Annotated in this window: 59 protein-coding genes and 1 other RNA gene (1 of these 60 cut by a window edge); 14 read left to right on the forward strand and 46 right to left on the reverse strand. The window is 64.5% G+C overall.

The window, feature by feature from the left end:
• Positions 1-192 precede the first annotated feature (192 nt).
• The 9 genes from JQ635_RS21880 to JQ635_RS21920 all read right to left on the reverse strand — a co-directional run bounded on the left by JQ635_RS21880 (position 193) and on the right by JQ635_RS21920 (position 8669).
• Complete coding sequence (locus tag JQ635_RS21880) at positions 193-1230, reverse strand: patatin-like phospholipase family protein (RefSeq protein ID WP_211411848.1); 1038 nt, start codon at positions 1228-1230, stop codon at positions 193-195.
• Positions 1227-2156, reverse strand: coding sequence for a polyphosphate kinase 2 family protein (locus tag JQ635_RS21885; RefSeq protein ID WP_211411849.1), 930 nt, complete (start codon positions 2154-2156; stop codon positions 1227-1229). Before JQ635_RS21885 ends, JQ635_RS21880 begins: the two co-directional genes overlap by 4 nt.
• Positions 2116-3135, reverse strand: coding sequence for a branched-chain amino acid ABC transporter permease (locus JQ635_RS21890; RefSeq protein ID WP_211411850.1), 1020 nt, complete (start codon positions 3133-3135; stop codon positions 2116-2118). The genes JQ635_RS21885 and JQ635_RS21890 overlap by 41 nt, the downstream gene beginning before the upstream one ends.
• A complete protein-coding gene (locus JQ635_RS21895; RefSeq protein ID WP_211411851.1) occupies positions 3132-4013 on the reverse strand; it encodes a branched-chain amino acid ABC transporter permease in 882 nt (293 codons plus the stop codon). Before JQ635_RS21895 ends, JQ635_RS21890 begins: the two co-directional genes overlap by 4 nt.
• Before the next feature lie 5 nt (positions 4014-4018).
• On the reverse strand, positions 4019-4723 hold the full coding sequence (locus JQ635_RS21900) for an ABC transporter ATP-binding protein (RefSeq protein WP_211411852.1): 705 nt from the start codon (positions 4721-4723) through the stop codon (positions 4019-4021).
• Positions 4723-5493 carry an ABC transporter ATP-binding protein gene (locus JQ635_RS21905; RefSeq protein ID WP_211411853.1) on the reverse strand — a complete coding sequence of 257 codons (771 nt, stop codon included), beginning with the start codon at positions 5491-5493 and terminating at the stop codon, positions 4723-4725. The genes JQ635_RS21900 and JQ635_RS21905 overlap by 1 nt, the downstream gene beginning before the upstream one ends.
• Before the next feature lie 12 nt (positions 5494-5505).
• Positions 5506-6816, reverse strand: coding sequence for an ABC transporter substrate-binding protein (locus JQ635_RS21910; RefSeq protein ID WP_211411854.1), 1311 nt, complete (start codon positions 6814-6816; stop codon positions 5506-5508).
• 94 nt (positions 6817-6910) lie between these two features.
• A complete protein-coding gene (locus tag JQ635_RS21915) occupies positions 6911-7615 on the reverse strand; it encodes an NUDIX hydrolase (RefSeq protein WP_211411855.1) in 705 nt (234 codons plus the stop codon).
• Between the two features lie 28 nt (positions 7616-7643).
• Positions 7644-8669 carry an ABC transporter substrate-binding protein gene (locus JQ635_RS21920; protein ID WP_211411856.1) on the reverse strand — a complete coding sequence of 342 codons (1026 nt, stop codon included), beginning with the start codon at positions 8667-8669 and terminating at the stop codon, positions 7644-7646.
• 138 nt (positions 8670-8807) lie between these two features.
• Here JQ635_RS21920 and JQ635_RS21925 point away from each other — a divergent pair, with 138 nt between their 5' ends.
• The gene (locus tag JQ635_RS21925; protein ID WP_211411857.1) at positions 8808-9257 is read left to right on the forward strand and encodes a cupin domain-containing protein; all 450 of its coding nucleotides are present in this window, start codon (positions 8808-8810) and stop codon (positions 9255-9257) included.
• A gap of 57 nt (positions 9258-9314) precedes the next feature.
• Here the strand turns inward: JQ635_RS21925 and JQ635_RS21930 are convergent, their stop codons facing one another.
• The 6 genes from JQ635_RS21930 to JQ635_RS21955 all read right to left on the reverse strand — a co-directional run bounded on the left by JQ635_RS21930 (position 9315) and on the right by JQ635_RS21955 (position 14357).
• Positions 9315-10088, reverse strand: coding sequence for an anti-sigma factor family protein (locus tag JQ635_RS21930; protein ID WP_211411858.1), 774 nt, complete (start codon positions 10086-10088; stop codon positions 9315-9317).
• A complete protein-coding gene (locus JQ635_RS21935) occupies positions 10085-10603 on the reverse strand; it encodes a sigma-70 family RNA polymerase sigma factor (RefSeq protein WP_211411859.1) in 519 nt (172 codons plus the stop codon). The genes JQ635_RS21930 and JQ635_RS21935 overlap by 4 nt, the downstream gene beginning before the upstream one ends.
• A 39-nt stretch (positions 10604-10642) precedes the next feature.
• A complete protein-coding gene (locus JQ635_RS21940; RefSeq protein WP_211411860.1) occupies positions 10643-12112 on the reverse strand; it encodes a YncE family protein in 1470 nt (489 codons plus the stop codon).
• 9 nt (positions 12113-12121) lie between these two features.
• Positions 12122-12649: a DUF305 domain-containing protein gene (locus JQ635_RS21945; RefSeq protein ID WP_211411861.1), complete on the reverse strand. Its 528-nt coding sequence runs from the start codon at positions 12647-12649 to the stop codon at positions 12122-12124.
• Between the two features lie 101 nt (positions 12650-12750).
• Positions 12751-13539 carry an ABC transporter permease gene (locus tag JQ635_RS21950; protein ID WP_211411862.1) on the reverse strand — a complete coding sequence of 263 codons (789 nt, stop codon included), beginning with the start codon at positions 13537-13539 and terminating at the stop codon, positions 12751-12753.
• Positions 13539-14357 carry an ABC transporter ATP-binding protein gene (locus tag JQ635_RS21955; RefSeq protein WP_211411863.1) on the reverse strand — a complete coding sequence of 273 codons (819 nt, stop codon included), beginning with the start codon at positions 14355-14357 and terminating at the stop codon, positions 13539-13541. The genes JQ635_RS21950 and JQ635_RS21955 overlap by 1 nt, the downstream gene beginning before the upstream one ends.
• Before the next feature lie 279 nt (positions 14358-14636).
• Here JQ635_RS21955 and JQ635_RS21960 point away from each other — a divergent pair, with 279 nt between their 5' ends.
• Positions 14637-15419, forward strand: a complete 783-nt coding sequence (locus JQ635_RS21960; RefSeq protein ID WP_211411864.1) for an ATP-binding cassette domain-containing protein — start codon at positions 14637-14639, stop codon at positions 15417-15419.
• Positions 15416-16975: a glycine betaine ABC transporter substrate-binding protein gene (locus JQ635_RS21965; RefSeq protein WP_211411865.1), complete on the forward strand. Its 1560-nt coding sequence runs from the start codon at positions 15416-15418 to the stop codon at positions 16973-16975. Before JQ635_RS21960 ends, JQ635_RS21965 begins: the two co-directional genes overlap by 4 nt.
• 199 nt (positions 16976-17174) lie before the next feature.
• On the opposite strand, the gene JQ635_RS21970 is transcribed toward JQ635_RS21965, so the two are convergent.
• Positions 17175-18887 carry a sulfatase-like hydrolase/transferase gene (locus JQ635_RS21970; protein WP_211411866.1) on the reverse strand — a complete coding sequence of 571 codons (1713 nt, stop codon included), beginning with the start codon at positions 18885-18887 and terminating at the stop codon, positions 17175-17177.
• Positions 18888-19088: 201 nt separating this feature from the next.
• On the reverse strand, positions 19089-19802 hold the full coding sequence (locus JQ635_RS21975) for a TetR/AcrR family transcriptional regulator (RefSeq protein ID WP_349631877.1): 714 nt from the start codon (positions 19800-19802) through the stop codon (positions 19089-19091).
• Between the two features lie 46 nt (positions 19803-19848).
• Here JQ635_RS21975 and JQ635_RS21980 point away from each other — a divergent pair, with 46 nt between their 5' ends.
• On the forward strand, positions 19849-20469 hold the full coding sequence (locus tag JQ635_RS21980) for a hypothetical protein (RefSeq protein ID WP_211411867.1): 621 nt from the start codon (positions 19849-19851) through the stop codon (positions 20467-20469).
• 7 nt (positions 20470-20476) lie between these two features.
• On the opposite strand, the gene JQ635_RS21985 is transcribed toward JQ635_RS21980, so the two are convergent.
• The 11 genes from JQ635_RS21985 to miaA form a co-directional block, all read right to left on the reverse strand.
• Positions 20477-21328, reverse strand: a complete 852-nt coding sequence (locus tag JQ635_RS21985; protein WP_211411868.1) for an SDR family oxidoreductase — start codon at positions 21326-21328, stop codon at positions 20477-20479.
• Between the two features lie 100 nt (positions 21329-21428).
• A complete protein-coding gene (locus JQ635_RS21990; protein WP_211411869.1) occupies positions 21429-22541 on the reverse strand; it encodes a DUF2336 domain-containing protein in 1113 nt (370 codons plus the stop codon).
• Positions 22542-22590: 49 nt separating this feature from the next.
• Positions 22591-25911: a bifunctional diguanylate cyclase/phosphodiesterase gene (locus tag JQ635_RS21995; protein WP_349631879.1), complete on the reverse strand. Its 3321-nt coding sequence runs from the start codon at positions 25909-25911 to the stop codon at positions 22591-22593.
• A gap of 407 nt (positions 25912-26318) precedes the next feature.
• Positions 26319-27338 carry a ketol-acid reductoisomerase gene (gene ilvC, locus JQ635_RS22000; RefSeq protein WP_018640837.1) on the reverse strand — a complete coding sequence of 340 codons (1020 nt, stop codon included), beginning with the start codon at positions 27336-27338 and terminating at the stop codon, positions 26319-26321.
• 133 nt (positions 27339-27471) lie between these two features.
• A complete protein-coding gene (locus JQ635_RS22005) occupies positions 27472-28074 on the reverse strand; it encodes a LysE family translocator (protein ID WP_211411870.1) in 603 nt (200 codons plus the stop codon).
• Between the two features lie 7 nt (positions 28075-28081).
• Positions 28082-28957: an EamA family transporter gene (locus tag JQ635_RS22010; protein ID WP_211411871.1), complete on the reverse strand. Its 876-nt coding sequence runs from the start codon at positions 28955-28957 to the stop codon at positions 28082-28084.
• Positions 28958-29006: 49 nt separating this feature from the next.
• Complete coding sequence (locus JQ635_RS22015; RefSeq protein ID WP_211411872.1) at positions 29007-29702, reverse strand: class I SAM-dependent methyltransferase; 696 nt, start codon at positions 29700-29702, stop codon at positions 29007-29009.
• A gap of 3 nt (positions 29703-29705) precedes the next feature.
• Positions 29706-30248 carry an acetolactate synthase small subunit gene (gene ilvN / locus JQ635_RS22020; RefSeq protein WP_080139379.1) on the reverse strand — a complete coding sequence of 181 codons (543 nt, stop codon included), beginning with the start codon at positions 30246-30248 and terminating at the stop codon, positions 29706-29708.
• A 23-nt stretch (positions 30249-30271) separates the two neighbouring features.
• Positions 30272-31243 carry a threonine dehydratase gene (locus JQ635_RS22025; RefSeq protein ID WP_211411873.1) on the reverse strand — a complete coding sequence of 324 codons (972 nt, stop codon included), beginning with the start codon at positions 31241-31243 and terminating at the stop codon, positions 30272-30274.
• A gap of 4 nt (positions 31244-31247) precedes the next feature.
• Positions 31248-33023, reverse strand: a complete 1776-nt coding sequence (locus JQ635_RS22030; RefSeq protein ID WP_211411874.1) for an acetolactate synthase 3 large subunit — start codon at positions 33021-33023, stop codon at positions 31248-31250.
• Between the two features lie 329 nt (positions 33024-33352).
• The gene (miaA, locus tag JQ635_RS22035) at positions 33353-34294 is read right to left on the reverse strand and encodes a tRNA (adenosine(37)-N6)-dimethylallyltransferase MiaA (RefSeq protein ID WP_211411875.1); all 942 of its coding nucleotides are present in this window, start codon (positions 34292-34294) and stop codon (positions 33353-33355) included.
• Positions 34295-34305: 11 nt separating this feature from the next.
• On the opposite strand from miaA, the gene serB reads away from it, so the two are divergent.
• Entirely contained in the window at positions 34306-35211 is a 906-nt protein-coding gene (serB, locus tag JQ635_RS22040; protein WP_211411876.1) for a phosphoserine phosphatase SerB, read from the forward strand.
• A 147-nt stretch (positions 35212-35358) separates the two neighbouring features.
• Here serB and JQ635_RS22045 read toward each other — a convergent pair whose 3' ends face one another.
• The 12 genes from JQ635_RS22045 to JQ635_RS22100 form a co-directional block, all read right to left on the reverse strand.
• Complete coding sequence (locus tag JQ635_RS22045; protein WP_211411877.1) at positions 35359-36867, reverse strand: Do family serine endopeptidase; 1509 nt, start codon at positions 36865-36867, stop codon at positions 35359-35361.
• Positions 36868-37011: 144 nt separating this feature from the next.
• Positions 37012-37218, reverse strand: coding sequence for a DUF2065 domain-containing protein (locus tag JQ635_RS22050; RefSeq protein WP_211411878.1), 207 nt, complete (start codon positions 37216-37218; stop codon positions 37012-37014).
• A gap of 72 nt (positions 37219-37290) precedes the next feature.
• A complete protein-coding gene (gene hflC, locus JQ635_RS22055; protein ID WP_211411879.1) occupies positions 37291-38187 on the reverse strand; it encodes a protease modulator HflC in 897 nt (298 codons plus the stop codon).
• Positions 38184-39326 carry an FtsH protease activity modulator HflK gene (gene hflK / locus JQ635_RS22060; protein WP_211411880.1) on the reverse strand — a complete coding sequence of 381 codons (1143 nt, stop codon included), beginning with the start codon at positions 39324-39326 and terminating at the stop codon, positions 38184-38186. Before hflK ends, hflC begins: the two co-directional genes overlap by 4 nt.
• Positions 39327-39479: 153 nt before the next feature.
• Positions 39480-39992 carry a dihydrofolate reductase gene (locus tag JQ635_RS22065; protein WP_211411881.1) on the reverse strand — a complete coding sequence of 171 codons (513 nt, stop codon included), beginning with the start codon at positions 39990-39992 and terminating at the stop codon, positions 39480-39482.
• Positions 39992-40477, reverse strand: coding sequence for a GNAT family N-acetyltransferase (locus JQ635_RS22070; RefSeq protein ID WP_211411882.1), 486 nt, complete (start codon positions 40475-40477; stop codon positions 39992-39994). Before JQ635_RS22070 ends, JQ635_RS22065 begins: the two co-directional genes overlap by 1 nt.
• On the reverse strand, positions 40478-41272 hold the full coding sequence (locus JQ635_RS22075) for a thymidylate synthase (RefSeq protein ID WP_014493053.1): 795 nt from the start codon (positions 41270-41272) through the stop codon (positions 40478-40480).
• A gap of 171 nt (positions 41273-41443) precedes the next feature.
• Complete coding sequence (locus tag JQ635_RS22080; RefSeq protein WP_211411883.1) at positions 41444-42427, reverse strand: tripartite tricarboxylate transporter substrate binding protein BugD; 984 nt, start codon at positions 42425-42427, stop codon at positions 41444-41446.
• A 129-nt stretch (positions 42428-42556) separates the two neighbouring features.
• The gene (locus JQ635_RS22085; protein ID WP_211411884.1) at positions 42557-44071 is read right to left on the reverse strand and encodes a tripartite tricarboxylate transporter permease; all 1515 of its coding nucleotides are present in this window, start codon (positions 44069-44071) and stop codon (positions 42557-42559) included.
• 7 nt (positions 44072-44078) lie between these two features.
• A complete protein-coding gene (locus JQ635_RS22090; protein ID WP_211411885.1) occupies positions 44079-44840 on the reverse strand; it encodes a tripartite tricarboxylate transporter TctB family protein in 762 nt (253 codons plus the stop codon).
• Positions 44841-44936: 96 nt separating this feature from the next.
• On the reverse strand, positions 44937-45467 hold the full coding sequence (locus JQ635_RS22095; protein ID WP_211411886.1) for a chromate transporter: 531 nt from the start codon (positions 45465-45467) through the stop codon (positions 44937-44939).
• Positions 45464-46069, reverse strand: coding sequence for a chromate transporter (locus tag JQ635_RS22100; RefSeq protein ID WP_211411887.1), 606 nt, complete (start codon positions 46067-46069; stop codon positions 45464-45466). The genes JQ635_RS22095 and JQ635_RS22100 overlap by 4 nt, the downstream gene beginning before the upstream one ends.
• An 85-nt stretch (positions 46070-46154) precedes the next feature.
• Here JQ635_RS22100 and ssrA point away from each other — a divergent pair.
• From ssrA to feoB, 7 genes are all read left to right on the forward strand, one after another.
• Positions 46155-46522, forward strand: a transfer-messenger RNA (tmRNA) gene (gene ssrA / locus JQ635_RS22105).
• Positions 46523-46637: 115 nt separating this feature from the next.
• On the forward strand, positions 46638-47156 hold the full coding sequence (locus JQ635_RS22110; RefSeq protein ID WP_211411888.1) for an SspB family protein: 519 nt from the start codon (positions 46638-46640) through the stop codon (positions 47154-47156).
• Positions 47157-47246: 90 nt separating this feature from the next.
• Positions 47247-48680, forward strand: coding sequence for a class II fumarate hydratase (gene fumC, locus JQ635_RS22115; RefSeq protein ID WP_211412075.1), 1434 nt, complete (start codon positions 47247-47249; stop codon positions 48678-48680).
• Between the two features lie 279 nt (positions 48681-48959).
• A complete protein-coding gene (locus JQ635_RS22120) occupies positions 48960-49148 on the forward strand; it encodes a DUF4169 family protein (protein WP_211411889.1) in 189 nt (62 codons plus the stop codon).
• Complete coding sequence (locus JQ635_RS22125) at positions 49145-49396, forward strand: ribbon-helix-helix domain-containing protein (protein ID WP_018640860.1); 252 nt, start codon at positions 49145-49147, stop codon at positions 49394-49396. Before JQ635_RS22120 ends, JQ635_RS22125 begins: the two co-directional genes overlap by 4 nt.
• A gap of 116 nt (positions 49397-49512) precedes the next feature.
• The gene (locus JQ635_RS22130) at positions 49513-49788 is read left to right on the forward strand and encodes a FeoA family protein (protein ID WP_183241853.1); all 276 of its coding nucleotides are present in this window, start codon (positions 49513-49515) and stop codon (positions 49786-49788) included.
• Between the two features lie 36 nt (positions 49789-49824).
• Positions 49825-51696: a ferrous iron transporter B gene (gene feoB / locus JQ635_RS22135; protein WP_211411890.1), complete on the forward strand. Its 1872-nt coding sequence runs from the start codon at positions 49825-49827 to the stop codon at positions 51694-51696.
• A gap of 209 nt (positions 51697-51905) precedes the next feature.
• On the opposite strand, the gene JQ635_RS22140 is transcribed toward feoB, so the two are convergent.
• Positions 51906-52286 carry a winged helix-turn-helix transcriptional regulator gene (locus JQ635_RS22140; RefSeq protein ID WP_211411891.1) on the reverse strand — a complete coding sequence of 127 codons (381 nt, stop codon included), beginning with the start codon at positions 52284-52286 and terminating at the stop codon, positions 51906-51908.
• A gap of 156 nt (positions 52287-52442) precedes the next feature.
• Between JQ635_RS22140 and JQ635_RS22145 the strand changes: the two genes are divergently transcribed.
• On the forward strand, positions 52443-52841 hold the full coding sequence (locus tag JQ635_RS22145) for a DoxX family protein (RefSeq protein WP_211411892.1): 399 nt from the start codon (positions 52443-52445) through the stop codon (positions 52839-52841).
• 120 nt (positions 52842-52961) lie between these two features.
• Positions 52962-53252: a hypothetical protein gene (locus tag JQ635_RS22150; protein WP_211411893.1), complete on the forward strand. Its 291-nt coding sequence runs from the start codon at positions 52962-52964 to the stop codon at positions 53250-53252.
• 91 nt (positions 53253-53343) lie between these two features.
• Here JQ635_RS22150 and JQ635_RS22155 read toward each other — a convergent pair whose 3' ends face one another.
• The 5 genes from JQ635_RS22155 to JQ635_RS22175 form a co-directional block, all read right to left on the reverse strand.
• Positions 53344-54105, reverse strand: a complete 762-nt coding sequence (locus JQ635_RS22155) for an outer membrane protein (RefSeq protein WP_211411894.1) — start codon at positions 54103-54105, stop codon at positions 53344-53346.
• Between the two features lie 165 nt (positions 54106-54270).
• Positions 54271-54537 carry a hypothetical protein gene (locus JQ635_RS22160; protein WP_211411895.1) on the reverse strand — a complete coding sequence of 89 codons (267 nt, stop codon included), beginning with the start codon at positions 54535-54537 and terminating at the stop codon, positions 54271-54273.
• A 209-nt stretch (positions 54538-54746) separates the two neighbouring features.
• Positions 54747-55025, reverse strand: a complete 279-nt coding sequence (locus tag JQ635_RS22165; RefSeq protein ID WP_211411896.1) for a hypothetical protein — start codon at positions 55023-55025, stop codon at positions 54747-54749.
• A 28-nt stretch (positions 55026-55053) separates the two neighbouring features.
• Positions 55054-55242 (reverse strand): hypothetical protein, encoded by a 189-nt coding sequence (locus JQ635_RS22170; protein ID WP_211411897.1) that lies wholly within the window; start codon positions 55240-55242, stop codon positions 55054-55056.
• Positions 55243-55352: 110 nt separating this feature from the next.
• On the reverse strand, positions 55353-55645 hold the 3' portion of the coding sequence (locus tag JQ635_RS22175; protein ID WP_211412076.1) for a DUF3313 domain-containing protein. It continues 547 nt past the right edge of the window; 293 of the gene's 840 nt are visible here — the last part of the coding sequence; its start codon lies beyond the right edge, outside the window; it ends in the stop codon at positions 55353-55355.

A 55645-nucleotide genomic window follows, 5' to 3' on the forward strand; every position in this document is an offset into this window, starting at 1 on the left:
CGCCTCGCAATCGGCCGGTTCGTTCCAGCCTGAGCAACCAAACCACCAATTCTTGCCCAGCCTCGACGGGTCAAACGCACTTCTTTAAATCCGAACAACAGCGACCGGCCGCCAAGCCATTGATTCCGCTGGCACCGGCTACTGTGCATGGGGTTGTTTTCGCACTTTTTGTCGATGGCCGGGCTCAGTGGCCTACAGAAACATGCCTGCCAGGTCGACCGTCGAGGACTTTCCGATCTGGTCGAAGTTTCGCGCCAGCCAGCTTCGCGCCGCCTCGCGGCCCTCGTCGCGCAGGCGACACAACAGGCTCCATTCGGGGTGGAACTGCGTGGCCGTGCCGAGCTGCGACATCAACTGGTCGTTGCCAATCCAATGCATGTACATGCGGCTATGCTTGTCGCTGTCGAGCTCGCCGTCGTCGATCAGCCGCGTGGCGAAGGCGATCGCACGCATCTCGCGCATCAAGGACGAATTGAAGCTGATCTCGTTGATGCGGTGGAGGACATCTGCTGCACTGGTCGGCAGCTCGTCGCGCCTGATCGCGGTGACCTGCACGATGATGACGTCGTGACTGCCCTTGCGGTAGATCAGCGGATAAATCGCGGGATTGCCGAGATAGCCGCCGTCCCAATAGTGCTCGCCGTCGATCTCGACGGCCTGGAAATAGGGCGGCAGGCAGGCCGAGGCGAGCACGGTTTCCGCCGTGAGCAGCGGGCTCTGGAACACCTTGATCTTGCCGGTGCGAACGTTGGTGGCGTTGAGAAACAGCTGCGGCGCCTCGGGCGAGGAATTGAGCCGGTCGAAATCGACCACGCGCTGCAGCAGCGAGCGAAGCGGATTGAAATGAAAGGGATTGAGCAGGCCCGGCGGCAGCGTGTGCGTCAGCGTGTGGATGACGGCGTGGACCGGATGATATTCCGGCGGCAGCCTCAGGGCCTGGATCCACTGATTCAGCGGCGACATCAAATCGTACGCCATGTCCATGCGCGACACCTCGTACCAGAATGCGTGCAGGCTCTCCCGCGCGGCCTCCGAACCTCCATGCGCCATGCCGGAGGCCATCGCGACCGCATTCATGGCGCCGGCACTGGTCGCGCTGATCGCCTCGATCGCCAACCTGCCGTCTTCGAGCACCTGGTCGAGCACGCCCCAGACGAAGGCGCCGTGCGCGCCGCCGCCCTGGAGCGCGAAGTTGACGTTCTTGCAATTCGTGGTCCCGTTGGCTGTCACTTTGCTTTCTTCTTGCCTCCCGTCCCCTCTTTCTCCAGCGCCTTGCGCACCTGCTCGAACTCCTCCAGCGAAGCCTTGTCGGCACGGGGAAAGCGTAGATCGAGCTTTTCCAGCGCGGCATTGATCACCGAGCCGATCACGACGCGGGCGAACCATTTGTGATCGGCGGGCACGACGTACCAGGGCGCATGGGAGGTCGCCGTGTGCCGGACAATGTCCTGGTAGACCGCCTGGTAGCGCGGCCACAGCGCGCGCTCCTTGATGTCGTCCATGGAGAATTTCCACTGCTTGGCCGGGTCCTCCAGCCGGTCGAGGAAGCGCTCGCGCTGTTCGTCCTTGGAGACGTTCAGGAAGAACTTCAGCACCACGGTGCCGTTGCGGCAGAGATAGCGCTCGAATGCGGAGATGTCCTCGAACCGCTCCGTCCAGATGCTCTTGGTGACGAGCTTTTGCGGCAGCTTCTCCTTGGCGAGGATCTCCGGATGCACGCGCGTCACCAGGCATTCCTCGTAATGGGAGCGGTTGAAGATGCCGATATGGCCGCGCTCGGGCAGCGCGACGACATGGCGCCAGAGGAAGTCGTGGTCGAGCTCCTTGCTGCTCGGGGCCTTGAAAGGCGTGACTTCGCAACCTTGCGGATTGATGCCCTCGAAGATCGCCTTGATCGCACTGTCCTTGCCGGCCGCGTCCATGGCCTGGAACACGATCAGCAGCGACCAGCGGTCCTGGGCGTAGAGCTTCTCCTGAAACTCGATCAGCCGCTTCTTGTTGGCGTCGAGAATCGCCTGCGCCTTCTCCTTGTCGAGATCGCCCTTCTCGTCGGTCTTGTGGTCCTTGAGGTGAAACTTGCCCGAGCCATCGTAGCGGAATGGCGTGATGTAGCGGTCAAGCTCCTGGGCGAGCGATTTGGACGGCTTCTTGCTCATGAGCGCGGGATACCTTGCGTTGCGGCTTCAGTCGGTCGAGCAAGCTACCAAGGATGCCCTTGGGAAGGAATATGATGAAGAGCACGAGCAGCACGCCGTAGACGAGATTGTCCCAGCCGACCGCCTTGGTGCCGAAGCCGATGCGCAGGGTCTCGGCCAGGAGGATGGTGATGATGGCGCCGACGGTCGGGCCGAGCGAGACGAACAGGCCGCCGACGATCGCCGCGAACACCATCTGCAGCGACACCGCGATGCCGCTGACCGTGTCGGGGGTGATGAACATCTGATACTGGCAGTAGATCGCCCCCGCGAGCGCGGTCATCACAGCGCTGAGCAGCGTGATCTTCAGCTTCTCGGCGGTGACGTCGACGCCGGCCGCGGCCGCGGCGTCCTCGTCCTCCGAGATCGCCTCCAGCGCATAGCGCGCCATGCTGCGGTCGACCCAGTGCCAGACCACGATGCCGAACAGCCAGACCGCGAGCGCGATCAGGTACCAGGTGGTCTTGTCGTCGAACTGCAGCGCCAGCAGCCTGTTGCCGGACGCGCGGTTCGGGGTGTAGCCGAGCGAGCCGCCGGTATAGTCGCGCGTCGCGGTGATGACCTGGAGCACGATGCCCGACAGCGCCAGCGTCACCAGCACGAAATAATGCCCGGTAATGCGGAAGCGGAAGCAGGGATAGCCGACGATCAGCGCCAGCGCGCCGGCCGCCGCCATGCTGATGGGAATGCCGATCCAGGGCGACAGTCCGAGGTGATTCCACAACAGCGCGGTGACGTAGGCACCGATGCCCATGAAACCGCCATGTCCGAGCGAGACGAGGCCAAACCGCCCCATCATCGACCACGACGTATAGGCGAACGACCAGATCAGGATCAGCACCAGGATGTGCAGATGATAGGGATCGCGATAGACGAAGGGCAGCGCGACCAGCGCCGCCAGTCCTATCCCCCATGCAGCAAGACGTCCCTGCCCCATCATCGGCGCCTCGCAAGCAGGCCCGCGGGCCGGATGAACATCATGACGATGAAGAAGGCGAAGGCCAGCACATAGCCCCATTCGAGGTCGGAGAACAGGCCGCCGAGCGAGATGATCTCGGCGAAGACGAAGGCGGCGATGAAGCCGCCGATGAAATTGCCGAGGCCCCCGAGCACGCAGATCAGGAAGGTGATCGGCCCGAAGGACAGCCCGACGAAGGGATGCACGTCATATTGCAGCACCAGCAGGCAAGCAGCGAGGCCGGCGAGCGCGCCGCCGAGCGCGGAGGTGATGAGATAGATGCGCTTCGTGTCGACGCCCATCAGCGCCATGATCTGCCGATCCTGCGAGATGGCGCGGATCGCGGTACCGGTGAAGGTGCGCGTCATGAACAGATAGACGGCGACCATGCCGACCAGCGCGGCCAGGAAGGACAGCAGTCGCGCGTAGCTGAAATTCATGTCGCCGAAGGCCAGCACCGGCAGGCGGATGCCGAGATTGCGGAAGTCGATGCCGAAGGCGACGGTGGCAAAGCTCTGCAGCACGAACAGCACGCCGCCCGTCGCGAGCAGCTGGTTGATCGGCGGTGCGGTCAGCAGCGGCGCGATCACGAGGTAGTGCAGCGCCGCGCCAAGCACGGCGACCAGCAGGATGGTGAGCGGGGCGGCAACGAAATAGCTGACGCCGTAATACTGCACCATGAAATACATGGCGTACATGCCGATCATCACCAGCTCGGCGTAGCAGATCCAGGTCACGTCGATGACGCCGAAGATCAAATTGAGCCCGAGCGCGAGCAGCGCCAGCACGCCGCCGAGCAGGATGCCGTTGATCACGGCCTCCAGCAGGTAGATGTCGAAAATGTCCAGGAACGCCTGCATGCCCGTCACACCCCGAGATAAGCTTCCTTGACCGTGTCGCTCGCCAGCATCTCGGCCGAGGTGCCGGACGCCCGGATCGTGCCGGCCTCGATCAGATAGGCGCGGTCGACCACCTTCAGCACCTGCTGCACGTTCTGCTCGACGATCAGCACCGTCAGCCCGCTGGCGCGGATCCGCTTCACGAGCTCGAACACCTGCTGCACCACGACCGGCGCCAACCCCGCCGACGGTTCGTCGAGCAGCAGCAGCTTTGGATTGGACATCATTGCGCGGCCGATCGCGCACATCTGCTGCTCGCCGCCGGACATTGTGCCGGCCATCTGGTGGCGGCGCTCCTTCAGACGCGGGAACAGGTCGAACACCACATCCAGCCGCTCGGCATATTGTCCGCGCGCCTCCTTCATGAAGGCGCCCATCTTGAGATTGTCGTCGACCGTGAGCTGCGGAAACAGCCGGCGGTTCTCCGGCACATGCGCAATGCCGAGGCTGACGATCTTGTGCGGCGGTGTCGCGACGACATCGACGCCTTCCATTTTGATCGATCCGCGCGAGGGGCGGATCAGGCCGGAGATGACGCGCATCAAGGTGGTCTTGCCGGCGCCGTTCGGGCCGATGACGCCGACGGCTTCGCCGGCCTTCACGTCGAGATTGACGTCGAACAGCGCCTGGAAGGTGCCGTAGCCGGCATTGACGCCGCGGAGCTCCAGCATCATTGGCCTCCCGCGCGGCGGCGCGCTTCGGCGGCCGCGGCCTGCGTGGTCTCGGCATCGGTGCCGAGATAGACCTCGATGACGCGTGGATCGCCGGCCACCGCGCTCGGAAGGCCTTCCGAGATCTTCTCGCCGTGATCGAGCACCATGACGCGGTCGACGACGCGCATCAGGACGCCCATGATGTGCTCGACCCAGATGATGGTGATGCCGAGCTCGTCGCGGATGTTGCGCAGCATGTCGGCGGCCTGGTCCATCTCGGCCTCGTCGAGGCCGCCGAGGCTCTCATCGGCAAGCAGCAGCTTTGGCGTGGTGGCGAGCGCCTTGGCAAGCTCGAGCTTCTTCAGCCCCGCAGCGCCAAGGCCATCGACGCTGGCATGGCGATCGGTCGGCAGGCCGACCATCGCCAGCGCGCGTTCGGCCGCCTCCTCGGCCCGGGCGCGGCTGTGGCGGCCCTGGCCGTAGAAGCCGGCGAGCGCGACGTTCTCGAAAATGCTCAAGCGACGGAACGGCCGCGGAATCTGGAAAGTCCGCCCGATGCCGCCATTGATGATCCGGTGCGGCGCAAGGCCCGCGATCTCGTGGCCGGCAAACAGGATCGAGCCGGAGGTCGGGGCCAGCGTGCCGGAGAGCATGTTGAAGATCGTGCTCTTGCCCGAGCCGTTAGGGCCGATCAGGCCGAGGATCTCGCCCTGGTCGACCCTGAACGACACGTTGTTCACGGCGGTGAAGCCGCCAAACCGCTTCACCAGCCCGCTGACTTCCAACACCGGAGCACTCCGCTACTGGTTGCTGTAGGTGGTGCCCTTGGGCAGCGGCAGCACGGCCTCACGCTGCGCCTGACTCTTGGGCCACACCACATGGGACTTGTCGTCGAGATACTGGATCACGACCGGGAAGGAGCGCTCGTTCTGACCCGCCATCGGCGTGCCCTCGCCGTAGAACTTGACGCCGAAGCCGAGCATGGTGCCGCCCTCGGGGATGTCAGTGTCGAGCGCGGCCTTGCGCAGCGCGTCCGGATCGACCCCGCCGTACTTCTTGATTGCGCGCGGCAGCACGTCGCTCATGAACAGGTAAGTGTTGGAGGCGCCGATGCCGACATGCGCCGAGCGGATCGCGACGCCGGGCTTGATCTTGTCGAACTCCTCGCCGACCATCTTGATGACGGGTGGAAGTTTCGGATCCATGGTCTTCTGGTTGGTGAGCCAGATCGAGATCGGATCGGCGTTGAAGATGTAGGTCGCGTCCGCGCCCATGCCCTCCTTCAGCTTCTCATACACCCCGTAGCCGGCGCCATGCCCCATCAGCGCGGCAAATTTCAAACCCTGCTCGCGGGCCTGACGCAGCAGCAAGGTGATGTCCGGATTATAGCCGGTATGGAAGATCACATCGGGCTTGGCGCGCTTCAGCTTGGTCACCAGCGCCGACAGATCCGGCGCGGTGGCCGAATAGCCTTCCTTGAGCACGACGTTGAAGCCCGCCTTCCTCGCGCCGGCCTCGTTACCTTTGGAGACGTCGACGCCATAGGCGCCGTCCTCGTGGATGATGGCAACCCGCAGGTCCTTCGGCTCCTTGCCGAGCTTCGCGCTGGCATTCTGCGCGATGAAATCCATCGTCATCATGCCGAACTGGTCGCCGCTCGCCTGCGGGCGGAAGACGTATTTGTAGCCCTTCTCGTTGAACACGGCCGACGAGATGCAGGTCGTCATCCACATGAACTTCTTGAGCTGCTCGACGCGCGATGCCACCGGCACGCATTGCGCCGAGGAGAAGAAGCCGAGCACCATGTCGACCTTCTCCTGCTCGAGCAGGCGAACGGATTCGTTGATGGCGATGTCGGGCTTGCTCTGTGCGTCGGCGTAGACCGCCTCGATCTTGTAGCCCTCGACGCCGGTCTTGGCGAAATGGTCGAGGATGATCTTCGTGCCGACGTAGTTCAGCTCAGAGCCGCCACCCGCGAGAGGCCCGGTCAGGTCGAAAACGACGCCGATCTTGATCTTCTTCTCTTGTGCCTCGGCCGAAGCCGCCAAGCCCGTCGCTGATATCGCGACCAACAGCCCACGTACCAAGCGGGCAGCCATGCGCAGGCGCATCTAAACCTCCCTGGACGATTGTGCATCGCATTCTTCGTGCTTTTGCTTTTTTGCCCATCACATGGGCTGCGCGCGGCGATGTCAAGCCTCGCGCTCAGCGCGAGGCGAACTGCTGCTCGACAAAGGCCGTGACAAATCGCGGCATGGCCGGCGTGAGATCGCTCATCCCGCGCACGAGATGAATGGCCGACAGTTCCGGTTCGGTCTCGCGTGCAAGGTTGGCCTCGATCCGGGCGCGGGCCACATCGCCCGGCATATCGAGGTTGAGAATCTGCATCATTGCAATCGACGACCCCGTGACGACGCAATGCCAACCGGGCTCGGCCCGGTAGTCGTCCGCCATCAACCCGGTCTCCTCGCCGAGTTCGCGGACGACACTGCCGGCAATGTCGAGCGCGCCATCGACGACGTCGTCGAGATCCGGCGTGCCCGAGGGGAAATAGATGCGGCCCGAATTGGCGGTGTGGGACGCCATCTCGCCCATGATGAAGGCACCGTCGGAAGCGCGCAGCGCGCCCATGCCAAAGCCGTTGAACACGTCCTTGTCGGGAAAGCCCCAGTCGCGCCAGGCGAGGAAGCTTGCAAAATCGGTCTCGAAATAGGTTGCAGAGAGATGCCCGCCGTTGAACGCCGCGTCCCGCCCGAGCAGGACGCGTCCGTTCCAGAGTTTTGGCCGTTCGCGCTGCTTCTCGGCGAAATGCGCCGCGATCGCGGCGCGCCGTTCCTCCGCGAACGGCCACACGATCGGCCGCACGGCAAGATCAAGCGTCGTGACGCGATGAATGAGAGGTGACGTCATGACACCTGATACCACGCCTTCGCGTCAGCTATTTGGCGCTCCCCGTGGTCTTCTTGGCCTGGTCGACAAATTTGTTGGTGAAGGTCTTGCTGACGTCGATCTTGGCGTTGGCCACCTCGGGCGAGCCGACGCTGAACACCGCAAGCACGGCGTCGGCGCCCTTCGGGTCCATCTTGCCGGTCTCGGAGAACATGGGGATCGTGTTCTTCAGCGCGGCGAGATAGAGCTCCTTGTTCTTGCCGACCGTCTCCTCCGGCATCTTCGCCATGATCTCCTCGGGCGAGTGCGAATGGATCCAGGCGAGCGTGGCGAGGATCGCATTGGTCAGCGCCTGAACCTCTTTCTCGTGGCCATTGACCCAGGCCGCGGTCGAGTACAGCGCGCCGCCCGGATATTCGCCACCGAACGTTTCGAGCGTGTCCTTCTGGGTGCGGGTGTCGCTGAGGATGCGCAGATCCTTGTGGCTGCCCTGGAGCACGGTGACGGAGGGATCGAGCATCACGGCGGCATCGATCTGCCCCTGCTCCATCGCGGCCACGGCGGTGGCGCCAAGGCCGACGCCGATCACGGCGGCGCTGGTGGGATCGAGCCCGTTCTTCTTGAGCATATATTTCAGGAAGAAGTCGGTGGAGGAGCCGGGCGCGCTGACACCGACCTTCTTGCCGGCGAGGTCCTTGACCGACTTGATGTCATTGGTGCGCGAGGGCGCGACCACCAGCACGAGGCCGGGATAGCGGTCATAGACCACGAAGGACTGGAGCTCCTGCTTTTTGGCGGCGAGGTTGACGCAATGGTCGAAATAGCCGGAGACGACGTCGGCACTGCCGCCGAGCACGGCCTTGAGCGCATCCGAGCCGCCCTTGAGGTCGACCAGCTCGACATTGAGGCCGGCCTTCTCGTACTCGCCGAGCTGCTTGGCCAGCACCGTCGGCAAGTAGCACAGGCAGGAGCCGCCGCCGACCGCGACGGTGACCTTGCTCTGGGCCGCGGCAAGCGAGGTGGTGAGCATCAGCGCGAGCAGCGCGCTGGCGAGCCTGACAATCGTGTTCTTCATTGGTTTCCTCCGTTCGGCCGGCGGCACCATAGAGCAGCGGGACGGGCTTGAGAAGCACTGCCTAGGTGGGCTGGCCATCGGCCCTTCGGCGCAATAGCATAGCTGAACAAGAACAATTCCTGATGGGGAGAATGATCCATGAATCGCCTTGTTGCCGGGCTGTCGCTCGCCGCCGCCTTTGCCGCCGGATGCGGCGCGAACCAGTTGCTCCGGCCGGCGCTCGCCGCCGAGAACATCACCGCGCAGCTCATCCACACCGGCGAGATGGAGGGCGATGCGCTCGGCCCCGCCAACAATGTCGGCTACCGGTCGAAGATGTTCGCGAGCGCCGACGGCGCCACCGTCTCGATCCAGGTCGGCAATGTGCCCAAGCACATGCATCCCAACACCAACGAGATCCAGTACATCCTGGAGGGGACCGGGACGATCTGGCTCGGCGACAAGGAGGTCACGGTCAAGCCGGGCGACCTCGTGATCATCCCAAAGGGCACGCCGCATGGCGGCACCAAGCCGATCAGCGGCCAGGTCAAGGCCATCGCGATCAAGACGCCGCCGCAGGCGCCGGATGACACCAAGCTGCTGGATTAGGCTTTCGCGCGATCGGGGGCTCGCGCCAATGCGCGGGCCCGTTCCGTGAATTCGCCACTAGATCGGACGCGCCTGTTTGCGGATCTCGTTCGCGATCGGCCTCAGGGTGTCAGTCGGAAGCTGGCCGACGAGGGTATAGCCCAGGCCACCGTCTGCCCAGGCGAAGCCCGCGACGTCGCCGGTCGACTGCGGCATCATCGGCGTATCCTGATTGCGGCCGCTCATCGGCCGCGTCAGCACGACGAGGCGGTCGCCGCGATTGTCGTCGTACATCAACATCGCGGCCGGACCGTGCGACGTGGCAACCAGTCGCCCGCCCATCAGCCTATAGCCCGCGACGGAGAGGTCCGGCACCTTGACCGGCTGTTTCAGCCGGTTGGAAACCCATTTCGTGAACTCAGCGCTGTCCGACGCGCGTATCTCGACCGGCCTCACATGGTCCGGCGCGTAAACGCCATAGGTGTAGGCTGCCTCCTGCGCCAATGCGGACAGTCCGGTCGAGTTCTCCTGCAATACGCTGCGCATGGTCCATCCGCCAAGGCCGCCAAGGCCGAGAAGCAACATCGCGGCTATCGCTCCCCACCCCCGCAGGGGACGCCGCTTGCGGTTCTCGATGATGTGCGACAGGTTCAATTCTGCCGGTAAGGGCTCGTCAGCGATTGACGCAAGCGCACCACGTAGCTGCTCACGCTGCTTGGCGAAGGCTGCAACGCGGCTGGCGACCTCCGGATGCTCGTCCAGATAGGATGCGACCTCCGCGCGGCGCTCAGGCTCAAGCGCCTGGTCCACATAGGCGTGAAGATCATCTTCCGTGATCGGCCGCTGGCTCATTTCAGGCTCCGCAATGCAACGACATTCCCCAGTCCAGCCCCATCCATTTCCTGCTGCAACCGCTCCCGTGCACGCGACAAGCGCGACATTACAGTGCCGACCGGAACGCCGAGAACTTTCGCAGCGTCCGCGTAGGAAAGATCCTCGACCGCGACCAGCAGCAAGACCGCCCGTTGCTCTTCCGGCAATCGCGCAAGCCTGCTCAGGACGTCCCGGTAGATCAGTCTTTGCTCCTGCGCTGCCGCACTGACGAGTTCCTGCTCGCCTGCATCGTCGATCGACATATGCCTGCCCCGCGCTGTGGTCTGGCGAAATTGCGTGACCGCCAGATTGTGAAGGATGGTGAACAGCCAGGCGCGGACGCTGCCGTCGCGCCGCTGATGCCAGCGGCTGACGGCGCGCTCCAGGCAGTCCTGGACCAAATCGTCAGCCGCCGCGCGATCGCGCATGAGTGCACGCGCATAGCGGCGGAGCGCGGGGATCAGCGGCTCGACCTGAACCAGCATATCCTTCATGACGCGCTCCGCCTCATCCCGGTTGCCGCCCGTCTAACGTCATCGCGCCTCGATTTGGACGGCCTCACCCGGCACGGCCGCGTCGCCGGCCGCAATCACCAGGTATCGCCTCGCAGCCGCGGCCGACTGGTCGACGATCTGCCGGATCGGGCCGGCAGCGTTGACGATGGCCGATCCGGCCGGATTGGTCATGAACGCCGCCAACGGCTGCAGCGGGCCGCTGCCATCGCCGTGGTCCGCCAGCGCCAGCACATATTTCTGCCTGGGCTGAAGCCCTGTCACCGAAGCTTGCAAGACCTGAATCAGGCCCTGATCGAACAACGACACGCTGGTCGGCGCCTTCCCGCCCCCTGCATCGCCCTTCGACACCAGTGCCAGATGAGCGACCTGGCCGGCAACGCCGAGAGCCTGCAGGTTTTGGCGGTCATCCGGATCTGGCGCCGCGTTCGGAACATACGCGATCGCCTGCGGTGCCTGGCCGATCGGAACGTTGGCAATCACCTTGTTGGTTGCCGTATCAATGGCCGCAAGCGCGTCGGCGTTCTCCAGCCCCACATAGATGCGGGTGCCGTCGCCGGACGGCCACACGCCATGCGGCAAATTACCGACCGGGATCGTGGCGACCTGCGAGAAGTCGTCGGTGCGGAACACCTTCACTTCGTTCAGGCCACCGACAGTGACATAGGCAAACGTGCCCTTGGCAGTATGCGCGAAGTTGACGTGATTTGTGATCGGACCAGTGTCGATGGTCTTGATCGCATTGAACGGCGGCCTCGCGTTGAATACCTGAGTCCGGCCGACATCTTTCAACGTGAACCAGACTTGGCTTCCATCCGGCGTCGCCGCGATGTTCGGGCAGAACGGGCTTTCCTGCTTCACCGTGGCAATGATCTTGTGCTCGGCCACCGCGACGACATCAGTCTCGGGATTGAAGGACGAGCAGATGTAGCCATACTTGCCATCGGGTGAGAAAATCTGCATCCCCGGCCCGTTCGGGGTCGTGATGCGGGTCTTCTCCTTGAAGCTGACCGGGTCGATGACCGAGATGTAGTTTTCCCCGCGGACGGTGACCCAGACCTCCTTGCCATCAGGGGTGAAGAACGCCTCGTGCGGCGACCTCCCGACATAGGTCACGTGCTTGACCGCGTTGGTCGCCGTATCGATGAAGCTCACGGAGTTCGAACCGATCGAGACCACGGCGAGTGTCTTGTGATCAGGCGAAAAGCCCATGCCATGCACGAGGACCTGGCCCTTGTAGAGCGGACTGAAATTGCCGGGTTGCGGGTCGCCCAGCCGGATCACGCCGAGCAGCTTGTTATCGACGGGGTCGGTGACCGAAACCGTGTTCGAGAACTGTTCTGCGGCGTACACGCGGTCGTGGTGGCTGATGGGAATATCCGGCGCGGACAGCACGCCCGGCGCCTGCCCCGCCCACGCGACAGAACCGGTGGCGAGCATCGTGGCTGCCAGGAAGATGCTCTTGATCATATTGCTTCGTGACGTGGTCATCTGCGGCTCCTACTTCTTCATTCCATTGGACATGTCCATCTGCATGCCCGGACGATGATGATCGGCTGCGACGGGAGCGGGTGGCGACTGGGTCGGAGCAGGCGTCGTATCCGTGGCTGGCTCGCCGATGGCGAGCTTCATGGCCGCGATTTCCTGCATCTGGTCGACGATGATTTCCTGGGCGATACGTCTCAGCTGCTCGTTCTTGCCGTAGCGCAATTCGATCACCGCCATGTCGATCGCGCCCTGATGATGCGGATTCATCATCGCGACGAAGTCACGATCGACATCGCCGGTCGGCTTGATCGCCATGTCGTTCATCATCTTGGTCATTGCGGCTTCGTTTTCTTCCAGGAACGCCCGTTCTTCAGCAGCCGGCGGAGCGGCAGGATGGGACTCATGCGCGAACGCGACCGGAGGCACCGCGAAGGCGACGAGAATGCACGCGGCGAGGGATGCCGTGCCGAGGCCGGGCCTGGGCCATCGACATCTGCCTGCGAACGCTGCTACGGCGCGGCGAAACTGTGAAGGTGACATCGAAAACTCCCATGCGGGTGGTTGCATGGGGGTTTGACGCGTGGGCGCGCGTTCTATTCCGGCCAGCCAATCACATAAATGTCAGCAGCAAGCGAGGCGGCCTAGCCGCGCCCGTCCGACGCCGTCGGCCGCCACACCAGGAGGCGCCGCTCGACCAGCGTCACCCCGTAGTCGATCAGGATGACGAAGGCCGACAGCACGAACATGCCGGCGAACACGCCGGCGACGTCGAACACGCCCTCGGCCTGCTGGATCAGATAGCCGAGCCCCGCCGCCGATCCCAGATACTCGCCGACCACCGCGCCGACCACGGCAAAGCCGACCGAGGTGTGCAGCGAGGAGAACATCCACGACAGCGCCGACGGCCAATAAACGTGCTGCATCAGCTGCCGCTCGCTCATGCCGAGCATGCGGCCGTTGTCGAGCACGGTGCGGCTGACCTCCTTGACGCCCTGATAGACGTTGAAGAAGACGATGAAGAACACCAGCGTCACGCCGAGCGCGACCTTGGACCAGATGCCGAGCCCGAGCCACAACGCAAAGATCGGCGCCAGCACCACGCGCGGCAATGCATTGACCATCTTGACGTAGGGGTCGAACACCGCGGCGACCAGCGGCTGGCGCGCGAACCAGAAGCCGATCAGCACACCACCGGCCGATCCAATCACGAAGGCAAGGATCGATTCCGCCAGCGTGATGCCGAGATGCTTCCAGATCACGCCGGACGCGAACCACTTCACGATCTGGCTAAACACGTCGAACGGATTGGAGAAGAAGAACGGCGGCAGCAGGATCTTGCCGAACACGGGCACGGTCGACAGCACTTGCCACAGCACGATGCACACAACCGCGACCAGGACTTGCAGTGCAAACAGCGTCGGGCGCGACATCAGACCGCCTCCGCCGCGTGGGTGGATTGCGCGTAGCCCTTCATCACCTCGTCCTTCAGCACGCTCCAGATCTCGCGATGGAGCGCATGGAACTCCTTGTCGAGGCGCACCTCGAAGATGTCGCGCGGGCGCGGCAGGCTGACGCGCCAGTCGCCGATAATGCGCGAGGACGGCCCCGCCGACATGATCACGACGCGGTCGGCGAGCGCGATCGCCTCTTCCAGATCATGGGTCACGAACAGCACCGCCTTGCGGTCGGCGTTCCACAAGTCGAGCAGCAGATTGCCCATCACCTGCCGCGTCTGCGCATCGAGCGGCCCGAACGGCTCGTCCATCAGCAGGATTTTTGGATCGCGGATCAGCACCTGCGCCAACGCAACGCGCTTGCGCTGGCCACCGGAGAGCATGTGCGGATAGCGGTTCGCGAAGGCGCCGAGGCCCACGGAGGTCAGCCATTTCCGGGCCTGCGGCAGCGCCTCGCTGCGCGGCGTGCCCTTGATCTCGAGCCCGATCGCGACGTTGTCGAGCGCTGTCTTCCAGGGGAAAAGCGCGTCGGCCTGGAACAAGTAACCGGCCTCCCGGTTCAGCCCCGCCAGCGGCCGGTCGAATATCTTGACGCTGCCGGCGGCTGGCTTGAGCAATCCGGCCGCGACATTGAGCAGCGTCGATTTCCCGCAGCCGGTCGGGCCGACGATGGCGACGAACTCGCCCTGCGCGACCGCAAGATGCGCCTTCTCCACCGCCGTATAGACCCGGCCGTCCCCCAGCCGGAACGCGACCTTGGCATCTTCCAGCGCCACTGCCGTGGGCGTTGTCATGTGTTTCCTCCGAATTCAGGCCGATGCCTTAGCCTCTCGCGCGGCCAAGTTCAATCAAGCCGCCAAGCGTGCTACGCATGGGTTGCCGGGGCGCTCTTACCCTCCCCTGGAGGGGGAGGGTCGCTGGGCATGTAGCGAAGCGAAATGCACAGCGGGGTGGGGTGACGGTCTTTCCACGTCCAACGCTACCCGTGTTGAGAGATCACCCCACCCCGCCCGCGCTTCGCGCGAGCGACCCTCCCCCTCCAGGGGAGGGTAAGGAAGAATGAGCCGCGTCGGATGTCTCCCAAGCCAGCAATCAGCTACCAGCACGTCACCAAGAGCTTCGGCTCCCTCAGGGCTGTGGACGATGTATCGCTCGACATCGCCGAGGGCGAGTTTCTGGCCATCGTGGGCGGGTCCGGCTCGGGCAAGACCACGCTGCTGCGGCTCGCCAACCGGTTGATCGAGGCCGACGGCGGCACGATCTTGGTTGAGGGCGAGGACGTGCAAAATGTCGATCCGGTCGCGCTGCGGCGCCGGATCGGCTACGTCTTCCAGAGCGGCGGGCTGTTTCCTCACTTGAGCGTCGCCGACAATATCGGGATCACGCCAAAGCTGCTGGGCGAGCCGGCAGCGGCAATCGCTGGGCGCGTCGACGAGCTGCTGGAGCTCGTGCAGCTCGACCGCGCATCGCATCGCGACCGTCTGCCCGAGGCACTCTCCGGCGGCCAGCGCCAGCGCGTCGGCGTGGCGCGGGCGCTCGCGGCAAAACCCCGCATCGTGCTGATGGACGAGCCGTTCGGCGCGCTCGATCCCCTCACCCGCGATGCGCTCGGCGACGACTATCGCGCACTGCACCGCAGCCTCGGCCTGACCACCGTGATGATCACGCATGACATGACCGAGGCGATCCTGCTCGCCGATCGTATCGCGGTGATGCGCGGCGGAAAGGTGCTGGCGCAGGGCACGCCCGCAGAGCTCTCGAGCAGCGACGATGCTTACGTGCTGGAGCTGCTGCGTACGCCGCGGCGCCAGGTCGATCGGTTGAACGCACTGCTGCCGCAGAGCGGTGCGGCATGAGCCTCTTCACCGATCCGCGCTGGGGTGAGGCGCTGTCACATCTGGCAGACTATCTCGGCAACCATGTGCGGGTGAGCCTTGCCGCGCTCGCGCTTGGCCTCGCCGTCAGCCTGCCGCTGGCGATCCTGACACGCAACCGTCCGGCGCCGCGCGGCATCCTGCTTGCACTCGCCAGCATCGTGCAGACGGTGCCGGGACTTGCACTGCTCGCGCTGTTCTATCCGCTGCTGCTGCTGGCGGCCTCGGTCACGCTCGCCTGGTTCGGCGTTTCCTTCTCCGCCTTCGGCTTCCTGCCGGCGATGCTGGCACTGGCGCTCTATTCGATGCTGCCGGTGCTGCGCAACGGCATCACCGGCCTCAACGGCATCGATCCCGCGCTGATCGAGGCCGCCAAGGGCGTTGGCATGACCGCACGGCAGTCGCTTGTCATGGTCGAGCTGCCGCTGGCGCTGCCGGTGATGATGGCGGGCATCCGCACCGCCACGGTGTGGGTGATCGGCACCGCGACGCTCTCGACGCCGATCGGGCAGACCAGCCTCGGCAACTACATCTTCGCCGGGCTGCAGACCCAGAACTGGGTGTTCGTGCTGTTCGGCTGCCTTGCTTCGGCCCTGCTCGCGCTCGCAGTCGACCAGTTGCTGGGCCTGATCGAGAGCGGCTTGCGCCTACGCAGCCGTCTGCGCAGCGGGCTCGGCGCGGTCGGGATCGCGGCACTGGTCGCGGCAACGCTGGTGCCGACCATGGGACGCTCGTCGCAAGGCTACGTCGTCGGGGCCAAGACGTTTGCCGAGCAATATGTGCTGTCGGCGCTGATGAGGGACCGCCTCCAGGCGGCAGGCCTCTCCGCCACGGCACGATCGGGCCTCGGCTCCAGCGTGATCTTCGAGGCGCTGAAGGCGGGCGACGTCGATCTCTATGTCGATTATTCCGGTACGCTCTGGGCCAATCAGCTCCATCGTACCGACATCAAGCCGCGCGCGGAGCTCGTGGCGGAACTGAAGACGGCGCTCGCGAGGGAGAACATCACCCTGCTCGGCGAGCTCGGCTTCGAGAACGCCTATGCGCTGGTAATGCCGAAGAAGCGCGCCGAGGCGCTTGGCATCCGCACCATCGCCGACCTCAGCGCACATGCCTCGACGCTGTCGATTGCCGGCGACTACGAATTCTTCTCGCGTCCCGAATGGGCGGCGCTGCAAAAGGCCTATGGGCTGCAGTTCCGTGCCCAGCGCCAGATGCAGCCGGACTTCATGTATGCGGCCGTTGCCAGCGGCGAGGTCGACGTCATCGCCGGCTACACCAGCGACGGCCTGATCGCGAAATATGATCTCACCGCGCTCGACGATCCCAAACACGCCATCCCACCTTACGACGCCATCCTGCTGCTGGCGCCGAAGCGCGCTGGCGACGAGCGATTGCAGGCGGCGCTCAAGCCGCTGCTCGGCAGGATCGACATCACCACCATGCGCGAAGCGAATTTGCGAGCCAGTGGAAACGACGCGAATTCGTCACCGGATGCGGTGGCGAAGTGGCTGTGGGGAAAGGTGGGCAAGCAGTAGGAGCGCGCCTCAAGCTCCGTCATCCTGAGGTGCGAGCCATGGGGCGCAACGCGCCGCATGGGGAGCCTCGAAGGATGCACGGCCTCCGATGCAGCCGGGCCGTCGCCCTTCGAGGCTCGCCGCACGGCGCGTTGCGCCGCGCAGCTCACGCCTCAGGGTGACGGGGAGAGAGCACTGCTCGCGGGCACGCGAACAACGCTTACAGCCCCCGGATCATCCCCGCATTGATCAGCAGCCGGTTCAGCCGCCGCGCCTCGGCGCCGTCCTTGCAGCCGTAGAAGAGGCCCTTGCAGCGGAGCATGATCGCCTTCTGCTCGGCGAAGGACGGGTCGAGCGGGATGCCGGCGGCTTCCTGGATCACCAGCGGCAGATAGGGGCCGTCGATCGTGTCCATCACGGCCTCGCTCTTGACCGGTTCGAAATTGACGGCGTCGATGGCGTAATAGGTCGCGTAGAGCCGCGGATCGTAGGCGTCGAGCTTCTTGCCGATCGCGCCCTCGTCGAGCCCTGGCTCGAGCAGGTTCGGCGCAAATTCGGGCTGATGATCGCCATAGCGCACGATCAGGAACGGCTCGCCGGGAAAGGTCTTCTTCAAGCCGGCAACGAACGCCTTGTACTGCTCGGCGCTCATCGCCTGCCGGCGCAGATATTCGTCGATGGACGCCACATTGCCCGGCGCGCGCCAGTTCGGCAGCAGGTCTGGGCGGAAGCGGGTCTCCCAGGGGAAATGATTGGCACCGAGATAGATGAAGGTGAACAGCGGCTTGTTCGGCGTCCGCTCTCCCATCAGCTGGAGCGCCCTGTCGTAGAAGAAGCTGTCGGGCTCGACGTCCTTGGCGCCGAGGTCCTTGGAGTCGAGAAAGCGCTCGATGCCGGTCGTCATCTGGAAGCTGCGCGCACCCATGAAGCCGCCATAGGCGGGATAGAGCGAGAGGGTGTCGTAGCCGCAGCGGCGCAGCGCCAGCGGCAGTCCGCGCTCGACGCGGCTCGAGGCGATGCGCGTCACGAAATAGGCGAAGCGGCCGAACGAGCGCGAGGAGAGCCCTGCGAGCACGTTGTATTCGGTGAACCAGCTCGGTCCGCCATTGCTCTCGGCGAGGAAGCTGCGCTGCTTGCCGTCCCACGATTTGAAATGATCGCCATAGCGCGGCGGCACCTTGATGCCCTGTGCAGCGCGGATGTCGAAGCTGGATTCATCATGGATCATGATGATGTTCGGCCGGCGGCCCGCAGGGTGGCAGGCATCGACCAGCGGCATGTTGAGCCGCTCGTTGGTCGAGGCGGCCGATTCCATGAAGCCGTACTGCGCAAAATCGGAGACGGCGCTGACGCCCGAGCGGAAGAACTTCGAGAGATAGCCGTCGTCGTAATAGCCGCGCCAGGCCTCGTCCGGATGATAGAGCGAATAGCCGACGAGGGCGGCGAGACAGGCGAGCTTGCAGGCGAGTGCCGGCAGGCGGCGGATGCGGAACGGGTCGAGCCACCACAGCGCATACATCAGCGGCAGCGTGACGAGACCGGCCATGATCACCGACCAGCGCAAATTCGGGAAGATCGTGAACAGGAACGCGACCGTGTCGCGGTCGATCATCATCAGGTCGATGAAGTTCACCGTCATCTGGACGACGTCGTGCTTGAGCCGCGACAGCAGCACCAGCACGACGACCATGGTCAGCGACAGCGCGCCCGACAGCGCCGGCCGGCGCAATAGCGTGATCCAGAAGAAGTTGAGGATGCCCCAGGCGAGAACGAAGGACAGGCGCGAGCCGAAATCGGTCTCGGTCTCGTACATCAGCGCGAGCGCGGCCAGATGTGGCGCCGCGACCGCGAGCAGCCGCCAGATGCCGAGCGCGGCGACGCTCGCCAGAACGGCGGTGGTGGCGGAAGGACCTGGATTGGGCGCGGACGCCATCGACGGCACGCAACTCTGGTCCGGCGCGGGTATGCAAAGCCGTCTGGCCGGTCCTCAAGACGGCTAGGGCGTCCGGCGCAGCCGGAAACCTGCACCGTGTCATAAAACTGTAACGGAATGGTCAAGGACAGGCAACGTGCGCTGCGGTCCGACCTTCGCTTAATGGTGGTGGGTGGCGAAGCACCGCCCGCCGTGTCCCCCTCAGCGCTTGGCGATCCCGGCGATGAACAGGTCGATCACCTCTTCCGCCATCCGCTCGATCTCACCCTCCTCGACGCCCCAGCGCGGAAAATGGCCGTCGAGATTCATCCGGGCGAAACCGTAGACCAGGGCACGGCCGGCGATCTGGATGGGCTTGAGGTCGGCCGACCGCAGCAGGCCCTGCGCGGCCGCGTCAGCCAGCATCTGCTCCGTCAGCGCGATCAGCTCGGCGTTGTCACGCGTCAGCTCTACCGAGCTGCCATGGGCGAAGTAACGCCCCGTCGAGATGATCTCGAAATGTGCAGGGTTGCGCATGGCCCAGCGCAAATAAGCGAGGCCAAAGGCGCGGAAGCGGAGAAGCGGGTCGGCGGCCGGAGCATCACCCAGCGCCGCCTCGATCTCGGTTCGGAAGCGCCGCTGCGCCTCCTCGGCCGCCGCCGCCATCAGCGCATCGCGGTTGGGGAAGTGCCGGAACGGCGCCCCTGGCGACACCGCAGCCCGGCGCGCGGCTTCACGGACCGAGACGTCGGCGCCTTCCGCGGCGAGTTGCAACGCAGCGTCGATCAACACGCGGCGGAGATCGCCATGATGGTACGGCCGGGCTTCGAGCGTTTGGCGGCGGGCACGCGGCTTGGAGGTCGGACTGGCGGACATGGCACCTTCTAGCATCACTCCATCGTGAATGTAAGCAGCGATTACACCGTTGACGGACACGTGATCCCCAAATGTAATCGTCGATTACATAAAGAAGGAGATCGCCATGTCGCATCGTCAAGGCTGGCTGGAAGGCTGGCGGCTGCTTGCCGCGCTCGTCGTGAGCCTGATCGCCCTGAGCCTGGGGATCGCCGCGATCCGGCACTTCGAGGTCGAGGGCGTGCGAATGGTGATCCGCTTCACGGCGCGAAGCTCGCTCACGCTGTTCTGCCTCGCCTTCAGTGCCGGGGCGCTGGCGCGGCTGTGGCCGAATGCCTGGACGCGCTGGCAGCATCGCAATCGCCGCTATCTGGGCCTCAGCTTCGCGGCCTCCCACGCCATCCACGCGGCTGCCATCGTCGCCTTCGCCAGAATGGATCCAGCCGGCTTTGCCGAGGCGACCTCGGCGGCCTCCTACATCTTCGGCGGCATCGGTTATGCCGCGATCATCGCCATGAGCGCGACCTCGTTCGACCGCACCGCCGCGCTGCTCGGGTCGCGTGCCTTTCGCGCGCTGCACCTTGTAGGCGGCTATTACCTCTGGCTCCAGTTCATGGTGTCGTTCGGCAAGCGCGTGCCCGCGATGCCGCTCTATGCCGCCTTCCTCCTTCCGCTGCTTGCCGTGATGGCGCTGCGGCTGATCGCGATGGCCGCCCATCCACGCGGACGGACGGCCGAAGCGAACTGAACGACGGTCACCCCGGCGGCAGCAATCCGAGCCGCTTGGCGATGATGCGGTCCAGCGTCCGTTTCGGCAGTACGGCGCCGATCAGGTGTCGCACCGGATCCGGCGTGATCTGGTAGCGCACCTTGGGGCTCGCTGCGGTCAACGCCTCGAACACGATCTCGGCGATGCGCTCGGCCGGCAGGCCCTTTGCGCCGAGCTCCATCATGAAGGCCATGACCTTGTTCAGCGCCGGCAGATAGGGTGAGTTCTTGTAGACGGAGAGATCGATCTCTTCGGCCTTGCTCCAGATCGGCGTCCTGACCGCGCCGGGGGCGACGATGATGACGTCGATGCCAAACAGCATCAGCTCGCGGCGCAGGCTTTCCGACAAACCCTCGACGGCGTGCTTGGAAGTGCAGTAAGGCGCCGACAACGGATTGCCGTTCTTGCCCGCAACCGAGCTGATCATCACGATCCGCCCCTTCGGCCCCTTCAGCGAGGGATCTGCGCCGAGCAGCGGCCCGAACGCCTGTGTCGCGATCACAGGCCCGATGACGTTGATGTCCATCTGGCGGCGGAAATCATCCGCCGACAATTCGAGCACGGGACCGGCGACCGCAATGCCGGCATTGTTGACGAGGCCGGCCAGCGTCTCCCCGCCCAGCGCCTCGCGCACTCTTCGCGCCGCAACGAGGACTGCCGCCTCGTCGGTGACGTCGAACAGGAGCGGCGTGAAGTTCGCACCGAACTCCCCCTGAAGCCGGTCGGCATCGGCCTGTCTGCGGACGCTGCCGAACACGCGATAGCCGCGCCCGATCAGGAATTTTGCAATGGCCCAGCCGATGCCCGTGGACGCGCCGGTGACGACGACAGACCGCATGGTTTCCCCCCTCGCGTTTCCCGCGATCATGTAGAGGGGAAGACGCCGGTGCGCAATGCCGCCCAACGCTCGGGCAGGCGCAGCAGTTTACGTCGATCAGCTAGTGGACAGGATCCCGCCCGGCCCGCTCGCGAAGCCGGAAGAACTGGAGCGCAGCTTTCGCGGTACTTGGCTTCAACCGGAGGAAGCTCGCAAAGCACTCCTCCAATCGCTCTTTCGACCGTTCTTTCGGCTCCTGGGCCAAGCCGGGCTGAAACGTCAGGAGCGCCTTCGTCGTATCCCAGGACAGACCGATGGCCTTCGCCAGGATGAGAATCTGCTCGGGCTCAGAGCGGACCAGCGCGCGCTCGATCGCCCCAATTGGCAGGTCGGTCATGAGCGACAGCGCAACCGCGGTCTTGTCGAAGCTTCGCGCGCCGACGAAGCCGAGCACGCGCGCCTCGTCGAGTTGCCCGTCCGTATGCAGGGACCTCACCTCGGCCAACGCCCGCGCATGCTCGCTTGAGCCTGCCCGCGCCATCGACTGCAGCTCATCGGAGCCCTCCGCGATGGCGCTTCGAACGAGGGCCGCCTGGCGCGGATCGGCCGATTCAAGCTTGCGCCTCACCATCTCGGACGCATGAACGAACAATTTCAGCAGGGTTTCACGCGGAATGTCGGGGCGGGCCCAGATGCACATGGCAAGCGCGCCATTGTCCCGCGCCCGCCTGATGAGCCCAGACATTCCCTGGGCCGAGAAGCTGGCTCCGCCGTTGCTGGCGGTCCGCACGGCGACAGCGTTGTTGCCGCGCTCGACGAGGACATCGGTGACGGGCTCTGTCAACCGGATGCGGCCGGCGATGGCCAGCAGGTGATCCTGGCTCTTGGTCCGCGCATTCTCCGCCAGGCTCGCCTCGTCGAGCCGTGGCGAATGCTCCAGGACCGGCGCCGCCACCTCCGGTGCGTCGTCGAACGCCAGCATGCGGATCGTCCGGCGCGGCGCGTCGGGCAATCTGGAAAGCCGGCTCCCGAAGGCCGCCCGGGCGGTGCATTCGATGTGCTTGAGCAGAGTGCTCATCACCTCGTCGAACAGATCGATCTGCGCGTCCGTAAACTTGCTCGAGCCGAACACAAAGAGATCGGCGACGTGCCGCAGGAGTTCGGCGCGCTTCGACAGCTCCGGGTTCGCCAGCGCGAGCTCGAGTTGATCGATCAGGCTGTTCTCCAGATTCACCTCTCCTACTGGCAATTGAGTTGCCTGTGTTCCTGCGGAGGTCATGAGATCACGCGACGTTCTGCGCCGGCACCGGCGCATCGAAACAGATTTCGGAGTTCGGCACGGGTCGCCCGAACAGATATCCCTGGACGAAGTCCACGCCCGCCGCATGCAGAGCCTCGAACTGGGCGGCGGTCTCGACCCCTTTGCCCACCGTGGCGACCCCGAGACCGTGCGCCAACGCCACGGCAGAGGCGACGACCGCCGCGCAATCCCTTCGCGTTGTGCAGCCCTGCACGATCGCCCGGTCGATCTTGAACTTGTCGAACGGGAAACTCTGGAGGTAGCTCCCCGCGGAATAGCCCACACCGCAATTGTCGAGGACGACGCTGACACCGAGGTTCTTCAATTGCCGCACCGTGAGCAGGTGAGCCGCCAGATTCCCGTCCAGGAGCGCAGAGTCCGGTATTTCGAGCTCGAGGCGTTCCGGCGACAATCCCGACTCGACCAGCGCGCACAGCACGACGTCCAGTACGTTACCCCGGTGAAACTGGGCGGCGCTCATGTTGACGGCGACCCGGATGTGCGGCGGCCAGGCCGCCGCGTCCAGGCAGGCCTGCCGCAGGATCCATTCACCGAGCGGCAACGTCAGTCCGGCCTGCTCCGCGACAGCAAGGAACTCCAAAGGCGCGAGCATACCCTTCGACGGGTGATGCCAGCGCACGAAGCATTCCAGGCCCGTCATCGCGCGCGTTCGCACATCGATGACCGGCTGATAGTGCAGCTCCAGCTCGTTGCGAGCCATTGCCTCCCGCAGTTCGCCTTCCATCGACTTCTGTGTGTCGGCAGCTTCCGTCATTTCGGGCTGGAAGACGCGAAAATCGTTTCGGCCGGCCGATTTCGTGGCGTAAAGCGCGACGTCCGCCTTCTGCAGCAAGGTGTCCGCGTCGACGCCGTGCTCGGGCGCGAAGGCAATTCCGACGCTGGTACCGACACTGACGCGATTGCCGTCGAGATCGAAGGGTTGATCGATCAGCTCGATGATTCTCAGCGCCAGCGCGATCGCGCCTTCGCTCTGATTTTTCTCGTTCTCCTGGATGATCGCGAATTCGTCGCCGCCGAGGCGGGCCAGCACGTCGGTGTCCCGCAGCGATGCCCCCAGCCGCCGCGCGACCTCGACCAGCAGCTGGTCGCCTGCAGCGTGACCGAGCGTATCGTTGACGATCTTGAACCTGTCGAGATCCAGCATCAGGACGGTGAACGTCGTGCCATGGCGCTGCAGCCGCTTTGCAGCTTCGTCCAGTTTTTCGGAGAACACGGCGCGGTTCGCGAGACCCGTGAGAAGGTCGTGCTGCGCCAGGTACGCGATGCGTTTCTCGCTTCTCGCTCGCTCGGTAATGTCCTCGTGGGTCGTGAGCCAGCCGCCATCCAGCATCATGTGACGCGCAATCGCGACCACCCTGCCGTCGGCGAGTTCCCGGATCTCGCTGAGCTGCTTCACGTTCTGGGTGAGATAGACATCCGGCGCGACGTCGACGAAATGCGTGCCTTGCTCGCGACGATACTCGAGAATCTGCGCCAGCGTCGTTCCGGGCCTGATCCGATCGGGGTCGATATGGTAGATCTCGCTGTAGCGCGCGTTCGACACCACGATCCGCTGGTCCGCATCGAACATGCAGAGCCCCTGGGACATGTTGTTCAGCGCGGCGTCGAAGCGCATGTTGATCGCCTGGAGCTCCGCGGCCTTCTGAGCCAGCATTTGCTCGCCACGTTTCTGCTCAGTGACGTCTTCGTGCGTCGCCACCCAGCCACCATCCGGCAGCGGCTTGCGCTGGATCAGGATCTGGCGCTGGTCTTTCAGCGCATACTCCTGTTGCCGCTGGGTCGGCATGATCCGGACATGCTGGTCGACCGTCAGCGAACTCGTTTCGCCACGATCCGCATAGTGCTGCAATATCCGTTGCAGCGGCGTGCCCGGCTGCACCAGATCGTCCGGCAGATCGTACATCTGCTGGTAGCGGCTGTTGGAGACCACCAGGTTCTTGTCGGCGTCAAACAGGCACAGGCCCTGATTCATGTTGTTGATCGCGACGTCGAACCGGGTATTGATGAGCTTCAGCTTGGCGGCATTTTCGGCCAGCAGGATCTCGTCTCGCCGCCTCTCGGTGATGTCCTGATGGGTCGCGACCCAGCCGCCATCGGCCATGGGCGTGCGCAGGATCGAGATCATCCGGCCGTCGCCCAGCGTGAGGATTCGTGGCGCCCGGTGCTTTGCGCCTTCGAGAAAATCCTCCACATCGAGCTCGGCTCCGGTCGCCTTGTAGTCACCCACGATGCTGCTGAGTGGCGTTCCGGGTTTGACCTGCGCCTTCGTGAGGCCATACATCTCGCGATAGCGGCTGTTGGCGACCAGCAGCCTCTCATCGGCGTCGAACATGCTGAGCCCATGCGGCATGTTGCTCAAGGCGGCATCGAACCGGGCACCCGCGGCCGCAAGCGCATTGGTTTGCCGCCGAAGCAGGAACGTGCCGATCAGAATGATGGCGACGATCGCGACAGCCAGCGGACCAAAGGTGTAGAGGTGCCGTGACCATGGCTGCAACACGTGAGTGCGCGAGTAAGTTACCGCCAAAACCAGCGGCAGGCCGGACACGGCCTTGTAGCCCGCAATGCGCCCGATGCCGTCGATGGGGCTCACGAGCTCGTATGAACCCGTCTCGGAGACCGGCAGATACCGGGTGAACAGCGGGCCGCCGGCGACCGACATGCCCACAGCACCCTTCTGTTCCGGTACGCGCGCAAGGATCCGCCCGCCGCGATGGAACAGAACCACCGAGCCGTTCGCGCCCAGGTCGATCTTGCGATAGATCTTCAGCAGAAAGGATTGATCCAGCGGCGCAGTCACCACGCCGGCAAAGCTCCCATCGGGATTGTTCAACCGGCGTGACGCCGCGCTGAACCATTTGTCGCTGCCTGCGGAGCGAAAGGGTGGCGCAACGAACAATCCGGTGCCGGCGCCATCACGCTGCGCGATGAAGTGCGGCATATCGGAGATGTTGCTACGCGGCGGCGCGTGATCGTAGGAATGCGCGACAACCGCTCCGGATGCATCGGTCCAGCCGACCGCGACCAGAATCGACGAGCTCTTGACCAACTGATGCAACGCAAGATTGGCTGCACCAGGATCGGCATATCTTCCGGACAAGGCGTCCTTGCGGATCGCCTGCGCCTCGAGCAACACACGATCGATGTCTTCGAACGTCACCGCAGCATGCTCGGCCAGAATGGCCGAGAGATTGAGAGCGTCGGTCTTCGCCGATGCGATCGCTTCGCGATAGCGAATGCCGAGATCGACGAGGAACAAGGTGACGACGACAAGGGAAAACACCAAGCCCAGGACCGTGACGGACGATCCCGGCGATCCGGTCAACCTTCGCCAAGCGTTCAGCATTGTCCATCTGCGGTACGAGCAATGGTTCACCATCTCTCGGTCGCGCTAAGATTTGGTTGATCGGGCCATTGCAATTCGACTCCGTACTGGTACGGGAATCACGTCAGCAATGGTGTCCTAATACTCGGAGAGCACTGGAAAGCGCCGTATTATTACCGTGCGAAACCGAAGCCGGTTTCTGCAGGAGCTTCGCGTGGTGCGAGCAAGCCGAGCGCATCAGCGAGATCGCGCCGAGCAGGTTGAACGTTTGCCTCGCGGTGTCATTGCCGGGACAAACTCACGAAACGAATGAATATGGATCATGTCCGGGGACGCGACTTTGTCGCGCCCCCGGAATGACAGAATTAGTTCTTCGACTTGTCGACCAGCGCGCCCTTCTTGATCCAGGGCATCATGTCGCGGAGCTTCGCGCCGACTTCCTCGATCGGATGCGCGGCGAGCTTGGCGCGGGTCGCCTTGAACGAGGTCTGGTTGACCTTGTTCTCGAGCATCCAGTCGCGGGCGAACTTGCCGCCCTGGATGTCGGCCAGAACCTTGCGCATCTCCTTCTTGGTCTCGTCCGTGATGATGCGGGGGCCGGTGACATACTCGCCGTACTCGGCGGTGTTGGAGATCGAGTAGTTCATGTTGGCGATGCCGCCTTCATAGATCAGGTCGACGATCAGCTTCACTTCGTGCAGGCACTCGAAATAGGCCATCTCGGGCGCGTAGCCGGCTTCGACCAGGGTCTCGTAACCGCCCTTGATCAGCTCGACCAGCCCCCCGCAGAGCACCACCTGCTCGCCGAACAGGTCGGTCTCGCACTCTTCCTTGAAGGTGGTCTCGATGATGCCGGCGCGGCCGCCGCCGACCGCAGACGCGTAGGACAGGCCGAGGTCATGGGCGTTGCCCGAGACGTCCTTGGCGATCGCGATCAGACAGGGCACGCCGCCGCCGCGCTGATACTCCGAGCGCACGGTGTGGCCGGGGCCCTTCGGCGCGATCATCAGCACGTCGAGGTCGGCGCGCGGATCGAGCAGGTTGAAGTGGACGTTGAGGCCGTGCGCGAACACGAGGGCGGCGCCCTTCTTCATGTTGTCGTGCAGGTGCTCGCGGTAGATGTCGCCCTGGAGCTCGTCCGGGGTCAGCATCATGACGAGGTCGGCCCATTTGGCGGCTTCGGCGACTTCCATCACCTTGAAGCCGGCGGCTTCCGCCTTCTTGACCGAGCTCGAGTCCTTGCGCAGCGCAATGGCGACTTCCTTGACGCCGGAATCCTTCAGATTGAGCGCATGGGCGTGGCCTTGGCTGCCGTAGCCGACGATGGCGACCTTCTTGCCCTTGATCAGGTTCAGGTCGGCGTCGCGATCGTAATAAACACGCATAGGTCGTTTCCTCGTTCAGGGCCGAAATCGGCCGATGGTCAGTGTCCGAAGGGTGAAATTTGCGGATTTCGGGGGCTGTCTAGAGCATTTTCAGCCCTGAGGGAAACCCGTTTCTGCATGGAAATCCGCGACATCATGCATCCATGAAAACGGGGTAGAGGGAGGCCAGCAGCAGGATCGCCATCAGGATATTGAAGGCGCGGACCAGCCGCTCGGAGGTCAGGACCGGCCGCAATGCGGTGCCGAACAGCGCCCAGACCACGGTCGAGATCGTGCCGACGAGCAGGCTGATCAGGGTCTGGATCACGATGTTGATGGGAAACTGGGCAATCGCCGCGTAGGCGGTGATGGTGCCGATCACGATCACCCAGCCCTTGGCGTTGATCCATTGGAACATGGCCGCGCCCCAGAAGGTCATCGGGCCGCGGCCGCTGTCGCCGCCCGGCGTGGTCGGGCCCGACATGGCGATCACCGCGGCAAGATAGATCAGGTAGGCCGCACCGGCATATTTCAGGATGGTCTGCAGGACCGGATAGGCCAGGAACACGGTGCCGAGCCCGAGGCCGACGGTGGCGACCATGAAGGCAAAGCCGATGACGATGCCGACGATGTGCGGGATGGTGCGGCGGAAGCCGTAGGTCAGGCCGGAGGACAGCAGCATGATGTTGTTCGGCCCGGGCGTGAAGTACATCACCACCATGAAGGCGAGGAATGCATAGAACAGCGAGTAGGCCATGTTCACCTCACGCGGTCTTCGGCAGGACTTGCGGGCGCTTCGCCAGCACCATCACGGCGATACCGCCGATCACCGTCAGCATGCCGGCGAGGCGCAGCGGGCCGAACCGTTCGCCGAACACGATGCTGGAGGCGGCGGAGCCGACGAACGGCACCAGCAGCGCAAACGGCACCACCTGGGCCGCGGGATAGTCGCGCAAGAGGCGGCCCCACAGCCAATAAGCGATGCTGGTGGAAATGCCGCCGAGCATCAGCATGCACAGAGCCGATGTCAGCGACATGTGCGTCAGCGACGTCCAGGTCGACGCCGGTCCGTTGGCGATCAGCGCCAGTACGAACAGCGGCACGGCCGAGGCGAGACACAGCCAGGCAAACAGGTCGAACATCGGCACGCCGCGGGCGCCGCGTAGCAGCAGATTGCCGACGGCAAAGCTGACCGGTGAGATCATCAGCACCGCAAAGGCGGCAACGCTGAAATCATAACCGACGGTACCGCAGATCATCAGCAGGCCAGCCGCAGCGATGACGATGCCCAGCGTCTGCATCGGCGTCGGCCGCTCACCGAACGCGAGCGCGGCAAAGCCGATCGTGAACAGCGCCTGGCTCTGCACGACGACGCTGGTCAGGCCCACCGGGACGCCGTGGGCGATGCCGTAGGCCTGTGACAGGAATTGACCAAGGAACAGTGTGAAGCTGATTGCGATCAGCAGCGACCAGGCGACCTTCGGCTTCGGAATGAACAGGCACGGCACCGCGGCGATGGTAAAGCGCAACGCCGTCATCAGCTCCGCCGAAAGCTCGTCGAGCGCGATCCGGCTCGCCACAAAGGCAAGCCCCCAGATGATCGCCACCATGACGGCGATGAGGATGTCGGCCGGCTTCATTGTTGTTTCCGGTTCTGCTTTGTCGTGCAGCCCTGTTTGTTGTTCTTGTCTAGCCTTGCTCGCCGGCTTTCGGTTTCCGCAGCAGATACGTGCCGTGCATCGGTGCGTGGTAGTCGGCCGAGATCAGCGTGAAGCCGACGTCGGTCAGCATCCGCTCCATCACCCAGCCGAAGGTGGAATATTCGTCGCGCATATGCGTCACCACGCCCTCGCGCGAGAAATCGTGGTTCTTGATCTGGAACTCGGCCCATTGCTCGACGTCGCGATCGAGGGCGTCAGGCATCGACGCATAGACGATGTCGCGCAGGTAGAAGCTCGCACCCGGCTTCAGCGCGCGATAGATCCTCGACATCGCCACCGCCTTCCAGAAATCCGGCAAATGGTGCAGCGTGAATTCGCTGACGATGAGGTCATAGGATTCCGGCCGGTAGGCGAAGCTGAGCAGGCCGGCGGACTGGGTGCGCACCGGCGCCTTGCGATCGCGTGCGTAGATCTCGGCGAGCGCCAGCATCGCCGGCGAAATATCGATGGCGTCGACCTCGGCGCCCATCAGCGCCGCTTCGGTGGCGAGCACGCCGTTGCCGCAGCCGATGTCGGCGATGCGCCAGCCGCGCTGCACTCCAAGCATTTTCAGCGCGGCGCGCGCCCGCAGATCGGCATCGTCATGGTTGTCGTAGATCGAGGCCACAGCGGGCTCGATCCCCATCCGGTTCCGCTCGTTGTAATACCAGTCGCGCGCCAGCATGGTTCACATCCCTTCAGGCCCGCGACCGATCGCGGCAACACCGGTACGCGACACCTCGACAAGGCCGAGCGGGCGCATCAGGTCAATAAACTGGTTGATCTTGTCCGTGTTGCCTGTGATCTCGAACACAAAGCTCTCGGTGGTGGCGTCGATCACCCGGGCGCGGAACGCGTCCGCCAGCCTGAGCGCCTCGACCCGATGCTCGCCCTGCCCGCGCACCTTCACCATCGCCAGCTCGCGCTCGATCGAGCGCTTGGTCTGGGTCATGTCGACGACCTGGTAGACCGGGATCATGCGGTCGAGCTGGTTCTTGATCTGCGCGATCACCATCGGCGTGCCCGTGGTGACGATGGTGATGCGCGACAGATGCTTCTGGGCCTCGGTCTCCGAGACCGTGAGGCTCTCGATGTTGTAGCCGCGCCCGGAGAACAGGCCGATGACGCGCGCGAGCACGCCCGGCTCGTTCTGCACGAGCACCGCAAGCGTGTGCGTCTCGTTCGGATCGTGGCGGTCCTCGATGAAGTAGGCGGATGCGGGCTGGTTCATTGTCGTTCCCTCTTGTCTCTCCATCACGCCATCGCTGGCGCGTCCGTCCCGACCCAACGGCGGAACAGATCGAAATCGATGTTGCCTCCGGACAGCACGAGACCGACGCGCTTGCCCTTCAGCTTGTTCTTTTCCTGCAGAGCCGCGGCGAGCGCGGCTGCGCCGGCGCCTTCGGCCAGATTGTGCGTATCGGTCCAGTAGGTGCGGATCGCGGCGGCGACCTCGTCGTCTGTGACCTCTACGATGCGCGAGGCGCCCTTGCGGATCAGCGCGAACGCATCCTCGTCGGGGATGCGCGTCGCCATGCCGTCGGCGCGCGTGTTGCTGGTCTCGGTCGTCACGATCTTGCCGGCTGCGAACGACAGCGCGTAGGACGGCGCTTCCGTCGACTGCACGCCGACGATCTCGGTCTTCAGGCCGAGCAGGTCGCGCGCCATGATGCAGCCGCAGATGCCGGAGCCTTGCCCGATCGGCACATAGAGGATGTCGAGATCGGGCGCAGCGCGGAACAATTCAAGCGCGTAGGTCGCGACACCCAACACGAGGTCCGGGTGGAACGAGGGCACCATGTGGAGCCCGGCGAATTGCGCGCGACGCTCGGCTTCCTCGCGTGCCGCCTGAAAGTCCTCGCCATGCTCGACGAGCTCGGCACCAAAGGCCTTCATCGCGCGGTTCTTCTCGACCGAGTTGCCGCGCGGCACATAGATCACCGCGGGCACGCCGTGGCGGCTCGCGGCAAAGGCCAGGCTCTGACCGTGATTGCCGCGCGTCGCCGAGATGATGCCTGGCGTCTTCGGCCGCTCGCGCTTCAGCCGTTCGAGATAGACGAGGCCGCCACGCACCTTGAAGGCGCCGATCGGTGTGTGGTTCTCGTGCTTGACCACGACCTCGGTGCCGAGCCGACCGGCGAGCAGCGGCCAGGCATGCGCCGGCGTTGCCGGCACCGCCTGCCCCACGATCGCATGTGCGCGCTCGAGCTCCCTCAGGTCGAACATGGCCTCACACCAGCGCCTTGCCGCCGGCGAACGCCTTGGCGGTGGCTTCGTCATTCGCCTGCTCCGGCAGCAGCATCTCGTTATGCGCCTTGCCGGAGGGGATCATCGGGAAGCAGTTTTCGAGCGCGGCGACGCGGCAGTCGAACAGCACCGGGCGCTTGACCGAGATCATCTCCTGGATCGCGCCATCGAGATCGCCCGGCTTGTGCACCTGGAGGCCGACGGCGCCATAGGCTTCCGCGAGCTTGACGAAATCCGGCAGCGCTTCGGAATAGGAATGCGACAGCCGGTTGCCGTGCAGCAGTTGCTGCCACTGGCGCACCATGCCCATGTACTGGTTGTTGAGGATGAAGATCTTGATCGGCAGCTCGTACTGAACCGCCGTCGACATCTCCTGCATCGTCATCTGCACCGAGGCATCGCCCGCGATGTCGATGACGAGGCTGTCCGGGTGCGCCACCTGCACGCCGACCGCGGCCGGCAGGCCGTAGCCCATCGTGCCGAGACCGCCCGAGGTCATCCAGCGATGCGGCTCCTCGAAGCCGAAGAACTGCGCGGCCCACATCTGGTGCTGGCCGACCTCGGTGGTGATGTAGGTATCCTTGCCGCGCGTCGCCTCGAACAGGCTCTGGATCGCGTGCTGCGGCAGGATCACGTCGTTGCTCTTCTTGTAATAGAGCGAGTTGCGGGCGCGCCACTGCGCGATCTGCTGCCACCACGACTTGATGTCCGGCTTCTTCGCCTCCGCCTTGAAGACCTGGAGGATGTCGCCGAGGATGTTGCCGCAGTCGCCGATGATCGGCACGTCGACGCGGATGTTCTTGTTGATCGAGGACGGATCGATGTCGATGTGGATCTTCTTCGAGCCCGGCGAGAACGCATCGACGCGGCCGGTGATGCGGTCGTCGAAACGCGCGCCGACGCACAGCATGACGTCGCAATCATGCATCGTCATGTTGGCCTCGTAGGTGCCGTGCATGCCGAGCATGCCGAGCCAGTTCTTGCCCGAGGCCGGATAGGCGCCGAGGCCCATCAGCGTCGAGGTGATCGGAAAACCGGTGACCTCGACCAGTTCGCGCAGCAGCTTGGTCGCCTCGGGGCCGGAATTGATCACGCCGCCGCCGCTATAGATCACGGGACGCTTGGCGTTCGCGAGCAGCGAGACAGCTTTGCGGATCTGCGTCGCATCGCCCTTCACGCGCGGCGCGTAGGAGCGGTGCACGTCGGACTTGCGCGGCGGATGATAGGTGCCGGTTGCGAACTGCACGTCCTTGGGCACGTCGACCAGCACCGGGCCCGGCCGACCCGAGGTCGCGACGTAGAAGGCCTCGTGCAGCACCTTGGCGAGGTCATTGACGTCGCGCACCAGCCAATTGTGCTTGGTGCAGGGGCGCGTGATGCCGACGGTGTCGCATTCCTGGAAGGCGTCGTTGCCGATCAGATGCGTCGGCACCTGGCCGGAGATGCAGACCAGCGGGATCGAATCCATCAGGGCGTCGGTCAGCGGCGTCACCATGTTGGTGGCACCGGGACCGGAGGTCACCAGCGCAACGCCCGGCTTGCCGGTCGAACGCGCATAGCCTTCGGCGGCGTGGCCCGCGCCCTGCTCGTGGCGGACCAGGATGTGCTGGACCTCGCTCTGCTGGAAGATCTCGTCATAGATCGGAAGCACCGCGCCGCCGGGATAGCCGAAAATGTCGGTCACGCCGTGATCGATGAGCGCGCGAACGATCATCGCGGCGCCGGTCATCTGGTTCGGATCGTGGCTCTTGTCGCTCATTGGCTTGCTCCGGATGCGCTGTTGTCAGCGGCTTCGTTCGTGTCGGGTTCGGGAAATAAAAAAGGCCCCGAAGAGGGCCCATGCACACCGCCTGTCTTGTGGGTGGCAGCTAGCCACCCCCGGCGGTGTGCCTGGGTACGACGGCGATAAGGAGTTTGGTAATAATGTTGCGCATGGCAGACGCTCGGCATCCCAAAGGTTGCGCGAAACATAACGACCAAAGCCTCGATGTCAAGGCAAAGCGGCCGCTTCCGCGCGATTTTGGCAGTGTAGCGGTGTTCCCGGGGTTCGGCGAGAGGTAAAATTCGGGAACCCGGCACAAATGCGCGTCAGTCCGGGTCCCGCTCCGCGCTCACGGCCGCCGCGAGCCATCCCCTCGCCTCCTCCAGCTTCACCCATTCGAATTCCGGCAATTGATGCCGGAACCAGGTGAACTGGCGCTTGGCGTAGTGGCGAGTGTCGGCGCGGCCGATCGTGGCCGCCTCCTCCAGGCTGAGCTCCCCGCGCAGATGCCGGATCAGGGCCGGCACGCCGTGGGCCTTCATCGCCGGCAGCAGCGGATCAAGACCGCGAGCGGCGAGCCGCTCGACCTCCCTCAGGGCGCCGGCACCCAGCATGGCATCGAAGCGGGCGTCGATGCGGGCGTAGAGGTCGTCGCGCTCGGGGGCGAGGAATACCGCGCGAAAACTGTCCCTGGGCAACAGTGGCGGCTGGCCCTCCTGGTGCCAGTCGAGCAGCGACCGCCCGGTCGCCTCGACCACTTCGAGCGCGCGCGCGATCCGGGTGCGGTCGCGCAGGTTCAATCGCACGGCCGCGCGCGGATCGCGGGCAGCGAGTTCCGCATGCAGCGCCTCGACGCCGTTCCGCTCCAGCCGCGCCCGCACGTCCTCGCGCACCTCGGCGGGGATTGGCGGCACCACGGAAAGGCCCGCCGTCAGCGCCTTGAAATAGAGCCCGGTGCCGCCGATGAAGATCGGAAGCCGGCCTTCGGCATGGGCCTCCTCGAGCGCCTTTGCAGCATCCGCGACCCAGGCGCCGGCCGAAAAATTCACGGCGGCATCGACATGGCCGTAGAGGCGATGCGGAACGCGCGCCTCATCGCCATGGGTCGGACGTGCCGTGATGATGCGGAGGTCGCGATAGACCTGCATGGAATCGGCATTGATCACAGTGCCGCCGGCGCTGAGCGCAAGCTCGAGCGCCAGCGCTGACTTGCCGCTGGCGGTCGGGCCTGCGATAAGCACGGCCTTGCTCGAATGCCCCTCGCTCACGAAAACCTCAAATGTCCCTCGTCGCCACGCTGATCTGCAACCCTGACAATCCCGCGCTCGATAGTACCATCGTCGACGGCGCCCGCGCCGTGCTGCCCCAGGCGGCTCCCGCGCACTGGCTGTTCGACGGGGTTGCGGTCGACATCCCCTTCGGCGCCGACAGTAACCTCGAAGGCGACCGTCACGCCATCGAGCAGCGGCTCCGCGAGCTTCGCGGCGACCTGCCCATCGATATCGTCGTGCAGCCTGCCGGCTTCCGGCGCAAGAAGCTTTTTCTCGCCGACATGGATTCCACCATGATCGGCCAGGAATGCATCGACGAGCTCGCCGACCTGGTCGGCATGAAGGCCCATGTCGCAGGCATCACCGAACGCGCGATGCGCGGCGAGATCGAGTTCGAGCCAGCGCTGCGCGAGCGCGTCGCGCTGCTGAAGGGCCTTCCTGCCAGTGTCGTCGACGAGGTGCTGGACAAGCGCATCACGCTGACGCCGGGCGGCCGTGCGCTGGTCGCGACCATGCGCGCACACGGCGCCTATACCTGTCTCGTCTCCGGCGGCTTCACGCTGTTCACGAGCGCGGTCGCCGCCAAGATCGGCTTCCAGGAGAACCGCGCCAACGAATTGATCGTGCGCGACGGCAAGTTCACCGGCGAGGTCAAGGAGCCGATTTTGGGCCGCGCCGCGAAGCTGGCGACGCTGGTGGATCTGATGGAGTCGTTCGATCTCGACGACGTCGACTCGGTTGTGGTCGGCGACGGCGCCAATGATCTCGCGATGATCCAGGCAGCGGGGCTGGGCGTGGCGTATCACGCCAAGCCGGCCGTTGCGGCCGCCGCGGCGGCGCGGATCGACCACGGCGATCTCACCGCGCTGCTTTATGCGCAGGGGTATCGGCGCGACGAGTTTGTGGAGGGGTAGCGTCTCACAGTACTCAGCTCTCGCTGCTCGCTCAGCGGCCGTAGGGTGGGCAAAGCGAAGCGTGCCCACCATCTTCCTGCCATCGATGCAAGAGTGGTGGGCACGGCGCAAGCGCGCCTTTGCCCACCCTACGGGACCGTGCCGCGATTACTGCACGCTCAGCGCGACAAACCGCAGCTCGCCGTCGGCATTCGAGACCAGCAGCAGCACCGACTTCTTGCCGTCCTTCTTGAGCTGGTCGACGCGCTTCTGGATGTCGGCGCCGCTGGAGACGGCTTCCTGCGCGACCTCGACGATGACGTCGCCGGCGGAGAGGCGCTTTTCGGCGGCATCCGAATTGGCGTCGACATTGGTGACGACCACGCCCTTGACGCTGTCCTTGATCTTGTAGCGTGTGCGCAGGTCCTTGTTCAGCGCCGCGAGATCGAGGCCGAGCGCCTTCTGCGTCACCGGCTTCTCGGGCGCCGGCTCGTCGGTCTTCACCGCGGCCTGCACCTTCTCGGGATCCTGGAGGCGGCCGAGCGTAACCTTCTTGGTCTCTTCCTGGCCCTTGCGGATGATGACGACATCGACCTCCTTGCCGACCGCGGTGTCGGCGACGACGCGGGACAGGTCCTTCGGGTCCTTGACGTCCTTGCCGTCGAACTTGACGACGACGTCGCCGGGCTCGATGCCGGCAGGCTTGGCCGGGCCCTTGTCATCGACGCCGGCAACCAGCGCGCCGCGCGGCGGCTTGATGTTGAGGCTCTCGGCAATCTCGTCGGTGACGCTCTGAATGCGCACCCCTAACCAGCCGCGGCGCAGCTCGCCGAACTGGCGGAGCTGATCGACGACGCCCGCAACCGTCTTCGACGGCACGGCGAAGCCGATGCCGATCGAACCGCCGGAGGGCGAGATGATCAGGGTGTTGACGCCGATGACATCGCCTTCGAGGTTGAACAGCGGGCCGCCGGAATTGCCGCGGTTGATGGCGGCGTCGGTCTGGATGTAGCTGTCATAGGGACCGGAAGAGATGTCGCGGTTCTTGGCCGAGACGATGCCGGCGGTCACCGTTCCCCCCAGGCTGAAGGGATTGCCGATCGCGACCACCCAGTCGCCGAGGCGCAGCTTGTCGCTGTCGCCGAACTTCACCGCCACCAGCGGCTTGGTCGGCTTGAACTTCAGCACCGCGAGGTCGGTCTTCTTGTCGACGCCGACCAGCTCCGCCTTCATCTTGGTGCCGTCGTTGAGGATGACGTTGATCTCGTCGGCATCCGCGATGACGTGGTTATTGGTGACGACGACGCCCGAGGTGTCGATGATGAAGCCGCTTCCGAGCGAGTTGGTCTTGCGCGGCGGGCCGCTGTTATTGTCGCCGCCCTTGCTGCCGCCACCGGGGCCTCTGCGGTTCTTGAAGAAGTCGTCGAAGAACTCCTCGAAGGGCGAGCCGGGCGGCAGTTGCGGCATGGTGTTGGCGCCGCCCTTGGCCTCGACAGTCTGCGAGGTCGAGATGTTGACGACCGCGTCGATCACCTTCTCGGCGACGTCGGCGATACCCTCCGGTCCGCGCGCCTGAGCCGGGTTGCCGAGCGCACTGAAAGCACTGATGGCGAGCGCGGCCAGCCCAATTCGCACACCATGGCGCAAGCGGGTCGGGGCAATGGTGGCAGCGGTCATTGTGATCTCCAGAGAAATAAGGATTCGGCGCCAGACTGCGCTCGAACGGGGGCGCGGCGCAAGCGCGGACCTTAACGGGTCTCAAGACCCGGATAATATGGCGAAAACCGGCCTTCCGCCTTCACTTTGGCGTTGGCGCTGCGGCTAAACCGGACGCCGCATCACCCAGATCAGGATCAGGCCGACGACAGCCGAACCGATCCCGACGGCCCGCAGGACATGGTCGGGAGTGGACATCGCACTCTTCATGGCCTTGCGCATCCAGTTTGGACTCGCCGCAAACATCAAGCCTTCTAGCACGAACAGGATGCCCAAGCCGATGAGGAAGTCGGCGAACGCAATGGACCTCATCGGATTGGAACCTCCCGTAGTGCTGTTCTTGTCTGGACGAAGGGGCGGCCAGAACGGCCGCCCCTGTCTAGCTTACGGCTTCGCCGGCGTCTCGGTCGCCGTCTTGCCGGCCGGGTTACCGAAATACCGGAAGAAATCCGAATTCGGCCGCAGCAGGAAGCGGGTATCGCTCGACTTCAGCCCGTTCTCGTAGGCCGTCATCGACCGGTAGAAGTAGAAGAAGTCGGCATCCTTGCTGTAGGCCTCGGCGAACAGGCGGTTGCGCTCGGCATCGCCCGCGCCGCGGGTCTGCTCGGCCTGCGAATTGGCCTCCGCGATGATCACGGTCGCCTCGCGGTCGGCCTTGGAGCGGATCTCCTGGGCCTTCTGGCCGCCCTGCGCGCGGAACTCGGCCGCCTCGCGCTCGCGCTCGGTCTTCATGCGCAGATAGACCGCCTGGCTGTTCTGCTCCGGCAGGTCGGCGCGCCGGATCCGGACGTCCACCACCTGGATGCCGTAGCCGTCGGCCTCGCGATCGAGCTGGTCGCGGATGCGCTGCATCAGCTTCTCGCGGTCGTCGCGCACCACGTTGATGAAGGTGACCTCACCGAGCACGCGGCGCAGCGCCGCGTTCAGGAGCGTCGTGAGCTGGATGTTGGCGGCCTGGATCGAGCCGACGCTCTGATAGAAGCGCAGCGCGTCCTTGATGCGGTAGCGCGCGAAGGCGTCGACGACGAGCCGCTTCTGGTCCGACGCGATCGCTTCCTGCGACGGGTTCTCCAAATCGAGAATCCGCTTGTCGATATTGATGACCGAATTCCACGGGGCCTTGAAGTGCAGGCCGGGATCGGTGACGACATCGACGGGCTTGCCGAACTGCAGCACGATGGTCTGTTCGGTCTGCTGCACCGTGAACAGCGACATGTAGCCGACGATCACGACGAGCAGGAGACCGAGCAGCGTGACGATACCTGTGACCGGAGACCTCATCGGTTGCCTCCGCTCGAGGGCTGGCCGGCGGCAGGCGGCCGCTTGGTCGTCAGTTCGTTGAGCGGCAGGAAGGGCACGACGCCCTGGCCCGAGGGGCCGCCGTCATAGACGAGCTTGTCGGCACCGCCGAGCACGCGCTCCATCGTTTCGAGATAGATCCGTTCACGCGTCACGTCGGGCGCCTTCTTGTATTCCTCGTAAACCTTCAGAAAGCGCGCGCTCTGGCCCTTGGCCTCGGCGACCGCCTGCTCCCTGTAGCCTTCAGCAGCCTGCTGGATCTGCGCCGCACGACCGCGGGCCTGCGGCACCACCTGGTTGGCGTAGGTCTGCGCTTCGTTCTGCAGCTGCTCGAGATTGGCGCGTGCCGCCTGCACGTCGCGGAACGCATCGATCACCTGCGCCGGTGGGTCGACCTTCTGCATCTGCACCTGGGTGACGAGAATGCCGGCGCCGTAGCTGTCGAGGGTCCTCTGGATCAGCTCCTGCACGCCCTGCTCGATCGTGTTGCGGGCGCCGGTCAGGATCGGCTGGATCTGCGAGCGGCCGATCACCTCGCGCATCGCGCTCTCGGCAACCGCCTTCACGGTGCCTTCGGGGTTCTGGATATTGAAAAGGAAGTCGCCGACGCCGCCAGCGTCAGGCTTGATGCGCCACAGCACGGTGAAGTCGACGTCGACGATGTTCTCGTCACCGGTAAGCATCAGGCTCTCTTCCGGCACGTCACGGATGGAGCGGCCGCGCCGCGCCGGATCGTCGATCAGCGTCATGCCGATGGAGGTGGTGTTAACGCGCAGCGCCTTCGGCAGCAGCACGGTCTCGATCGGATAGGGCAGATGATAATTCAGGCCGGGGTCCACGGTGCGGACATGCTTGCCGAAGCGCAGCACGACGCCGCGCTCTTCGGACTGCACGCGAAAGAAGCCCGACAGCAGCCAGAATGCGATGATCAGCAGGATGATCAGCGTGATGCCGACGCCGGAGAAATAGCCCCCCGGCATGATCTGCTGCAGGCGGTCCTGGCCGCGCCGGAGAAGGTCTTCCAGATCCGGCGGCCTCGGCCCCACCGGTTGCGGGCCTGAGCCCCATGGTCCTTTCGGACCCGAGCCCCACGGGCCACCGCCCTGATTCTTCCACGGCATTCGACGCTCTCCTCGGCAGGGTGGAATTGCCCCCGCCCGCTTTGTCCGGTCCGGCTTTATAGGGGACAGGCAGGTCCCTTACAACGCAGCCTTGGCTGCCTTTCGAGCTAAGCCCGAAGGCAGAAAAGTCAATGTTAACATTGGCGAATGCGGTTAATGGGGCGGCCGCCGACGATATGTCACATAGGAGAAGTCGGCGCTGTCGTCGGGCCCGGCAGGATGACGGATGCGCGCCACCTCATCCCACTCTGCCTTGTCGATGTCGAAATGCGTATCGCCCTCGGGCCGCGCATGCACTTCGGTGATTTCGAGCCGATCGGCGCGATCGAGCCATTGCCGAAAGATCTCGGCGCCGCCGATCACCGCGATCTCGGTGACCGAGCGCCGCAGGGCATCGCCAAGCGCGACGTCGCCCGCGGCCGCGGACGATGTCGTGACCACGGCGCCCGCGGCGCGATAGTCCGCATCGCGCGTAATGACGATATTGGTGCGGCCCGGCAGGGGACGGCGGGGCAGGGATTCGAAGGTCTTGCGGCCCATGATGACGGGCTTGCCGATCGTCAGCGCCTTGAAGCGCGCCATGTCGGATTTCATGCGCCACGGCATTGCGTTGCCGGCGCCGATGACGCCGTTCTCCGCGATCGCAACGACGAAAACGACCTCCATCAGGACGTGCTCCCGGCAAGCCGCCTCAGCGCAGGACCGGTGACGCGGCACAGCGTCCAGTCGTCCATCATCACGGCGCCGAGTGACTTGTAGAACGCGATCGACGGCGCGTTCCAGTCGAGCACGGCCCATTGCAGGCGCGACCAGCCGTTCTCAACGCACTCCCTGGCGAGATAGACCAGCAGCGCCTTGCCGAGGCCCCTGCCCCGATGCGACGGCCGCACATAGAGATCTTCGAGATAGACGCCGTGGCGGCCGCTGAAGGTGGAGAAATTGGCGAACCACACCGCAAAGCCGACCGCCTCGCCGTTCCATTCGGCGATCGCGCAATAGAGCTGCGGCCTCTCGCCGAACAGCGCCTCCGCGATGTCAGCCTCGGTCGCCTCGACCTCGTGCGACAGCTTTTCGTATTCGGCGAGCTCGCGGATGAAGGAGAGAACGAGACCGGCTTCGCCCGGGCGCGCGCGGCGAATATCCAGTGACATCTAGACCGCGACTTCCGCCTTGATGTGCGGATGCGGATCGTAGCCGACCAGCTCGAAATCCTCGTAACGGAAGGAGAAGATGTCCTTCACATCGGGATTGATCCGCATCACCGGCAGCGCCCGCGGCGCGCGCGTGAGCTGGAGCCGCGCCTGCTCCAGATGGTTGGAATAAAGATGGGTGTCGCCGAGCGAGTGCACGAAGTCGCCAGGCTTCAGGCCGGTGACCTGCGCGACCATCATGGTGAGCAGCGCGTAGGAAGCGATATTGAAGGGCACACCGAGGAAGACGTCGGCCGAGCGCTGATAGAGCTGGCACGACAGCTTGCCGTTCGCGACATAGAACTGGAACAGCAGGTGGCAGGGCGGCAGCGCCATCTTCTCGACGTCGGCGGGATTCCAGGCGGTGACGATCAGCCGGCGGGAATCCGGGGTGCGCTTGATCATGTCGATGACATTGGCGATCTGGTCGATGCTGCGCCCGTCGGCCGTGGGCCAGGAGCGCCACTGATGGCCGTACACCGGGCCGAGGTCGCCATTGGCGTCCGCCCACTCGTCCCAGATGGTGACGCCGTTGTCGCGCAGATATTTGATGTTGGTGTCGCCCTTCAGGAACCACAACAGCTCGTGGACGATCGCCTTCAGCGGCAGCCGCTTGGTGGTCAGCATCGGGAAGCCGGCCGACAAATTGAAGCGCATCTGATGGCCGAACACCGACAGCGTGCCGGTGCCGGTCCGGTCGGTCTTTTCGGCCCCGTCTGAAAGAATCCGCTCGAGCAGGTCCTGATATTGATGCATGTGCGATAGAGCCTTTGGGGAGGCGGCGAACTTAACGGCCGCCCCCGCGCTGCGACAGCGGCGATTCGCTGCTCCCACAGATTATACCCGGAAAAGGTGAGCGTTCCCTCGGCAAACGACAAGGGGCGGAACTTGCGTCCCGCCCCTCGCCTATCGACTTGATAGTGCTGGTTAACTTGCCGGCTTGAGCACCGGCGTCCACTTCACGATCTCATTCTTCACGAGGGTGGCGAGCGCCTCCGGCGTCCGGTCCGCAGGAACCGGGATGACGCTGCCGAGCTCGAGCAGGCGCTTCTTCACGATCTCGTCGTCGAGCGCCTTGACGGCGGCGGCGTTCAGTCTCGCAATGATCGCGGGCGAAGTTCCCTTCGGCGCGAACATCGCGTTCCAGGCCTGGGCTTGGAACGCAGGCAGGCCCGCTTCAGCCGTCGTCGGCACGTTCGGCAGCGACGGATTGCGCTCCGGCGTTGCGATCGCATAGGCCTTGATGGTGCCGGCGTTGATCTGCGGAACGGCGTTGACGATCTGGTCACACATGTAATCGACCTGCCCCGCCACCAGCGCATTCATCGCGGGGCCGGTGCCGTTGAAGGGCACGCCGACCGGCTTGACGTCGAGGATGGAGTGCAGGAGCTCGCAAGAGACGTGCGAGACCGAACCGACGCCGGCATGCGCCGCGTTCACCTTCTCGGCATTGGCCTTCACGTAAGCGACGAACTCCTTCAGGTCCTTCGGCGGAAAGTCCTTGCGCGCGAGGATCAGGATCGGGGTGCCCGCGAGCAGCGCGATCGGCTCGAAATCCTTCTCGGGATGATAGGCGAGCTTCGGATAGAGCGGCACGGACGCCGCATGCGTGCCCATATGCCCGGTGATGAGCGTATAGCCGTCATTGGCGGCACGCGCCGCACGCGTGGTTGCGGTGGTGCCGCCGGCACCGACCACGTTCTCGATGATGATGCTCTGGCCGAGCGTCTGCGCCATGTGTGCGGTGACGATGCGCGAGATGACATCGGTCGGCCCACCGGCGGCGAACGGCACGATCATGGTGATGCTGCGCGTCGGATAGGTTTGCGCCTTCGCAGGTGCAACAAAGGCGCACAGCGATGCGAGCGCGGCAGCACATACGCCCGTAGCAAGCGCGCGAAGAGAGGTCATGTCGTTTCCCCGGGACACAAACAAAAATGCCGGCCACACGGGCCGGCATTTTCATGTCACGAAGACATCACACACGTCGATTCGACTTCCGAATGCGGCGCGCGGACGCAGGGCGCCGCGCGGACGCAATCAGTTCTCGGATTCGGTGAACACCTCGTCGCGCTTGGCGCGCAGCACCGGCAGCACCGTGAGGATCAGCAGGCTTGCCGCGACCGCCAGCAGCACCGCCGACAACGGACGCGTCAGGAACACGCTCCAGTCGCCGCGCGAGATGAGCAGCGCACGGCGCAGGTTTTCCTCCATCAGCGGTCCGAGCACCATGCCGAGCAGCAGCGGCGCCGGCTCGAAATCGTGCTTGATCAGCCAATAGCCGACGAGCCCGAACACGCCGGCGAGGATGACGTCGACGGGTGCGTTGTTCACCGAGTAGATGCCGATCGCGCAGAAGATCACGATCGAGGGGAACATCAGCCGGTACGGCACGCGCAGCAGGCGGACCCAGATTCCGACCAGCGGCAGGTTGATGATGATCAGCATCAAATTGCCGATCCACATCGAGGCGATCATGCCCCAGACGAGGTCCGGCTGCTTCTGCATCACCTGCGGACCCGGCACGATGCCGTGAATGGTCATCGCGCCCACCATCAGCGCCATCACCGCGTTCGGCGGGATGCCGAGGGTGAGCAGCGGGATGAAGGAGGTCTGCGCCGCCGCGTTGTTGGCGCTTTCCGGCGCCGCAACGCCCTCGATCGCGCCGCGGCCGAACCGCGACGGGTTCTTGGCGAGCTTCTTCTCGAGCGTATAGGCCGCGAACGAGGCGATGACCGCGCCGCCGCCCGGCAGGATGCCGAGGATCGAGCCGAGCACGGTGCCGCGCAGGATCGGCGGCGTCGAGTCGATCAGGTCCTTCTTGGTCGGCATCAGGCCGGTGATCTTCTGCTGCACGAGGTCGCGGTTCATCTCGGCGCCATGGTCGAGATTACGGATGATCTCGGCAAAGCCGAACACACCCATCGCCACCGTCGCAAAGCCGAGACCGTCGGCGAGTTCCGGAATGTTGAAGGCCATGCGCGATGCGCCTGTCTCGATGTCCGAGCCGACCATCGAGAGCAAGAGACCGAACACGATCATCGCGATCGCCTTCAGCACCGAGCCCTTGGCCAGCACGACCGCGAAGATCAGGCCGAGCACCATCAGCGAGAAATACTCGGCCGGACCGAACGCGAGCGCGAGCTTTGTCAGCGGCGCGCCGAGCACGGCGATCAAGACGGTCGCGACGCAGCCGGCGAAGAAGGAGCCGATCGCCGCAATCGCCAGCGCCGGGCCGGCGCGGCCCTGCTTGGCCATCTGGTGGCCGTCGATCGCGGTGACGACCGATGTCGCCTCACCTGGAATGTTGACCAGGATCGACGTGGTCGAGCCGCCATATTGCGCGCCGTAATAGATGCCGGCGAGCATGATCAGCGCGCCGACCGGCGGCAGACCGAAGGTGATCGGCAACAGCATCGCCACGGTCGCGATGGTGCCGATACCAGGGAGAACGCCGACCAGCGTGCCGACGAGGGCACCGATCAGGCACATCAGCAGGTTGATCGGAGAGAGCGCGACGACAAAGCCGTGAGCGAGGTTGGCAAAAATATCCATCACAGCCTCACTGGATCAGGAAACGCGGAAACATCGGCATCGGCAGTCCCAGCACGTAAGGGAACAGGATCGCGCAGCCGATCGTCAGGCAGGCGCCGACGATGGCGGCCTCCAGCCAGCGCGTCTCATGCGACCCCGTCGCTGCGATCATGAAGCTCGCGAAGGCCGTGACCACGAGGCCGAGCGGCCGGATCGCCAGCGCGAAGAACAGGATCCCGACCATCACGAACAGCGGGCCGCGCCAGGAATAATGCGCCATCGACGGCCCGTCGGACAGAAGGCCGGTCAGGGCGATGCCCGCCGACAGGGCGACCAGAAGCCCGCCGAACATCCGCGGCGCGGTGCCTGCGCCGAAGGAAAAGCCGCGCATACCCTGCAGATCGCTCGACGCCCACAGCGCGAACAAAGCGAGCGCCATCAGAATGACACCGCCAACATAGTCTTGCGCCGACCGGATGGTCATGAACAGCGTGACGATCGCCACCGCGAAAATCGGATAGGAATAGATCAGCGCCAGCAGCACATCGGAGGACGCCTTCTTGGTATCACCACTGGCTGCTCCGATCAGGGTCGCGGGAGCGCCCGCGACCAGCGCGGTGGCGTGGCTGATCAGGACGGTGGCCGGACCGCGTCCCGCGCCCCAACCGAAGATGGTCCCGATCGACCAGATGAATTCGAAGATCTGCGGCGCTATCGCCAGCAAGCAGAAACCGATCACCACCTTGGTGTTTCGGGTGGCTGTCGCTGAGTGGCCCATCGTCTCGGCCATGCATGTCTCCTCCGCGACCCGTAAGTCACGAGCACTGTTGTTCTAAATCGGCTGGAAAGGGATCCCCCGGGCCGCAGCACTGCCTAGCGATTTTCATCACACAATGCCAGCAAAACCCAACAGGCCCCCGGCGAGCAGGAGCCAGAGTGGATTGATGCGCGAGACCGATGCGATCACCGCAACCGTCGCGGTCAGAAGCACTGCAGCAATTGTCCCGTCGGTCGACTGGGCCAGGATCAGGGCACTCGCCGCCATCAATCCGATCGAGAGCGGAACCAGTGCAGCCTGGATCAGGGCCGGCCAGCGCGATTGGCTGGGCCGGTTCAGGAGACGGCTGACATAATAGGCAACCAGCGCGGTCGGCAAGCACATCGCCAGCGTCGCCGCGAGCGCGCCGGGGATGCCGGCGACGGCATAGCCGATTAACGTCACGATAAGCACGTTCGGACCTGGCGAGAGCTGCGCGATCGCATAGGCATCCGCGAACTGCTTGTCGGTCATCCAGTGATGCACGTCGACCGCGATCCGGTGCATCTCGGGCACCGCCGCGGCGGCGCCGCCGACCGCGAACAGCGACATCAGGCCGAAGGTCGAGATCAGCGCCCAGACCGGGTTCTCGGCGTTCACGCTGCTACCTTCCGCCGCAGGAGGAAGGTGACGCCGATGCTCACGGGGATCGCGACCAGCAGCACGGCCTGAAGCGGAAGACGGAGCACGCCGATGGCGAGGAAGACGCCGAGCATCAGGATCAGCGCGACCGCCTCCATCCGTTTCAGGAGCGGCGTCATCATGCGGAAGACCACCGCGATCAGCAGGCCGACCGCGGCGCAGGAGATGCCTGCGAGAATGCGACGCAGCACCTCGAGGTCGCCGAACCGGGCGTAGGCGATCGCGAGCACGGTCATGATCAGCGTCGGCGGCAGCAGCAACCCGGCAAAGGCGGCGGCACCTCCGGCGATCCCGCGCAGCCGCGCGCCAAAGACCATCGACAGATTGACGATGTTGGGTCCGGGCAGGAAATGGCAGAGTGCGAAGGTCTCGTTGAACTCGTCCGCCGTCATCCAGCGGTGCTGCTCGACGATCGCGCGCCGGGCAAACACCAGGACCCCGCCGAAACCGGCCAGCGACATCCGGGCAAAGGCCATGAACAGCGCCCCCAGGCTGGGCAGTGGCCCGCTCAACGCGGCACGATCCGGCTCTTGGGCGGCCGGTGCTGAATCGGTGGACATCTCAGGAGCTTAGAACGGCGGCCGCGGCGCGGCCAAGATCGGACCCGGACCCTATCCAAAGGGAACCGCACGTCGCCGCTCGAAACCTCTGTTTTTTGAAACCTTTGCCCCCTATATTGGGGGTGCCGGTTCGCCGGCTATGGAAATAAACGGTCGTCGCAATAAACCATTCGGACCCGGGGGCGGTACCCGGCGCCTCCACCAAAGCCCACCCATCGGGTGAGCCCCAAAGCGGGCTTTGGCGGGGGCGAAATAGGATCGACGAGGGCGTAAAGGGCGTGCTTTTTCCCGGTATTGTTCCGCCGTTATCGGGCTACTGCAATAGTTGCCAACGACAACTTTGCTCCGGTTGCTCAGGCTGCGTAACGCAGTTTGAAAGACCATCTTAAAGTCCTAGCGGGTTAAGCTCCGTTAGGCGGGGTTCGGAGGCACCTGGCAACAGAAGCCTCCACTTGCCTTTTATTTCCTCCCCGGCGGGGACTCCTGCTGACCCATCAGGCGCGGTACTATTGCGGCCTTGGCGAGTCGGGCCGGCAGGGCCCAACTCCTGGAATGCAACAGGACCACCATGGCGACCGATCATATCCGATACGATGTGCTGGCCCGCGACGCGCTGCGCGGCGTGCTGCGGAAGGTGCTGACCGATGCCGCGGTCCATGGCCTGCCGGGCGAGCACCATTTCTTCATCACCTTCGTGTCGAAGGCCGAGGGCGTGAAGCTGTCGTCGCGGCTGCTGGCGCAATATCCGGAAGAGATGACGATCATCCTGCAGCACCAGTTCTGGGACCTGACCGTGCTCGAAGACCGCTTCGAGGTCGGCCTGTCCTTCGGCGGCATTCCGGAGCGGCTGGTGGTGCCGTTCAGCGCCATCAAGAGCTTCCTCGATCCGTCCGTGAAATTCGGCCTCCAGTTCGACACCTCCGATGTCGCCGAGGTCGCGCCGGAGAATTTGCCGGCAGCGCCTGCCCCGTCGGCCGTCGCCGTGCCTGCCGCCACCGCCGAGAAGGCGGAGACCGCAGAAGAGCCGACGCCGCCGAACCAAGGCGGCGCCGAGGTCGTGCGGCTCGATCGTTTCCGCAAGAAATGATCTAGGCTGTCGCGCGGAGCCATCGCGCCCGGTCAAACTGCCTGTATAGAAGAGCACGTGAAGAGGCTGCGCGGCATTTCGCGCGGCAGAATGGATGTGCTCATGGCCAAAGCTTCCCGCTCGAAGACCGCCCGCCCCGCAACCCGCATTGAGACTGACAGCTTCGGTCCCATCGAAGTGCCCGCCGATCGCTATTGGGGGGCGCAGACCGAGCGGTCGCGCCAGAATTTTCGCATCGGCACGGACCGCATGCCGATCTCGCTCGTGCATGCGCTCGGGATCGTCAAGCTTGCGGCCGCGCAGTCCAACCTCGAGCTCGGCCTGCTCGACCAGCGCCGCGCCAACGCCATCATCCGCGCGGCGCGCGAGGTGATCGAGGGCAGACTTGACGACCATTTCCCGCTTGTGGTGTGGCAGACCGGCTCGGGCACGCAGAGCAACATGAACCTCAACGAGGTGATCGCCAATCGCGCCAATGAGCTGCTTGGCGGCGAACTCGGCGCCAAGAAGCCGGTGCATCCCAACGATCACGTCAACATGAGCCAGTCGTCGAACGACTCCTTTCCGACCGCGATGCACATCGCGGCCGCCAGCCGTATCAATGCCGATCTCGTGCCGGCCCTCGGCGAACTGCTGCGCGCGCTGCGCAAGAAGGAGAAGGAGTTTTCGAAGATCGTGAAGATCGGCCGCACCCACACCCAGGATGCGACGCCGCTGACGCTCGGCCAGGAATTTTCCGGCTATGCCGCGCAGGTCGAAAGCGGCATCGCGCGACTGAAGATGGCAGTGAAGGACCTCTATCCGCTGGCGCAGGGCGGCACCGCCGTCGGCACCGGCCTCAACTCGAAGCCGCGCTTTGCAAAGCTGTTCGCAAAGCACGTGGCCGGGATCACGAAACTTCCCTTCACCAGCGCCGCCAACAAATTCGAGGCGCTGGCGTCGAACGATGCCTATGTGCTGGCGCACGGCGCCATCAATTCGGTCGCGACCGGCCTGTTCAAGATCGCCAACGACATCCGCCTGCTCGGATCGGGCCCGCGCTCCGGGCTGGGCGAATTGATCCTGCCGGAGAACGAGCCGGGCTCCTCGATCATGCCGGGCAAGGTCAATCCGACGCAGTGCGAGGCGATGACCATGGTGTGCTGCCAGGTGTTCGGCAATCACACCGCGATCACGGTCGCCGGCAGCCAGGGCCATTTCGAGCTCAACGTCTACAAGCCGGTCCTGGCCTACAACATGCTGCACTCGATCCGCCTGATGGCGGATGCGGCGCACTCCTTCACCGAGCATTGCGTCAGCGGCATCCGCGCCGACGAAAAGCGCATCCGGGAGCTGATGGAGCGCTCGCTGATGCTGGTGACGGCGCTGGCCCCGAAGATCGGCTACGACAACGCCGCCAAGGTGGCCAAAACCGCCCATGCCAACGGCACCACCCTGAAGGAGGAGGCGCTGCGGCTCGGCTTCGTCTCGGCCGATGAATTCGACCGCCTGGTGCGCCCGGAGAAGATGACCAGCCCGGGCTAAACTTCCGAATTCCGATAGTCATCCGTAATGATACGGACGCTGGACGCCCAGAAATATGCGGTTTTGGGGGCGGGATTTGATTACCGTCAATGTTCCGGTGGGGCGGCGTGTTACGGGAGCCCCACCGCCCTTGACGGGGCGAAATTCATCGTTTGATGGCCCGAAGGGCCGATTGACGAGGACAAGCGAATGGCGATCAAGTCTTTTGGGGCGCGAGGCGCCACCCAGTTTCTGAATGTTTCATCCTGCCTGGAAAGGATCGGATGATGGAGACGCGGCATGGGGAACGTCATCAACCTGAATCGTTTCAGGAAGCGCGCCGAGCGGGAAGCTTCGGCGAAACAGGCGGACGCCAACCGGACGAAGTTCGGCCGCACCAAGGCGGAGCGGTCGGCGGAGGAGACGCGCGCGGACAAGGCGAAGGCGCACCTGGACCAGCATCAGATCGATCACGAGGATCAGTCATGAAGTCGCCCGTCGTGAAACGGTCGATCGTGGTCGCCGGCCACAAGACCAGCGTCAGCCTGGAAGAGGCGTTCTGGAACGGCATGAAGGAGATCTCGGGCCTGCGTAACATGACGCTGTCCGAACTCGTCGGCGAGATCGACGGCAACCGCCAGCAGGGCAACCTGTCCTCGGCGATCCGCCTGTTCGTGCTCGACTACTTCAAGAGCCGGGCCATGGCTGCCCAGCCGGACAAGGTCCCGGCGCAGTAGCCGCCGGGACGTGTTTTCGGCGCGACCACGGCGCCTGTACTTTAAAATCACTCTAAGGTGCAGTTTCAGCCGCCGAGTGCGCTTGACCTCGATGCCCTGCGTTGAAAATACAGGGCATGACCGACCATGATGATACGCGCCCGCATATGCCGCTGGGTCTGGCCCTGCGCGGCTATACCGGCGTCATTCAGCACCTTTCCACCAAGGATACGGATTCGGCGCTTTCGGACATCGAGCTCGAGAGCCGCCTGATCGAGCTCGGCTTCGTCGAGGGGGCCCGGGTCGAGGTCCTGCACGAGGGGCTGGTCGGGCGCGACCCGATCGCGGTCAGGGTCGACAGCATCACGATCGCGGTCCGCCGGCGCGAAGCCATGGCCATCATCGTCGCCTGATAGCGACCGGAATTTTGCCCCCAGGCCTTTGATCCCATGGAAGCACCCCTGCTGCATCTCGCCCTGGTCGGCACGCCCAACAGCGGCAAGACCTCGCTGTTCAATGCCCTGACCGGCAGCCGGCAGAAGGTCGCGAACTATCCCGGCGTCACCGTCGAGCGCAAGGAAGGCTTCTTCGTCACCCCGCTCGGCCGCCAGGTCTCCGTGGTCGACCTGCCCGGCACCTATTCGCTGCGCGGCCGCAGCCCGGACGAGGAGATCACCCGCGACTTCGTGCTCGGCAAGGCCTCTGGCGAGATCGTGCCCGATCTCGTGCTGTGTGTGGCCGATAGCACCAATCTGCGCCTGACCATCCGCCTGCTGCTTGAGCTGAAGCGCACCGGCCGGCCGATGATCCTCGTGCTCAACATGTTCGATATCGCCGCCCGCCGCGGCATCACTGTCGACGTCGAGCGGCTCGCCAAGGAGCTCGGCGTGCCCGTGGTGACCTCGATCGCGGTGCGCAAGGGCGGCACGGCCGACCTGCTGGCGCTGACCGACGAGATTTCCGCAAAGCTTGCCACTGAACCGCAGGAGAACAGCTGGCGCGCGCTCAGCGTCTCCGAGCTGCGCGCCACCCAGCGCGAGGCCGACCGCATCATCGCCGACTGTGTCAGCCTGCCTGCTAGGCCCGACACCTGGACCGCGCGGATCGACGCCGTGGTGCTGCATCCCGTGGGCGGCCTGATCGTGCTGGCGCTGATCCTGTTCGTGATGTTCCAGGCGGTGTTCGCCTGGGCGCAGCCGGCGATGGACCTGCTCAAGTCAGGCTTCGACGCACTCGGCGAGCTCGTGAAAGCCACCCTGCCCGACGGCCTGCTGCAGAGCTTCCTTCAGGACGGCGTGATCTCCGGCGTCGGCAGCGTGATCGTGTTCCTGCCGCAGATCATCCTCATCTTCCTGTTCATCCTGCTGCTGGAAGATTTCGGCTACATGGCGCGCGCCGCGTTCCTGATGGATCGCATCATGGGCGGCGCCGGCCTGCACGGCCGTGCCTTCATTCCGCTCTTGTCGAGCTTTGCCTGCGCCATTCCCGGCATCATGGCGACGCGCGTGATCGACAACAAGCGCGACCGGCTGACCACGATCCTGATCGCGCCGCTGATGACCTGCTCGGCGCGCATCCCGGTCTACACGCTGATCATCTCGGCCTTCATCCCTGCGAAGGACGTCTGGGGCTTCATCAACCTGCAGGGCCTCGTGATGTTCGGCCTCTACGCCACCGGCATCGCCAGCGCGCTTGCCGTCTCGTTCGTGATCAAGTTCTTCATGATCCGGGACTATGCGCCGGCGCCGTTCATGCTGGAGCTGCCGGACTACAAGATGCCCAGGCTGAAATCGATCGCGATCGGCATCTACACCCGCGCCAAGATGTTTTTGCAGCGCGCGGGCACCACGATCTTCTCGATGATGGTGCTGATCTGGTTCCTGGCCTCGTTCCCGCAGCCGCCGGCCGGCAGCACCGAGCCAGCGATCGACTTCAGCCTCGCCGCCATCATCGGCAAGGCGCTCGAGCCGCTGCTCGCCCCTGTCGGCTTCAACTGGCAGATCGCGGTGGCGCTGATCCCGGGCATGGCGGCCCGCGAGGTCGCGGTCGCCGCGCTCGGCACCGTCTACGCCATCGAAGGCGGCAAGGAAGCCGCCGAGCAGATCGGCCAGGTGCTGGCGACGAAATGGTCGCTCGCCACCGCGCTGTCGATGCTGGCCTGGTACATCTTCGCTCCCCAATGCGCCTCGACGCTCGCCGTGATCCGGCGCGAGACCGGAAGCTGGGGGTGGATGGCGGCAACCTTCACCTACATGCTGGTGCTGGCCTATGCGGCGAGCCTCGTGACGTACAACGTCGCGGTGGCGCTGGGCGCGGGCTAGCAGCCCTTCCAAACCAAAACAGCGAAAACAACCCCATGCACAGTAGGCGGGGGTTGTGAAATCAATGACTTACGCGAGCACCAAAATCATCCGGCCGTAGCCCGGATGGAACGTCGCGAAATCCGGGCGACGCGTGCCCCAGTTGCGCCGTCGGGCAAAACACTGGCATGATGGCATCATCGACCTGCGTTCGCATCTCCGCGGACCAGTCAACCGCGCCTGGCCTTGCGGCCCCGCCCACCCGCGTTCGCCGGCACGCTTTTTCCATACTTCGTCCACCACGCCGTCAGGGCCTCCATCGTCGGGCCGAGCCCACGCGCCTTTTCGGTGATCTCGTATTCGACACGTAGCGGCACTTCCGCGAACACGGTGCGCAACACCAGGCCGTCCGCCTCGAGCTCGCGCAGCTGCGCGGTCAGCATGTGCTGCGTGATGCCGGGGATCGCCTTGCGCAGCTCGCCGAAGCGGTAGATCCGCTGGTTGAGCAGCCACATGATCTCGAGCTTCCACTTGCCGGAGAGCAACGCGAAGGCGCGCCGCATCTCCTCGTGCATGTTGAGCGCCTTATCGGCCATGGTCTGGTTTTCCATACTTAGCGCGGATTATTCATCCTACTTGCGAAATACGGTCTTGCTTAGCATTTTCGATGCGTGATGCAGACGCGCCGATGCAGGCTGCGCATCCACACACGAAACCAACGAGACGAAGGAGAGATTGCCGCGTTCAGTGGCGATCAACGAGACCTCATGGCTGCAATCTACACCTACTGGATCAGCACGGCGCTGTTGTGCCTGCTCTACCTGACCTCTGCCTACATGTACCTCACCAGGGGAGACTGGGTCCGGCAGGCCCTCGCCGAACTCGGCTATCCCGCCTATCTCGTGCCGGTCATGATCGTCGTGAAAGTGCTGGGCCCTGCGGTGATCCTGTTGCGCGTCAGCGTCGCGCTCAGCGATCTCGCCTATGCCGGCATCTTCTTTCACCTGCTGCTGGCGGCCCTTGCCTATCTCGGCGTCAGGAAGCCCGGCGGTGCAGTGCCTGCGTTGGTGGGCCTCGTGCTGCTAGCCGCCTCGTTCGTCACCCAGAACGCCGCGCGGGAGATCCCCTCGCCTTACGCGCAAACGGCGATACTTGTGATCTCGTAGCCCCGGGTGGAACCAGCGGATCCCGCGATCCATCCGGAATTGCGCTCCATTGATTTCAGTCAATGGTCCACCTCATCGGCATGGCACGTTTTCTCGTCGTCCTGCAAAGGGAGAGAGCACATGACTGGACGTGCCAAGCTGCTTGGACTGTTCGTAACTGCCGCGCTGTTCGCGGCAGCGCCCCTGTCGTTCCGCTACTCGCCGGTGGATGCGCTGACCGTGTCCACCGACACAGCCGAGGCCCGCGTCGGGCGTCCCCTTACGCCCGGAAGCGTTGCCGGCGTCAACCGCCGGGTCCATCGGCGGGCGTATTACGGTGCGGCAGCGGCGGGAGCCGCAGCCTATGGAGCCTATGGGGCCTATGGCTATCGCCGGGCTTGCGGATATTACCCCTACCCGCCTTGCTATTGAGGGGCGCGATCGCATCCTCGCGTTTTCCCTGGCCTCACAAAAAAAGGCCCCGGTTGATGCCGGGGCCTGGCTTCACTGTAAGGACGTTGGTTCAATAGCGCGCCGCGACCGGCGCACCGTAGCCGCCGAAGCGGTAGTTCACCCGAAGCGTGACCATGTCGATGTCCTGGCTGACCCCGCTGCCCGTGAGGGTGAATCCACCGGGCGTGACTACGCCGGCTCCGAAGGTGGTGTTGTCACGCCCCATCCAGAGATGGTCGTATTCGATGCCGACCGACCAGTTCGGCGTGAATCCATATTCCCAGCCGACACCCAGCGCACCGCCCCAGCGCGTGTGACCTGCCGAGGCGAGACCGACGCCGGTGACATTGTTGAAGATGTCAAAGCGATTGCGCGTCACGGCAGCGCCGCCCTTCACGTAGAGCAGCGAGGCGTTCCAGGCCCAACCGAGTTGGGCCGTGAACAGCCCGATGGCATCCGTCTTGCCCGTGGTCGAGATCAGCGGATCGATCAGGGTGACGCGCGTGTTCTTGATCTCGGCCCAATCGCCCTGGGCTTCCAGGCCGACCACAAACTGATTGATCTGCCAGCGGTACCCAATCTGTCCGCCAACCAGGCCTCCAGAGCGATTAGCGCAACCACTTGCGAGTGTCCCTGCGGGCGTCAGAAAATCCACGCAGCCATGGCTCTGCCCCCAGCCTCCATTGGCGCCGATGTAAAATCCGGTCCAATTGTAAACCGCCACCACCGGCGCCGGCGGCGGCGCTGCCTTGACAGCCATATCGGCAGCCATGGCCGGAGCCGCCATGCTCAGTGCCGCGAAACCGATCGCAGCGATCGAAAGCTTCTTCATTGTCTCGTCCCCTTTTTGCTCAAATTTCTTCCTTCAGAATGCGAGCCCTTATGCAGGCTGGCGTGCATAAGTGCTGCGAACATCCTGAAGTTTACGCGTGAGGGGATTCCTGGCCCGTACCAAAATGGCAACACTCAAGCGCCATCGCTATGCACGGCAAAGTGCTTAGTCGTCACTTGAAGCGTCGGGTGCCGCGGCGCCGTCCTGTTCGTCGGCAAGCCACGCGCTGATGCCGGAGGACGGGATCAGCCGCTTCGGAAGGTGGGGGTTGATCGTGCCTGCAAAGACGGAAAGCCCCTCCTCACGCCTGGCGCGCGCAAACAGCTTCGCCTCATGCTCGGTCGCAAAGGTCCTCGTCTCACGCGGACTTCGTTGTCTCGGCAGAATGCCTCGCTGCCGCACTTCGAAAGTGACGTACCAGGTCGGAATCATTGCGCACACCAACATGTCACTTGCCCCTGAAGTCGCCTTTTGGTGTGGCCATGATCCGCGTGCTTGATTCAGATCAAGCGCGGCTGCGCGCAATTCTCGGACGGAGCTATCCATCGTACGATGGGTAGAGCGAAGCGAACCCCATCGCGCCTCGACACGCTCCGAAGCAATGATGGGTTTCGCAAGAGCTCTACCCATCCCACGGATTTCTATTTCGGTTTGGCGCTGACGCGCTGAGCCTGGCGCTGGGCTGCGATCAATTCCGTCTTGATCCTGTCCTGCTCCCCGGCGGGGATCAAAGGCTCATCGCGTTGAGGCGGCAGATCATGGACTGGAATATAGTCATGCACGGTGCTTGAACCGCGCTGCCGTTGCGCGGCGCGGCTGTCAGCGACATCGTCCCTGGCAAGCGTTGCACATCCGCCGAGCACGAACAGCATGAGCAGGACGGCATGGCGCGCCAACAAGGCGCAGAATTCGATACGCACGATTACGCAACCCGATGTGGTGGTGACGTCAGACCTCGGCAAAGAAGAGCAGATACAGGCAGCCCAGGACCGTCGGCAGGAACGCCAGCGCGATCCAAATCCAGAAATCGGCGTCGAAGATTGCCTCTGCATTGCCGCTCTCGTGACTCGCCGGCAGTTGCGACCGCTGCCAGGCTGCATCGGCCACGAAGAGCGGATGTCGGGAGTTGTTACCCATGCTTGTGTCCTGCGTCCTTCAGCCGGGGAAAAGTGACGTCACCGACAAGGCGATGAGCGTGATGAGGATGCGCCCGAGAGTCGCAAGCAGGATGGTCAGCAGAAAGCGCTTCATCGTGCGGCCGTTTGTCCTTCGTTGGCTGGCGTCGGCTGTGGCTTCGCGCCGGAGTCCGTCCATGACGGCGGCATACCAAGCTGCTGGCCGACGAAGCCGGTCACACCTGGAAATCTGCCGAATTGCTCGCAGGCGACGTATTTTGGCGCGCCGCCGAAACGTGGTCCCACGCTCTCGACCGGAGGCAATGCAGGCAATCCTCCGAAAGGAGACTCACCCGTCAGCACGAGCTTGGAAAAGTCTGCGCCAAAGTCTGACGCCAGGTCGTAGGCGTCGCCCTCGTTGGCGA

Source organism: Bradyrhizobium iriomotense, from assembly GCF_018130765.1.
Taxonomy (GTDB): domain Bacteria; phylum Pseudomonadota; class Alphaproteobacteria; order Rhizobiales; family Xanthobacteraceae; genus Bradyrhizobium; species Bradyrhizobium iriomotense_A.

Bases quoted from the DNA above. Each gene is read 5' to 3' on its own strand.
- JQ635_RS21885 (WP_211411849.1), bottom strand. From the start codon at position 2,156: ATGAGCAAGAAGCCGTCCAAATCGCTCGCCCAGGAGCTTGACCGCTAC.
- JQ635_RS21890 (WP_211411850.1), bottom strand. From the start codon at position 3,135: ATGATGGGGCAGGGACGTCTTGCTGCATGGGGGATAGGACTGGCGGCG.
- JQ635_RS21895 (WP_211411851.1), bottom strand. From the start codon at position 4,013: ATGCAGGCGTTCCTGGACATTTTCGACATCTACCTGCTGGAGGCCGTG.
- JQ635_RS21900 (WP_211411852.1), bottom strand. From the start codon at position 4,723: ATGCTGGAGCTCCGCGGCGTCAATGCCGGCTACGGCACCTTCCAGGCG.
- JQ635_RS21910 (WP_211411854.1), bottom strand. From the start codon at position 6,816: ATGCGCCTGCGCATGGCTGCCCGCTTGGTACGTGGGCTGTTGGTCGCG.
- JQ635_RS21915 (WP_211411855.1), bottom strand. From the start codon at position 7,615: ATGACGTCACCTCTCATTCATCGCGTCACGACGCTTGATCTTGCCGTG.
- JQ635_RS21920 (WP_211411856.1), bottom strand. From the start codon at position 8,669: ATGAAGAACACGATTGTCAGGCTCGCCAGCGCGCTGCTCGCGCTGATG.
- JQ635_RS21925 (WP_211411857.1), top strand. From the start codon at position 8,808: ATGAATCGCCTTGTTGCCGGGCTGTCGCTCGCCGCCGCCTTTGCCGCC.
- JQ635_RS21930 (WP_211411858.1), bottom strand. From the start codon at position 10,088: ATGAGCCAGCGGCCGATCACGGAAGATGATCTTCACGCCTATGTGGAC.
- JQ635_RS21935 (WP_211411859.1), bottom strand. From the start codon at position 10,603: ATGAAGGATATGCTGGTTCAGGTCGAGCCGCTGATCCCCGCGCTCCGC.
- JQ635_RS21940 (WP_211411860.1), bottom strand. From the start codon at position 12,112: ATGACCACGTCACGAAGCAATATGATCAAGAGCATCTTCCTGGCAGCC.
- JQ635_RS21945 (WP_211411861.1), bottom strand. From the start codon at position 12,649: ATGTCACCTTCACAGTTTCGCCGCGCCGTAGCAGCGTTCGCAGGCAGA.
- JQ635_RS21950 (WP_211411862.1), bottom strand. From the start codon at position 13,539: ATGTCGCGCCCGACGCTGTTTGCACTGCAAGTCCTGGTCGCGGTTGTG.
- JQ635_RS21955 (WP_211411863.1), bottom strand. From the start codon at position 14,357: ATGACAACGCCCACGGCAGTGGCGCTGGAAGATGCCAAGGTCGCGTTC.
- JQ635_RS21960 (WP_211411864.1), top strand. From the start codon at position 14,637: ATGTCTCCCAAGCCAGCAATCAGCTACCAGCACGTCACCAAGAGCTTC.
- JQ635_RS21965 (WP_211411865.1), top strand. From the start codon at position 15,416: ATGAGCCTCTTCACCGATCCGCGCTGGGGTGAGGCGCTGTCACATCTG.
- JQ635_RS21970 (WP_211411866.1), bottom strand. From the start codon at position 18,887: ATGGCGTCCGCGCCCAATCCAGGTCCTTCCGCCACCACCGCCGTTCTG.
- JQ635_RS21980 (WP_211411867.1), top strand. From the start codon at position 19,849: ATGTCGCATCGTCAAGGCTGGCTGGAAGGCTGGCGGCTGCTTGCCGCG.
- JQ635_RS21985 (WP_211411868.1), bottom strand. From the start codon at position 21,328: ATGCGGTCTGTCGTCGTCACCGGCGCGTCCACGGGCATCGGCTGGGCC.
- ilvC (WP_018640837.1), bottom strand. From the start codon at position 27,338: ATGCGTGTTTATTACGATCGCGACGCCGACCTGAACCTGATCAAGGGC.
- JQ635_RS22005 (WP_211411870.1), bottom strand. From the start codon at position 28,074: ATGGCCTACTCGCTGTTCTATGCATTCCTCGCCTTCATGGTGGTGATG.
- JQ635_RS22010 (WP_211411871.1), bottom strand. From the start codon at position 28,957: ATGAAGCCGGCCGACATCCTCATCGCCGTCATGGTGGCGATCATCTGG.
- JQ635_RS22015 (WP_211411872.1), bottom strand. From the start codon at position 29,702: ATGCTGGCGCGCGACTGGTATTACAACGAGCGGAACCGGATGGGGATC.
- ilvN (WP_080139379.1), bottom strand. From the start codon at position 30,248: ATGAACCAGCCCGCATCCGCCTACTTCATCGAGGACCGCCACGATCCG.
- JQ635_RS22025 (WP_211411873.1), bottom strand. From the start codon at position 31,243: ATGTTCGACCTGAGGGAGCTCGAGCGCGCACATGCGATCGTGGGGCAG.
- JQ635_RS22030 (WP_211411874.1), bottom strand. From the start codon at position 33,023: ATGAGCGACAAGAGCCACGATCCGAACCAGATGACCGGCGCCGCGATG.
- serB (WP_211411876.1), top strand. From the start codon at position 34,306: ATGTCCCTCGTCGCCACGCTGATCTGCAACCCTGACAATCCCGCGCTC.
- JQ635_RS22045 (WP_211411877.1), bottom strand. From the start codon at position 36,867: ATGACCGCTGCCACCATTGCCCCGACCCGCTTGCGCCATGGTGTGCGA.
- JQ635_RS22050 (WP_211411878.1), bottom strand. From the start codon at position 37,218: ATGAGGTCCATTGCGTTCGCCGACTTCCTCATCGGCTTGGGCATCCTG.
- hflC (WP_211411879.1), bottom strand. From the start codon at position 38,187: ATGAGGTCTCCGGTCACAGGTATCGTCACGCTGCTCGGTCTCCTGCTC.
- hflK (WP_211411880.1), bottom strand. From the start codon at position 39,326: ATGCCGTGGAAGAATCAGGGCGGTGGCCCGTGGGGCTCGGGTCCGAAA.
- JQ635_RS22065 (WP_211411881.1), bottom strand. From the start codon at position 39,992: ATGGAGGTCGTTTTCGTCGTTGCGATCGCGGAGAACGGCGTCATCGGC.
- JQ635_RS22070 (WP_211411882.1), bottom strand. From the start codon at position 40,477: ATGTCACTGGATATTCGCCGCGCGCGCCCGGGCGAAGCCGGTCTCGTT.
- JQ635_RS22075 (WP_014493053.1), bottom strand. From the start codon at position 41,272: ATGCATCAATATCAGGACCTGCTCGAGCGGATTCTTTCAGACGGGGCC.
- JQ635_RS22080 (WP_211411883.1), bottom strand. From the start codon at position 42,427: ATGACCTCTCTTCGCGCGCTTGCTACGGGCGTATGTGCTGCCGCGCTC.
- JQ635_RS22085 (WP_211411884.1), bottom strand. From the start codon at position 44,071: ATGGATATTTTTGCCAACCTCGCTCACGGCTTTGTCGTCGCGCTCTCT.
- JQ635_RS22090 (WP_211411885.1), bottom strand. From the start codon at position 44,840: ATGGCCGAGACGATGGGCCACTCAGCGACAGCCACCCGAAACACCAAG.
- JQ635_RS22100 (WP_211411887.1), bottom strand. From the start codon at position 46,069: ATGTCCACCGATTCAGCACCGGCCGCCCAAGAGCCGGATCGTGCCGCG.
- JQ635_RS22110 (WP_211411888.1), top strand. From the start codon at position 46,638: ATGGCGACCGATCATATCCGATACGATGTGCTGGCCCGCGACGCGCTG.
- fumC (WP_211412075.1), top strand. From the start codon at position 47,247: ATGGATGTGCTCATGGCCAAAGCTTCCCGCTCGAAGACCGCCCGCCCC.
- JQ635_RS22120 (WP_211411889.1), top strand. From the start codon at position 48,960: ATGGGGAACGTCATCAACCTGAATCGTTTCAGGAAGCGCGCCGAGCGG.
- JQ635_RS22125 (WP_018640860.1), top strand. From the start codon at position 49,145: ATGAAGTCGCCCGTCGTGAAACGGTCGATCGTGGTCGCCGGCCACAAG.
- JQ635_RS22130 (WP_183241853.1), top strand. From the start codon at position 49,513: ATGACCGACCATGATGATACGCGCCCGCATATGCCGCTGGGTCTGGCC.
- feoB (WP_211411890.1), top strand. From the start codon at position 49,825: ATGGAAGCACCCCTGCTGCATCTCGCCCTGGTCGGCACGCCCAACAGC.
- JQ635_RS22140 (WP_211411891.1), bottom strand. From the start codon at position 52,286: ATGGAAAACCAGACCATGGCCGATAAGGCGCTCAACATGCACGAGGAG.
- JQ635_RS22145 (WP_211411892.1), top strand. From the start codon at position 52,443: ATGGCTGCAATCTACACCTACTGGATCAGCACGGCGCTGTTGTGCCTG.
- JQ635_RS22150 (WP_211411893.1), top strand. From the start codon at position 52,962: ATGACTGGACGTGCCAAGCTGCTTGGACTGTTCGTAACTGCCGCGCTG.
- JQ635_RS22155 (WP_211411894.1), bottom strand. From the start codon at position 54,105: ATGAAGAAGCTTTCGATCGCTGCGATCGGTTTCGCGGCACTGAGCATG.
- JQ635_RS22160 (WP_211411895.1), bottom strand. From the start codon at position 54,537: ATGATTCCGACCTGGTACGTCACTTTCGAAGTGCGGCAGCGAGGCATT.
- JQ635_RS22170 (WP_211411897.1), bottom strand. From the start codon at position 55,242: ATGGGTAACAACTCCCGACATCCGCTCTTCGTGGCCGATGCAGCCTGG.